Annotated in this window: 53 protein-coding genes (2 of these 53 running past the window's edge); 44 read left to right on the top strand and 9 right to left on the bottom strand. The window is 46.5% G+C overall.

Going from position 1 to position 57,671, the window contains the following annotated elements; all coding sequences use genetic code 11:
* Positions 1 to 83, top strand: partial view of an adenine phosphoribosyltransferase gene (locus tag PUW25_RS19915; protein ID WP_047913322.1) — the final stretch only. The gene continues 430 nt to the left of window position 1, outside the view; 83 of the gene's 513 nt are visible here — the last part of the coding sequence; its start codon lies off the left edge, out of view; it ends in the stop codon at positions 81 to 83.
* Positions 84 to 194: 111 nt separating this feature from the next.
* Here PUW25_RS19915 and uraA read toward each other — a convergent pair whose 3' ends face one another.
* On the bottom strand, positions 195 to 1,481 hold the full coding sequence (gene uraA, locus PUW25_RS19910) for a uracil permease (RefSeq protein ID WP_274337443.1): 1,287 nt from the start codon (positions 1,479 to 1,481) through the stop codon (positions 195 to 197).
* Positions 1,482 to 1,802: 321 nt separating this feature from the next.
* On the opposite strand from uraA, the gene PUW25_RS19905 reads away from it, so the two are divergent.
* From PUW25_RS19905 to PUW25_RS19860, 10 genes are all read left to right on the top strand, one after another.
* A complete protein-coding gene (locus PUW25_RS19905; RefSeq protein WP_205054864.1) occupies positions 1,803 to 3,980 on the top strand; it encodes a RelA/SpoT family protein in 2,178 nt (725 codons plus the stop codon).
* Between the two features lie 15 nt (positions 3,981 to 3,995).
* Positions 3,996 to 4,439: a D-aminoacyl-tRNA deacylase gene (dtd, locus tag PUW25_RS19900; RefSeq protein WP_274337442.1), complete on the top strand. Its 444-nt coding sequence runs from the start codon at positions 3,996 to 3,998 to the stop codon at positions 4,437 to 4,439.
* Positions 4,440 to 4,530: 91 nt separating this feature from the next.
* A complete protein-coding gene (locus tag PUW25_RS19895; protein ID WP_205054862.1) occupies positions 4,531 to 4,698 on the top strand; it encodes a hypothetical protein in 168 nt (55 codons plus the stop codon).
* Between the two features lie 127 nt (positions 4,699 to 4,825).
* On the top strand, positions 4,826 to 5,332 hold the full coding sequence (locus PUW25_RS19890; RefSeq protein ID WP_047913318.1) for a type 1 glutamine amidotransferase domain-containing protein: 507 nt from the start codon (positions 4,826 to 4,828) through the stop codon (positions 5,330 to 5,332).
* Positions 5,333 to 5,404: 72 nt separating this feature from the next.
* Positions 5,405 to 5,842, top strand: a complete 438-nt coding sequence (locus PUW25_RS19885) for a hypothetical protein (protein ID WP_205054861.1) — start codon at positions 5,405 to 5,407, stop codon at positions 5,840 to 5,842.
* A 742-nt stretch (positions 5,843 to 6,584) separates the two neighbouring features.
* On the top strand, positions 6,585 to 7,829 hold the full coding sequence (gene hisS / locus PUW25_RS19880) for a histidine--tRNA ligase (protein WP_047913316.1): 1,245 nt from the start codon (positions 6,585 to 6,587) through the stop codon (positions 7,827 to 7,829).
* 494 nt (positions 7,830 to 8,323) lie between these two features.
* A complete protein-coding gene (aspS, locus tag PUW25_RS19875) occupies positions 8,324 to 10,102 on the top strand; it encodes an aspartate--tRNA ligase (protein ID WP_047913314.1) in 1,779 nt (592 codons plus the stop codon).
* A gap of 22 nt (positions 10,103 to 10,124) precedes the next feature.
* Positions 10,125 to 10,871, top strand: coding sequence for a tRNA threonylcarbamoyladenosine dehydratase (locus PUW25_RS19870; RefSeq protein WP_047913313.1), 747 nt, complete (start codon positions 10,125 to 10,127; stop codon positions 10,869 to 10,871).
* Between the two features lie 182 nt (positions 10,872 to 11,053).
* Positions 11,054 to 12,355 (top strand): NCS2 family permease, encoded by a 1,302-nt coding sequence (locus PUW25_RS19865; protein WP_047913312.1) that lies wholly within the window; start codon positions 11,054 to 11,056, stop codon positions 12,353 to 12,355.
* A 143-nt stretch (positions 12,356 to 12,498) separates the two neighbouring features.
* The gene (locus PUW25_RS19860) at positions 12,499 to 14,664 is read left to right on the top strand and encodes a HelD family protein (protein WP_047913311.1); all 2,166 of its coding nucleotides are present in this window, start codon (positions 12,499 to 12,501) and stop codon (positions 14,662 to 14,664) included.
* Positions 14,665 to 14,720: 56 nt separating this feature from the next.
* Here the strand turns inward: PUW25_RS19860 and PUW25_RS19855 are convergent, their stop codons facing one another.
* Genes PUW25_RS19855 through PUW25_RS19845 form a run of 3 tightly spaced genes read right to left on the bottom strand, consistent with a single transcriptional unit; the run spans position 14,721 to position 16,124 of the window.
* Positions 14,721 to 15,158, bottom strand: a complete 438-nt coding sequence (locus tag PUW25_RS19855) for a hypothetical protein (protein ID WP_047913310.1) — start codon at positions 15,156 to 15,158, stop codon at positions 14,721 to 14,723.
* Between the two features lie 32 nt (positions 15,159 to 15,190).
* Positions 15,191 to 15,649: a hypothetical protein gene (locus PUW25_RS19850; protein WP_047913309.1), complete on the bottom strand. Its 459-nt coding sequence runs from the start codon at positions 15,647 to 15,649 to the stop codon at positions 15,191 to 15,193.
* On the bottom strand, positions 15,633 to 16,124 hold the full coding sequence (locus PUW25_RS19845) for a hypothetical protein (RefSeq protein ID WP_047913308.1): 492 nt from the start codon (positions 16,122 to 16,124) through the stop codon (positions 15,633 to 15,635). The genes PUW25_RS19850 and PUW25_RS19845 overlap by 17 nt, the downstream gene beginning before the upstream one ends.
* Before the next feature lie 143 nt (positions 16,125 to 16,267).
* Here PUW25_RS19845 and PUW25_RS19840 point away from each other — a divergent pair, with 143 nt between their 5' ends.
* Genes PUW25_RS19840 through crcB (PUW25_RS19825) form a run of 4 tightly spaced genes read left to right on the top strand, consistent with a single transcriptional unit; the run spans position 16,268 to position 18,583 of the window.
* Positions 16,268 to 16,453 carry a hypothetical protein gene (locus tag PUW25_RS19840; RefSeq protein WP_047913307.1) on the top strand — a complete coding sequence of 62 codons (186 nt, stop codon included), beginning with the start codon at positions 16,268 to 16,270 and terminating at the stop codon, positions 16,451 to 16,453.
* Positions 16,454 to 16,485: 32 nt separating this feature from the next.
* Positions 16,486 to 17,805, top strand: coding sequence for a replication-associated recombination protein A (locus tag PUW25_RS19835; protein ID WP_047913306.1), 1,320 nt, complete (start codon positions 16,486 to 16,488; stop codon positions 17,803 to 17,805).
* Positions 17,802 to 18,206 (top strand): fluoride efflux transporter CrcB, encoded by a 405-nt coding sequence (gene crcB, locus PUW25_RS19830; protein ID WP_047913305.1) that lies wholly within the window; start codon positions 17,802 to 17,804, stop codon positions 18,204 to 18,206. Before PUW25_RS19835 ends, crcB (PUW25_RS19830) begins: the two co-directional genes overlap by 4 nt.
* Positions 18,203 to 18,583: a fluoride efflux transporter CrcB gene (gene crcB, locus PUW25_RS19825; protein WP_047913304.1), complete on the top strand. Its 381-nt coding sequence runs from the start codon at positions 18,203 to 18,205 to the stop codon at positions 18,581 to 18,583. Before crcB (PUW25_RS19830) ends, crcB (PUW25_RS19825) begins: the two co-directional genes overlap by 4 nt.
* A gap of 98 nt (positions 18,584 to 18,681) precedes the next feature.
* On the opposite strand, the gene mnmA is transcribed toward crcB (PUW25_RS19825), so the two are convergent.
* Entirely contained in the window at positions 18,682 to 19,818 is a 1,137-nt protein-coding gene (gene mnmA / locus PUW25_RS19820; protein WP_047913303.1) for a tRNA 2-thiouridine(34) synthase MnmA, read from the bottom strand.
* A gap of 333 nt (positions 19,819 to 20,151) precedes the next feature.
* Here mnmA and cymR point away from each other — a divergent pair, with 333 nt between their 5' ends.
* From cymR to PUW25_RS19745, 15 genes are all read left to right on the top strand, one after another.
* Positions 20,152 to 20,571 (top strand): cysteine metabolism transcriptional regulator CymR, encoded by a 420-nt coding sequence (gene cymR, locus PUW25_RS19815; protein WP_047913302.1) that lies wholly within the window; start codon positions 20,152 to 20,154, stop codon positions 20,569 to 20,571.
* Between the two features lie 16 nt (positions 20,572 to 20,587).
* Positions 20,588 to 21,736 carry a cysteine desulfurase family protein gene (locus tag PUW25_RS19810; RefSeq protein WP_047913301.1) on the top strand — a complete coding sequence of 383 codons (1,149 nt, stop codon included), beginning with the start codon at positions 20,588 to 20,590 and terminating at the stop codon, positions 21,734 to 21,736.
* Positions 21,737 to 21,858: 122 nt separating this feature from the next.
* The gene (locus PUW25_RS19805) at positions 21,859 to 22,365 is read left to right on the top strand and encodes a PRC-barrel domain-containing protein (RefSeq protein ID WP_047913300.1); all 507 of its coding nucleotides are present in this window, start codon (positions 21,859 to 21,861) and stop codon (positions 22,363 to 22,365) included.
* Between the two features lie 91 nt (positions 22,366 to 22,456).
* A complete protein-coding gene (locus PUW25_RS19800) occupies positions 22,457 to 22,666 on the top strand; it encodes a hypothetical protein (protein WP_047913299.1) in 210 nt (69 codons plus the stop codon).
* Positions 22,667 to 22,922: 256 nt separating this feature from the next.
* The gene (locus tag PUW25_RS19795) at positions 22,923 to 23,993 is read left to right on the top strand and encodes an AI-2E family transporter (protein WP_047913298.1); all 1,071 of its coding nucleotides are present in this window, start codon (positions 22,923 to 22,925) and stop codon (positions 23,991 to 23,993) included.
* 629 nt (positions 23,994 to 24,622) lie between these two features.
* On the top strand, positions 24,623 to 27,244 hold the full coding sequence (gene alaS / locus PUW25_RS19790; RefSeq protein ID WP_047913297.1) for an alanine--tRNA ligase: 2,622 nt from the start codon (positions 24,623 to 24,625) through the stop codon (positions 27,242 to 27,244).
* A gap of 145 nt (positions 27,245 to 27,389) precedes the next feature.
* Positions 27,390 to 27,650 (top strand): IreB family regulatory phosphoprotein, encoded by a 261-nt coding sequence (locus PUW25_RS19785; protein ID WP_047913296.1) that lies wholly within the window; start codon positions 27,390 to 27,392, stop codon positions 27,648 to 27,650.
* 15 nt (positions 27,651 to 27,665) lie between these two features.
* A complete protein-coding gene (gene ruvX, locus PUW25_RS19780; RefSeq protein ID WP_047913295.1) occupies positions 27,666 to 28,082 on the top strand; it encodes a Holliday junction resolvase RuvX in 417 nt (138 codons plus the stop codon).
* A 15-nt stretch (positions 28,083 to 28,097) separates the two neighbouring features.
* Positions 28,098 to 28,406 (top strand): DUF1292 domain-containing protein, encoded by a 309-nt coding sequence (locus tag PUW25_RS19775; protein ID WP_047913294.1) that lies wholly within the window; start codon positions 28,098 to 28,100, stop codon positions 28,404 to 28,406.
* The gene (locus PUW25_RS19770) at positions 28,407 to 28,721 is read left to right on the top strand and encodes a DUF1292 domain-containing protein (RefSeq protein ID WP_047913293.1); all 315 of its coding nucleotides are present in this window, start codon (positions 28,407 to 28,409) and stop codon (positions 28,719 to 28,721) included.
* Between the two features lie 122 nt (positions 28,722 to 28,843).
* A complete protein-coding gene (gene mltG / locus PUW25_RS19765) occupies positions 28,844 to 29,896 on the top strand; it encodes an endolytic transglycosylase MltG (RefSeq protein ID WP_274520942.1) in 1,053 nt (350 codons plus the stop codon).
* 13 nt (positions 29,897 to 29,909) lie between these two features.
* Positions 29,910 to 30,839: a peptidase U32 family protein gene (locus tag PUW25_RS19760; RefSeq protein ID WP_047913292.1), complete on the top strand. Its 930-nt coding sequence runs from the start codon at positions 29,910 to 29,912 to the stop codon at positions 30,837 to 30,839.
* 21 nt (positions 30,840 to 30,860) lie between these two features.
* A complete protein-coding gene (locus PUW25_RS19755; protein WP_047913291.1) occupies positions 30,861 to 32,189 on the top strand; it encodes a peptidase U32 family protein in 1,329 nt (442 codons plus the stop codon).
* Between the two features lie 186 nt (positions 32,190 to 32,375).
* Complete coding sequence (locus PUW25_RS19750; protein WP_205054848.1) at positions 32,376 to 34,517, top strand: methyl-accepting chemotaxis protein; 2,142 nt, start codon at positions 32,376 to 32,378, stop codon at positions 34,515 to 34,517.
* 185 nt (positions 34,518 to 34,702) lie between these two features.
* Positions 34,703 to 36,520: a peptidoglycan D,D-transpeptidase FtsI family protein gene (locus PUW25_RS19745; RefSeq protein WP_205054846.1), complete on the top strand. Its 1,818-nt coding sequence runs from the start codon at positions 34,703 to 34,705 to the stop codon at positions 36,518 to 36,520.
* 89 nt (positions 36,521 to 36,609) lie between these two features.
* On the opposite strand, the gene PUW25_RS19740 is transcribed toward PUW25_RS19745, so the two are convergent.
* Positions 36,610 to 37,737, bottom strand: coding sequence for an AI-2E family transporter (locus PUW25_RS19740; RefSeq protein WP_274337439.1), 1,128 nt, complete (start codon positions 37,735 to 37,737; stop codon positions 36,610 to 36,612).
* Between the two features lie 186 nt (positions 37,738 to 37,923).
* On the opposite strand from PUW25_RS19740, the gene PUW25_RS19735 reads away from it, so the two are divergent.
* A complete protein-coding gene (locus PUW25_RS19735; RefSeq protein ID WP_047913287.1) occupies positions 37,924 to 39,363 on the top strand; it encodes a polysaccharide deacetylase family protein in 1,440 nt (479 codons plus the stop codon).
* An 81-nt stretch (positions 39,364 to 39,444) separates the two neighbouring features.
* Here PUW25_RS19735 and ilvD read toward each other — a convergent pair whose 3' ends face one another.
* Positions 39,445 to 41,133 carry a dihydroxy-acid dehydratase gene (gene ilvD, locus PUW25_RS19730; protein ID WP_047913286.1) on the bottom strand — a complete coding sequence of 563 codons (1,689 nt, stop codon included), beginning with the start codon at positions 41,131 to 41,133 and terminating at the stop codon, positions 39,445 to 39,447.
* Positions 41,134 to 41,332: 199 nt separating this feature from the next.
* Positions 41,333 to 41,587, bottom strand: coding sequence for a KGG domain-containing protein (locus tag PUW25_RS19725; protein WP_047913285.1), 255 nt, complete (start codon positions 41,585 to 41,587; stop codon positions 41,333 to 41,335).
* Between the two features lie 278 nt (positions 41,588 to 41,865).
* Between PUW25_RS19725 and PUW25_RS19720 the strand changes: the two genes are divergently transcribed.
* The 5 genes from PUW25_RS19720 to mgrA all read left to right on the top strand — a co-directional run bounded on the left by PUW25_RS19720 (position 41,866) and on the right by mgrA (position 46,321).
* Entirely contained in the window at positions 41,866 to 42,834 is a 969-nt protein-coding gene (locus PUW25_RS19720) for a sugar kinase (protein ID WP_047913284.1), read from the top strand.
* A 54-nt stretch (positions 42,835 to 42,888) separates the two neighbouring features.
* Complete coding sequence (locus tag PUW25_RS19715; RefSeq protein WP_047913283.1) at positions 42,889 to 43,557, top strand: bifunctional 2-keto-4-hydroxyglutarate aldolase/2-keto-3-deoxy-6-phosphogluconate aldolase; 669 nt, start codon at positions 42,889 to 42,891, stop codon at positions 43,555 to 43,557.
* A 65-nt stretch (positions 43,558 to 43,622) separates the two neighbouring features.
* Complete coding sequence (locus PUW25_RS19710; RefSeq protein ID WP_274337438.1) at positions 43,623 to 44,408, top strand: HAD family hydrolase; 786 nt, start codon at positions 43,623 to 43,625, stop codon at positions 44,406 to 44,408.
* Positions 44,401 to 45,141 (top strand): NAD-dependent protein deacylase, encoded by a 741-nt coding sequence (locus PUW25_RS19705; RefSeq protein ID WP_047913282.1) that lies wholly within the window; start codon positions 44,401 to 44,403, stop codon positions 45,139 to 45,141. Before PUW25_RS19710 ends, PUW25_RS19705 begins: the two co-directional genes overlap by 8 nt.
* Positions 45,142 to 45,322: 181 nt before the next feature.
* Positions 45,323 to 46,321 (top strand): L-glyceraldehyde 3-phosphate reductase, encoded by a 999-nt coding sequence (gene mgrA / locus PUW25_RS19700; protein ID WP_047913281.1) that lies wholly within the window; start codon positions 45,323 to 45,325, stop codon positions 46,319 to 46,321.
* A gap of 129 nt (positions 46,322 to 46,450) precedes the next feature.
* Here mgrA and PUW25_RS19695 read toward each other — a convergent pair whose 3' ends face one another.
* Complete coding sequence (locus tag PUW25_RS19695; RefSeq protein ID WP_047913280.1) at positions 46,451 to 47,320, bottom strand: AraC family transcriptional regulator; 870 nt, start codon at positions 47,318 to 47,320, stop codon at positions 46,451 to 46,453.
* Between the two features lie 253 nt (positions 47,321 to 47,573).
* On the opposite strand from PUW25_RS19695, the gene PUW25_RS19690 reads away from it, so the two are divergent.
* The 8 genes from PUW25_RS19690 to ptsG form a co-directional block, all read left to right on the top strand.
* A complete protein-coding gene (locus tag PUW25_RS19690) occupies positions 47,574 to 48,752 on the top strand; it encodes a galactokinase (protein ID WP_047913279.1) in 1,179 nt (392 codons plus the stop codon).
* A gap of 4 nt (positions 48,753 to 48,756) precedes the next feature.
* Entirely contained in the window at positions 48,757 to 49,758 is a 1,002-nt protein-coding gene (gene galE, locus PUW25_RS19685) for a UDP-glucose 4-epimerase GalE (protein WP_047913278.1), read from the top strand.
* Between the two features lie 13 nt (positions 49,759 to 49,771).
* Positions 49,772 to 51,376 (top strand): UDP-glucose--hexose-1-phosphate uridylyltransferase, encoded by a 1,605-nt coding sequence (locus PUW25_RS19680; protein WP_047913351.1) that lies wholly within the window; start codon positions 49,772 to 49,774, stop codon positions 51,374 to 51,376.
* Between the two features lie 166 nt (positions 51,377 to 51,542).
* Positions 51,543 to 52,706, top strand: a complete 1,164-nt coding sequence (locus tag PUW25_RS19675; protein ID WP_047913277.1) for an iron-containing alcohol dehydrogenase — start codon at positions 51,543 to 51,545, stop codon at positions 52,704 to 52,706.
* Positions 52,707 to 53,157: 451 nt separating this feature from the next.
* Complete coding sequence (locus PUW25_RS19670) at positions 53,158 to 53,679, top strand: NfeD family membrane protein (protein WP_047913276.1); 522 nt, start codon at positions 53,158 to 53,160, stop codon at positions 53,677 to 53,679.
* 45 nt (positions 53,680 to 53,724) lie between these two features.
* The gene (locus tag PUW25_RS19665) at positions 53,725 to 55,254 is read left to right on the top strand and encodes a flotillin lipid rafts scaffold protein FloT (RefSeq protein WP_205054887.1); all 1,530 of its coding nucleotides are present in this window, start codon (positions 53,725 to 53,727) and stop codon (positions 55,252 to 55,254) included.
* A 76-nt stretch (positions 55,255 to 55,330) separates the two neighbouring features.
* The gene (glcT, locus tag PUW25_RS19660; RefSeq protein WP_047913275.1) at positions 55,331 to 56,227 is read left to right on the top strand and encodes a glucose PTS transporter transcription antiterminator GlcT; all 897 of its coding nucleotides are present in this window, start codon (positions 55,331 to 55,333) and stop codon (positions 56,225 to 56,227) included.
* Positions 56,228 to 56,554: 327 nt separating this feature from the next.
* On the top strand, positions 56,555 to 57,671 hold the 5' portion of the coding sequence (gene ptsG / locus PUW25_RS19655; protein ID WP_047913274.1) for a glucose-specific PTS transporter subunit IIBC. It continues 935 nt past the right edge of the window; 1,117 of the gene's 2,052 nt are visible here — the first part of the coding sequence; it begins with the start codon at positions 56,555 to 56,557; its stop codon lies off the right edge, out of view.

The raw sequence follows: 57,671 nt of genomic DNA, 5'->3' as shown, positions 1-57,671 counted from the left end.
CTGCATTCCTGATTGAGCTTGAAGAACTCAAGGGTAGAGATAAACTTACAGATGTGAATGTTTACTCACTTATGAAATATTAATTTCCTGTTTCCCGGGAAATATTTTGACGAATAAGCGTTAGATGATTAAAGAAAAGGTGATCAGCCATGGCTGATCACCTTTTTCGTTCGTATGTGTGTATTGTGTATACCTTAATGAGCGGATTCATCCTCACGTTCATTCATCCAGCCCAGTTTTTCGAAGAGATAGAACAGCAGCGCAGCAATCATACCTACAATCGTGGCAAGTGCCATCCCTTTGAGTTGTACGTTCCAGATCGAAAGTGTAGTACCGCTCAGCCCTGTAACGAATACAAGCGTAGTCAGCAGCATGTTTTTGGTTTTGGAGAAATTCACTTTTTGCTCGACAAAGATTCGGAAGCCGGATGCGGCAATGATCCCAAACAAGAGGAGAGATACGCCTCCCATGACAGCTGTAGGAATATTAGCCACAACAGCGGTAAATGTTCCTGAGAACGAAAGTATAATGGCGATAATTGCTGCTCCGCCGATAACAAATATCGAGTAAACGCGGGTTAGGGCCATAACACCGATATTTTCGCCATACGTCGTATTAGGCGTAGATCCAACGAATCCGGATATGACTGTTGAGATCCCGTTACCCAGCAGGGAACGATGTAGACCAGGGTCTTTGGACAGGTCTTTGCCTACGATGCTGCCTGTAACGAGCAGGTGACCGATATGCTCAACGATAACGACCAAGGCTACCGGTACAATCGTAAAGATTACCCCCATATCCCAAGTGGGAGTCGTTATTTCTGGCGTTTTAAACAGGCTTGCATTTGAGAAGCTGGCGGTATCGACTACTCCCATAAAGAACGCAAGCAGATAACCCGCCACAATACCGATCAGAATATGAATGATCTTCGCAAATCCACGAAATAGAATGGAGCCCAGCACGGTTACACCAAGAGTCACCATGGACAAGGTGATAGTAGTTGGATCAGGCGACCAATCCTCTCCTGCGCCAATAAGTCCAGCCATTTCGGCTGCTACTGGAACAAGCTCCAGTCCGATTAGAGCCACAACCGCCCCCATCACTGCCGGGGGAAAGAGCACATCCAGCCATTTTGTGCCCGTATATTTAATGATCAGAGCAACGAGACAGAAGATAATACCCGTGACAATAAACGCGCTGAGGGCCATGGAATATCCATTATCTCCATGTTGCTCCAATACCACTCCCACGGGTGCAAGAAAAGCAAAGCTGGAGCCGAGATAGGCTGGTATTTTTCCTTTACATATAAAGATGTAGAGAAGGGTCCCTAAACCATTCATTAATAGGATCATTCCAGGGTCGACACCAAAGATGTTAGGTACCAGTACAGTACTGCCGAACATGGCAAACAAATGCTGGATACTTAATAATAGACCTGGTCCTACAGGGAGCTTCTCATTAACTCCGATTTCACGCTGCAAAATTGTTCACTCCTCAATATAATATCGTGCATGATAGATATATGTAGCCTCTACAATCCTTAATAGATTATACAGTTTTCCGACATTTTTCAATGAATTTCTTTTCATACCAAATGTGCGGTTGGACAGCCTTTCAGAGTTGGAGCAGATGCCTATATTATTATAGCTGGTGAAAAAAGCATAACTTGTCATCTTATGACGACGGTTGACGTAGAAGCAGGTAAGCGTCATAATATTATAAAATCACTTTTTCGGGGAACCTGTGTAGATGTAAGATCGGCGGGTTCCATTTTATTATAGAAAGGAATCGGACAAGATTAGATGGGCATAGAGCAATTACTGGAAAAGGCTGGAGCCTATATCAAAGAACCCGAATTAACCCGGATCCGTGAAGCCTATGACTTTGCTGAGAAAGCTCATCACGGACAGACGCGCAAATCGGGCGAACCGTATATATTGCACCCGCTAGCTGTTGCAGATATCGTGGTGAACATGCAGATGGACAGCATATCAATTATTGCTGCCCTGCTTCATGATGTCGTTGAAGACACTACGGTATCACTGGACGAGATCAAAGAGAAGTTCGGAGATACATGCGCCATGCTGGTGGATGGTCTGACGAAGCTGGAGCGTATTAAATTCCGTTCAAAAGAGGAGCAGCAGAACGAGAACTACCGGAAGATGTTCATTGCAATGGCTCAGGATATCAGGGTCATTGTTATTAAACTGGCGGACCGTCTCCACAATATGCGTACGTTGAAATTTCAGTCCGAAGAAAGTCAGCGCCGTATTTCGTATGAAACCTTGGAGATCTTCTGTCCGATTGCCAACCGGCTCGGGATCTCGGCGATTAAGTGGGAGATGGAGGATATTGCACTCCGTTATTTGAACCCGCAGCAGTACTATCGCATTGCTAATCTGATGCACAAGAAGCGTGCAGAACGTGAGCAATATATCGATAATGTCATTGATCGTATATCCGACAAGCTGGGTGAGATGGGAATTCAGGCCGATCTGTCCGGACGCCCTAAACATATATACAGTGTGTATAAGAAGATGACGAGCAAGAACAAACAGTTTAACGAAATTTACGATCTGCTCGCTATTCGAATTATTGTTGATAATATTAAAGATTGCTATGCCACCCTCGGAATTATCCATACCTTATGGAAGCCAATGCCTGGAAGATTCAAAGATTATATTGCGATGCCCAAAGCCAATATGTATCAGTCTCTGCATACGACCGTAGTAGGTCCAAAGGGAGAGCCGACCGAGGTCCAGATTCGTACTTGGGATATGCACCGTACAGCAGAATTCGGTATTGCTGCTCACTGGGCATATAAGGAAGGCGGAGGCAATAATTTAGAGGACAGTATTACGTTCTTCAGAGAGATTCTAGAGCTGCAAAATGAAGCGAAGGATGCTTCTGAGTTTGTAGAATCCTTGAAGATGGACTTTTTCTCGGATCTTGTATTTGTGTTTACTCCAAAAGGTGAAGTCATTGAGCTTCCTGCAGGCTCCGTGCCTCTTGATTTTGCTTACCGGATTCATACAGAAGTAGGTAACCGCACCATTGGAGCCAAAGTTAATGGCCGAATTGTACCACTGGACTATCAGCTGAAGACTGGCGATATTGTCGAAATTCTGACTTCCAAGCATTCGTATGGTCCGAGCCGTGACTGGTTGAAGATTGCACAGTCTTCTCATGCACGCAGTAAGATTAAACAGTGGTATAAGAAAGAGAAACGTGAAGAAAATGTCGAAAAAGGTCGAGAGAGCCTTGAGCGTGAGCTGAAGCGAATTGGTCTGGAGCCTTCTCAATGGCTTACGGATGACAAATTGCAGGAGGTCTGCAAACGGTTCGCGTTTAACGATATCGATGATATGCTGTCTGCGATTGGCTTCAGTGGTATTACAGCATCCCAAATCGTCACACGTCTGACGGAGAAGCTCCGGAAAGAGCAGGAGGAAGCAAGCCTGCTTGAGCTCACGACAGAACGTAAGGAAATTAAGGCTGCTCCTGAGCGGAAAGTTCAGCATACGAACGGTGTTAAAGTCAAAGGCATTGATAATTTGCTTGTACGGTTTGCGCGCTGCTGTAATCCGGTTCCAGGTGACGACATTGTAGGGTATGTTACGCGCGGTCGCGGGGTCTCTGTCCATCGCACCGATTGCCCGAATCTTCCTTCATTGGATCTTGAAGGGGAAGAAGCTGCACGTGTGATTGAAGTGGAGTGGGAGAACGAGAATGAAACGGCGAGCTACAGCGTAGATATTGAAATTACTGGACATGATCGGAATGGACTGCTTAATGAAGTACTCCAGGCTGTGTCCGAGAGTAAGACCAATATATCTGCGGTTACAGGTCGCACAGATAAGAATAAGCTTGCTCAGGTTCATATGACCATTCTGATTCGGAATACGGATCATCTGCAATCGGTTGTAGAGCGAATTAAGCGAGTTAAAGATGTATACTCTGTCCATCGGATTATGCAATAAGGAGTACAGATCAACATGAGAGTGGTATTGCAGCGTGTAAGCGAAGCGAAAGTGACTGTAGATCAAGAGGTTGTTGGCCAGATTAATCGTGGATTTATGCTGCTTGTTGGTATTACGCATGAGGATACTCAGAAGGATGCTGACTACTTGGCTGATAAGATTGCCGGTTTACGTGTATTTGAGGATGAAGCCGGAAAAATGAACGAGAGTATTATGGATGTCGGCGGTGCCATCTTATCCGTATCTCAATTTACGCTGTATGGGGACACCCGTAAAGGTAAAAGACCGAATTTCATGGCTGCGGCGAGGCCTGATGTGGCGGAGCCGTTATATGAATATTTCAATGAGCAGCTCAGAAGCAAAGGGCTTACCGTTGAAACAGGGAAATTTGGGTCGATGATGGATGTGGCGCTGAATAATGACGGACCTGTGACATTGATATTAGAGAGCAAGGTCTAGCTTGACTTCATAAGTTTACAGCAGATTAATTCCGAAGACACCGGGACATACTAGGTATAGAATAACCCTAGTAAGGACGGTGTCTTTTTATATGCGACAATCCCTTAAGCAAATGAACATGAACGTGTCTATGCTGCTTCTGCCGGGAAGTGTATCCGAAGCCATGCACTTGGCCAACATAGCCGCAGCCAAAACCATCTCGTTGTATGAAACGACAACAACAGATAAGCCGGCCAGAATCCGGCTGCCGCGATCTTAGAGCTATTCTCTTGGAGAGGTACTTCCCGAGGGGATAGTTTTTTTCATTTGGCGAGGATGTTATAAAACAGATTATTCAGGGTAATGAATACTCGAGGCGCTATTGCCTTGAAAGGAGACGATAATCAATGAGTAAAGTAGCATTTTTGTTAGCAGACCAATTCGAAGACTCGGAAATGAAAGTTCCCTACGATGAGGTAAAAAAAGCAGGACATGAAGCCGTGATTATCGGCCTTGAAGCAGGAGCTACCGTGAAAGGGAAACAAGGAAAAGAAGAGTACACAATTGAAAAAGCCATTACGGAGGTTAGTGCAGCTGATTATGACGCCGTCGTCATTCCGGGTGGATCTTCACCAGAAAATCTTCGTTTGAATGATCAAATTCTGACCTTCGTTACCGAAGTCAATCAGGCGAAGAAACCAATTGCAGCGATATGCCATGGCCCGCAAATTTTGGCGAGCGCGGATCTGTTGAAGGGACGTACCGTTACTTCTTATCCACCGCTTAAAGACGATATGATCAATGCTGGTGCTGAATTCCGTGATGAGGAAGCCGTTGTGGATGGCAATTTTATTACATCCCGTACACCTGAGGATGAACCTGCATTTGTACGAGAAATACTAAAAGCGATATAAATTGGAGCCGGCTTAAAAAGGACTGCTTCAAATTTACACAAGCACTAACTATTTTAATAAGGAGGGTTTGTCATGTCGAAGAGAATACAAGCGTATTTCAGAACCGAGGATGAGGCGGAAGGTGCAAGAATCTCCCTGCATGCGTTTGCTACAGAGCAATTGGAGGTAGGTGAACTGGATTCTTCCATTGGGAGATCAAATCGAATTCTTATTCCACTTGTTCCCTATAACAACGTAGGGGGAGTTAATTCCACAGGTGCTGTAGGCACAGCAGCTGGAACACAAACGGAGGCTGTAATTCCCGTTGTATCTGATCGTAATCCGGATGAACCAACAGCGGCAGATCGCAATGGAAATCGAGAAGGCGGGCTGTTAAATGCGGAGGATGTATTTACTGACGACTATGACGACCTCCATTATGTATTATCTGTGAAGGTAAAGGATGAAGAGTACGAGGAAGTCGTAAACAAAATTCGTTCTAAAGGCGGATATGTGGAGATGGATGAGTAATCTTTATTGATAGGGTAGAGAGCAAGCTTTATTCGCAAGGATCGATGTGTAATTCACAGGGCTTTGTATAAGAGTTTATTTGAATTAGATGCGTGAGTCCAAGTTATGTAAAGCGCTTTCAAAATTGTAATACACTCGTAATATTAACAACATCAATTATTAATATATGCTGTTTATAATAACAGCATGACCCCCTTTTTTAATATATACTTTGAACCTACAAACCGTTTTTGTAGGTTTTTTTCTGTCTATTTTCTGGAATTAGTTTACCTCGCATGTTAATTTCTTTTGGAAAATGCTTGACTTTAACGTATGGGTTCATTACAATCGAACAATAATATAAGGATATATTAAGTTGATTTGATGACAGGACCAAGTACTCCGTGCCCCACATGCTTAGAGATGAATCCCTTAGGCTGGAAGGATTCTCATGATGACCGGACGAATGACTTCCTCGAGAACGGACGGCGAAAGCAATCTGGTGATTAGCCGTATCGCGCTGGCGAGCGTTACACGCCTTAAGCGAACGAAGAATGAGCTGTAATCTTTGTTCGGAATGTGGGTGGTACCACGGTAGATGTGCTTATCGCAATCTCTCGTCCCTGTTTCATGTATGAAACAGGGCGGGAGATTTTTTTTGTTTTCAAATTATGTTTGATTCAAAGGTATTATGAAATTGATTCGTTTATCAGAAAATTTAGATACAAGTATGATGACGTGGATAGTGATGGAGGGATGTAAAATGGCTTTTCAAAAACCGACAGGGACACAGGATTTGCTGCCAGGTGTGGTAGAGAAGTGGCAATATGTTGAGAGTAAGGCAAGAGAGCTGTGCGGGCGGTTTAACTACCGAGAGATTCGCACACCGATATTCGAGCAGACGAACCTGTTTGAACGGGGTGTAGGAGAAACAACGGATATTGTAGAGAAAGAAATGTACACGTTCAAAGATAAGGGCGATCGAAGCATGACGCTTCGGCCGGAAGGAACAGCAGGAGTTGTGCGCTCCTACGTGGAGAACAAGCTGTACGGAGAGCCAGATGTGACGAAGCTATATTACACAGGCCCGATGTTCAGATATGAACGGCCGCAGGCTGGACGCCAGCGTCAATTTCACCAGTTTGGAGTGGAGGCGTTTGGTTCGGTAGACCCTGCGATTGACGCAGAGGTTATTGCGCTCGGATATCAATTTTGCCGGGAGCTGGGACTCCAGGGCGTTAACGTGGAGCTGAACTCGGTGGGTAATGCGGAGAGCCGGGCAGCATATCGTGAGACCCTGCTGGCCTTCCTGAATCCGATGAGAGAATCACTGTGTAAGGATTGTCAATCCCGGATGGATCGGAACCCGCTGCGTGTGCTCGACTGCAAAGTGGATCAGGATAAATTTACAGATGCGCCTTCTATTCTGGACAGCCTGAGTGAGGAAGAAACGAACCACTTCAAGAAGGTACAAGCCTATTTGGACAGCATGGAAATTCCTTATACGTTGAATCACCGTCTTGTAAGGGGACTTGATTATTACACGATGACTGCGTTTGAGCTAAAAGCCGAAGGTATCGGCGCTATTGACACTATTGGCGGCGGCGGTCGATATAACGGTCTTGTAGCTGGTATTGGCGGCCCGGATCAGCCGGGTATCGGTTTTGGTATCGGTCTTGAGCGTATCCTGCTGATTCTGGATAAGCAGGGAGTGGAGCTTGATGCGGTGAAGCCGCTGGATGTTTATTTCGTTGCCCTTGGCGAAGCTGCTGAAGCCGAGGTGACAGCGCAGCTGTTTAAACTGCGCCAAGCTGGATACAGCGGAGAGCGCGATTATTTGGGCCGGAAGATGAAGGCCCAAATGAAGTCTGCCGATCGCCTGAAGGCGCGGTATACCGCGATTCTTGGCGAGGATGAGCTTGAGCGGGGAGAAATCACGCTCAAGTCAATGCAAGACGGCGAGCAGCGTGTTGTGAAGCTCGCCGACCTGGTCTCCGCGCTGCAATAGTGCAGCAGCGCTCCATGCTTGCATGAAGCGAAGCAATGCAAGATACGCCGAAGGCTACCAGGGTTTTCACGCCCTTGCCTTGCATGAAGCGCAGCGATGCAAGCCACGCCGAAGGCTACAGGGGTTTACCCGGCTTTCATCTTGCATGAAGCAAAGCAATGTAAGACACGCCGAAGGCTAAAGGGTTTACCTGCCTTTGACCTTGCATGAAGCGAAGCAATGCAAGTTACGCCGAAGGCTACAAGGGTTTTCATGCTCTTGGGGAAGCGGGGTCCTAACCTTTGCAGCTTCGCTGCAAAGGTTAGGACGGTAGCGCTCCCACCACCAACGTAAGTTTTTTCACCTTCCACCAACTGTTGCATCTGCTGCAGCTTCCGGGTGTCCAGAGGGCAGGCGCCATCTGGGGTCCTCCCTGTCAGGGAGGATTTAGGAGGGTGACTTTAATAAGTTTCCTAAACATTTTATATAATTTTTGATCAAAAAGGAGAATGAAGATGCAAAGAAGTCATCAATGCGGAACACTCACGACCGAGCACATCGGTCAAACAGTTACACTGAACGGTTGGGTACAGACTCGCCGTGACCTCGGGGGCGTGCTCTTTATTGATCTGCGTGACCGCAGCGGTATCGTACAGATCGTATTTAACCCGGATTACTCCGGCGAGGCGCTCAAAATTGCTGACCGTGTCCGCAGTGAATACGTTCTGGCAGTGACAGGAACGGTAGTAAAGCGTGATGAAGAGACGGTTAACCCGAACCTGCCAACAGGCTTGATTGAAGTACAGATTACAGAGATTGAAGTGCTGAATGCATCCAAAACACCTCCGTTCTTTATCGAAGACGGAATTGAAGTGGATGAATCCCTTCGTTTGAAATATCGCTATATGGACCTGCGTCGTCCGGAAATGCAGGAAACGCTTCGTCTGCGTTCCAAAGCAGCCAAGGTATTCCGTGATTACCTGGATGAGAAAGAGTTTATTGAAGTAGAAACACCAATTCTGACAAAGAGCACACCGGAAGGTGCACGGGATTACCTGGTGCCAAGCCGTGTGCATGAAGGCGAATTTTTCGCTTTGCCACAATCACCGCAAGTTTACAAGCAGCTTCTGATGGTAGGTGGTCTTGAGCGTTACTATCAAATCGCCCGCTGTTTCCGTGATGAGGATCTTCGTGCAGACCGTCAGCCGGAATTTACGCAGGTCGACATTGAAACTTCCTTCCTCCAGCAGGATGAGCTGCTGCCAATGATGGAAGAGCTTATGGTTAAATTGTTCCGCGAAACCAAAGGAGTCGAGATCGAAACTCCGTTCCAGCGTATTACTTATGCAGATGCCATGGGTAAATATGGTTCTGACAAACCAGATCTGCGCTTCGGCATGGAGCTTGTCGAGCTGAACGATATTGTAGCCACGAGCGGAGTAAAAGTGTTTGCTTCGGTTATCGAAAAAGGCGGAGAGGTTAAATGCCTGAACGCCAAAGGCTGTGGAACGTGGACTCGTAAAGAGATTGACGATCTGGGACCTTATGCAGCACGTTATGGGGCGAAGGGTCTGGCTTGGATCCAAGTGAAGGAAGGCGAATTCAAGGGGCCTATCGTGAAATTCATGTCACCTGAAGAAATCGAAGCGATCAAGGAACGTACAGGTGCAGAGGACGGAGACTTGCTTCTGTTCTCAGCTGACAATAAAAAAGTAGTAGCAGATGTGTTGGGCGCACTGCGTTTGAAAATCGGCCGTCAGCTTGGTTTGATCGACGACAATAAGTTTAAATTTGCTTGGGTAGTGGATTTCCCACTCCTGGGATACGATGAAGACGAGAAACGTTATGTGGCAGAGCATCATCCGTTCACGCGTCCGAAGGAAGAGGATCTGCACTTGTTCGATACCGATCCGGGTCAGATTCGTGCTCAGGCTTATGACTTGGTACTGAACGGTTATGAAGTAGGCGGCGGCTCTATGCGTATCTTTAAACGGGATGTACAAGAGAAAATGTTCGGTGCGCTTGGTCTGTCCACGGAAGAAGCTTACGATAAATTTGGTTTCTTGCTGGATGCATTTGAATACGGCACGCCTCCACATGGCGGTATCGCGTTCGGTTTCGACCGTTTGGTTATGCTGCTTGCAGGACGTAACAACCTCCGTGAAACGATTGCATTCCCGAAAACAGCAAGCTCTACAGACTTGCTCATGAACGCGCCGTCGGAAGTAGATACGAAGCAGCTGGAACAGCTTCATATCCGCGTTTCTCGCAAGCCCAAAGCGGAAAAGAACTAAGTAAGGGGGACGAATTGTCACCATGCTACATCAATTTTCAAGAACGGAACTTGCGATTGGACCGGAAGGCCTGGAGAAGCTGAAGAACAGCACTGTTGCTGTTCTCGGCATCGGGGGCGTCGGCTCAATGGCCGTGGAAGCTCTGGCTCGTACCGGGGTAGGACGGATTATTATGATTGATAAGGATGTCGTCGACATTACGAATATCAATCGTCAGATCCATGCCCTAACGACGACGATTGGTCAGAAGAAAGCAGATCTGATGGTAGATCGGGTGAAGCTGATTAATCCGGAGATCGATGCTATTGCGCTTAACATGTTCTATACGGAAGAAACTTACGAGGAATTGTTTAAATACGAGCTGGATTATGTACTGGATGCCTCCGATACAATTATTTACAAGATCCACTTAATCAAGGAGTGTATGGAGAGAGGAATTCCGATGATCTCCAGCATGGGAGCCGCCAACAAAATGGATCCTTCCAAGTTTCAGGTTGCCGACATTTCCAAGACCTCCATGGATCCGATGGCTCGTGTCATTCGTAACAAACTGCGCAAGGAGCACGGGATTAAAAAAGGTGTAAAAGTCGTCTTCTCTACAGAGCAGCCGATGAAGCCGCGTCAGGATGTAACGGATAAGATTGTTCCGGAAAATGCACCTGAGATCCGAAAAGCAAAACAGCCACCTGCAAGTAATGCTTTTGTGCCTCCTGTTGCAGGACTTATCATGGTCAGTGAAGCCATCAAGGATTTGCTTGCCGAGAAATAAGAAGCTTAAGCCGATGCTTTCAGGTTTAAAATGAGCACAAACTGAACAAGATAAACTTGTTCCCGCGTGGATACCAGCGTATGGTATTCACGCTTTTTTTCTTTGTATGGAGTATTTGAGTATCTGAGCATTTGTATGAATATCTGATAACTGTAATGAAGTGAGAGAAAGGATTAGCGTATATGAAACAAAAAAGTCTGTTCCGATGGGTTGGAATGAGACAAGGAGATGTGCTCAAGAAAGAGCTTGGAGCAGGAATTATCTCCTACTTCTCTGTTGTTTATATTGTAATGGTCAATGCGTCTATTCTGGCGGATGCAGGTATGCCGCTGCAGGCAGCGATGGTGGGAACCTTGTTAACTTCGATTGCCGGCTGTCTATTCATGGCGTTTATCGGCAAATCACCGATTATCGTAGTTCCGGGAATGGGAATTAACGCATTTTTTGCTTATACACTGGTGCATTCGATGAAATTGACTTGGCAGGAAGCATTAGCGGTGGTCACGATTACGGGCATTCTGTTTGCGGTTGTCGCCTTTACGAACCTGTATAAAGTGATAAGTGAAGCGATCCCTCATAATCTACAGCATGGCATCACGGTGGGGATCGGCTTGTTCCTGACCTTTATCGGTCTTCAAAAAAGCGGGATCGTTGTCGCGCATCAAACGACCTTTGTAACGATCGGCCATTTTGATGATCCTGGTGTGCTGACCGCTTGTCTTACCTTACTGTTAGCTTTTGTGTTGTTCGTGAGAAATGTGCAGGGCGGTCTTCTTATTAGCATGGTCGCAGGTACGATATTGGCCTATGTACTTGGTGCTGCAGAAGCCCCATCTCAAATGATGTCCGCATCCGAGCCCATACGAGAGTATGGACAATTGTTTGGAGAGCTGTCTTTTACAGGGCTGGTGAATCTATCCTTCTGGATTGCGGTCTTCTTGCTGCTGCTTATTGTTGTATTTGAAAATATTGGACTCATTGCCTCGCATACGAACATTACTCAGCGTCCGGAGACATTTAAAGGAAGCCTTCGGGCACTTTCCATTACGAATGTGTTTGCAGGAATTTTCGGTACAAGTCCTGTAGTCGCAGCAGCCGAGACAACGGCAGGAATTGCTGCGGGAGGACGAACCGGGCTTACGCCGCTCACGACAGCGGTATTGTTTGGAGCTACATTTTTGTTCATCCCATTATTAACGCTCATACCGGACAGTGCAATTGCACCCATTCTGATCATTATCGGAGGTCTGATGGTACAAAGCGTTAAGGATATCAAATTCTCGGATTATACCGAAGCCTTTCCTGCATTTCTGATTATGGTGATGATTCCCTTCACCTATAGCATTGTAGATGGAATGGCATTTGGATTCATCGCGTATCCCGTAGCTAAGCTGGCGGCCGGACAAGGAAGGGAAGTGCCTAAGGTTATGTATTTCATAGCCGTACTCTTCCTGCTCAATTTTGTAGTGTATGCCTTGTTGTAAAAGAGGCTTATACCACACCATGACGAAGTCTAGGCCTCTCCGGAAATGAATGGCTTTTCTTTATTTTTTGTGGTATATTAGTACTCCTTTTGCTGTACGGACACGTCCGAGCTGCAAAATAATTCTTAGGAGGTAACTGAACTATGGATGACACGATTCAAAGTGCCTATCAAGAAGAGGAGCAGAGGCTTAAAGATACGATGAAGGAAGTCGATCAGCAGCTTGCGAAGCTTCAGTCGGTTCCGGTATATACCGGGCATGACTTTACGGAGCAGGTACTGGAGGCGGGACGAGAGGAACGCAGACAAAGACTTTCTAAGAGCGTAAAGGAGCCCTATTTCGGACGTCTTGATTTTGAAGAGCTCGGCACTGGCAGTTCAAAACCGTTATACATTGGCAAAGTCGGCGTAGATCGTGAAGAATACACAGATCAGCCGCTGGTCATTGATTGGCGGGCGCCAGTGGCGAGTCTCTTTTATTCTTTTACCGGCGGAGATGGACCCGCAGAATATGAATCGCCGGAAGGCATCATTGAAGGTCTCGTTTATTTGAAGCGGAATATTGTGATTCGCCAGCAGATTCTTGAGCGTGTGGCCGACACCTATAATCGGGATAGTGACCAGCCTGCCGTATCTGATGAGTTCCTCGTCTATCGACTTGGGGAGAATAAGGACAATAAGCTGCGAGATATTGTATCAACAATTCAGGCCGAGCAGGACCGGATTATCCGGGCCGCCCGGAACACAGCGCTCATTATTCAGGGGGTTGCAGGTAGTGGTAAAACAACCGTTGCGCTGCATCGTTTAGCATTTTTGCTGTATCAGTACAAGGAGCAGGTATCGGCAGAGAAGATGATTATTTTTGCCCCCAATAATATGTTCCTGGATTACATTTCAAACGTTCTGCCTGAGCTCGGTGTGGGTGATATTCAGCAGAGCACCTTCTCGGATTGGGCGATGAATTTGCTGGACCTGGAGCTGAGATTGGCTGATCCTGCAGAGACGCTGTCTTATTGGTTCGAGGGTGAAGGAGAGCTGCCGGAGATTACGGAGGAAGTGCCGGGACGGTTTAAGGGATCTATCGCATTTATGGAAATTCTCCGTGACTGCATTAAGAGGATGGAGATCAGCTCGGTACCGGACATGGACTTCTCACCGTGGGACGGCGCTGTGCTTCCGAAAGCAGAGATTGTGAAGTGGTTTGAGGAAGAGTATAAACCTTACCCTCTCGCGAAGCGCAAAGAACGAGTTATGGCCCGGGTACATCGCTGGATCGAAATGGAGCTCAAAAAGGCGCCTTCGGCAGCTGTACAAAAAGAGTGGAAGAAGAAAGCCTCAACACGCGAGAAGGCGTATGGCAACAAATGGCCGAAATACGAGCCGCTTACACTCTACAAGCAGATCTTCAAAGCAGCCAAAGGTGCAAGCCCCATGCCGGAGGAAGCCGTCAGCCAGATTCCAAAGTCTGTGTTAAAGTCGACAGCACTTGATTTGAAGAACAATGTCATTCGCGAAGAGGACCTTCCGGCGCTCGTTTATTTGCATGTACTGGTGCATGAGGTGGATGGTAATCAGCGCTTTGATCATGTGGTCATTGACGAGGCGCAGGATTTCTCTCCATTTCACATCGCACTTCTGGATCTGTTCGTCAAAGGGCACTCCTTTACGATCCTCGGCGATTTGTCCCAGGGCATTCATGCCTATCGAGGCGTGCATCAGTGGGAGGAAATGAGCTCACTTTTTGCACCGGAGTATAATGATTATTTTGCGCTGACCCGAAGCTATCGATCTACGATGGAAGTCATTGAGTTTGCTAATACGATTCTGGAAAAAGGAGTTCAAAGCGGCATCACCGCTGTACCCGTGTTCCGGAGTGGAGACGGTGTTCGGCTCATTGATTACGGACAAGAGGGAAGAGAAGCTTCCTTGAAAAAAGCAATGGAGACGCTCATTGGCAAGGACTACCGGACGGTATCCATCCTGACACGCTCTCTGCGGGAAGCTAAAGCCCTGCATGAGCGGCTTCGGTCAGAAGGACTGGAGGTTAATCTGATCGATGACGGCAAGAAGCAATATGAGGGCGGTTATTCAGTGCTTCCGGTGTATCTGTCCAAGGGACTGGAATTCGATGCTGTCATTGTTGCTGACGCGGACCAAGCTCATTATGGCAGCAGTGCATGGGACGCCAAGCTCTTATATGTCGGCTGTACGCGTGCGCTGCATGAATTGTGGCTCATGAATGGTGAGGACCGGCCTCACTACGTGGAGCAGGATAACGATGAGGTTGTTGTTGATGGCTGGCCGGAGTAAGGCTGGCAGTTAATTAGGTTGAGAACCGTAAGTCGCACCCATGATATGGATGCGGCTTATGTGTTCTCGGCTTTTTTGTTTCGGAGGGTGAAATACCCGAGAATATATCGAGCCCATATTACAGTAAATAAGATGGTGGTAAAGACTTTGATCTGAACAGAGGACCAATCGACAGGTCTTGGTATGCCGTTTATTTTAGGTCTGGGATTCAGCTCATTGAACAGCATATCGACTTGTAGAAGTATAACAAAACCGATACCGAACAAGCCGAAAAGATATTGCTTTCGCATTTTGAGCAGCTTTTCATCCGTCACACTGCCCAGCAGCTCATGCTTCTCTTGCCATATCATATAGATCCCTGCACCTGCAGTAAATAAAGTGAGAAGTACGAAATCAAGACTTAACAGACGGTCAGCCTCGTGAACGAACGTACGGATGAGGAATATACCAATTCCTACAATATAAAGAACCATGCTTATCGTTTTCTTAGACATGCAGCTCTCCTTCTTCTATTTCAATTAGGGATTTACTCTATGTTCGAGATATCCTTCTGCTTGAGCTTCTTCAGAAGCTGTAGTCCTGCGATCGAGCGTATCAGGAACAATGAGAAAAAGATAATACCCAGAAGATATAACTGTGCCGAGTCCCAATCAATGGGCATTACTCTTCCATCAAACACTTCTCGAGTAAGATCATCCTGAAGCCTGGGTATATACAGCAGGAGCCAGACGATGGATACAATTAAAGTATAATAAGTGCCGGATTTAAATTTTTTGATTTTGTCCTCATCTCTCTCGTTCAACAGCTCACGAAACTCCAGAATGGAATAGCATAGGAATGAACTACAGCTGGCTAACGCGATTAAAATAATTGGAAAATCCCATAAGGGACCGTCCGATTGCAAAAATGTTACACTGAACAGTCCAGCAGCAAAGCAGAAGATACTAATAATTAAAGCCAAGTTTTTCTTAGAGATGGTCAGCATCCTCCTTAATAATCTCATTTTGATTCTCCAATGCACGAGAGAAGGAACGAATAACAAGAGTTGAACGAAGAGCAGTAAAGACGGCAGCCGTAATGATATAGAAACGAACCATTATATCAAACCAATCTGGTTTTGAATTCAGCAGATCTCCAACAGGTCCAGTCGTCGGCACAGGAGGATGAAATTGCAAATAAATTAAATGGCTGCCCAGCAATATAATGACGATTGAACATAGAATGATGACCTTGTGACCACGAGACCATTTCACCATTTCCATCTTCGAATAAGTTCTGTTCTTCAAATTGCGCTGCTCCGTGATAAGACCATACAGAAGCACACCGATAGTGACTAACAGACATATGGCATACTCTGCATACAAAATATGACCGTCCAGTTTATAAGTGAAGAAGAATCTTCCGCCGAAAATAACCAGAGTGAGCGTAAGCAGACTGGCCGCGGACGTTCGTTTAAGCATGTGCATACCTCCCTATTTAGAGAGAACGTATTGAACAACCGTATAGTTAGATTTTACCATAATGAATTCCGATAAAGGATTTAGGATTGAATAAATCGAATTTTTGAAAAAGAGAAGTTTAAAGCTTCATGGAGGTGGTAGTTATGAAATGCGGAGCGAGAAGATACGTGATTGTCATTGATACGGAAGAAAGTGAGTTCAAGGAAATCATTGTCAAAGCCAGAACCGCCATCGAAGCGAGAAAAGTCATCCGCAAACAGTACGGACCTAAGATTAAAATTACTAGCGTGTCACTCCTAAATCAGGAACAGGAAGGACATGTGTTATGATAGGGTAAGCACAACTTAAGGGAAGTGAAATGATGGATTTATTCTCATACAGCCAGGATGCGGAGCCGAAGGCACGGCTGCTTGCTGATCGCATGCGTCCGCAGAGCCTGGATGAATATATAGGTCAGGAGCATATTGTCGGACCCGGGAAGCTGCTCAGACGGGCGATTGAGGCAGATCAGGTCTCATCCATCCTGCTGTACGGCCCTCCGGGCTGCGGCAAAACGACACTCGCACATATTATTTCTCACCATACCCAAGGGGAATTTGTCCGGCTGAATGCAGTCGATGCCTCCGTCAAAGACGTGAGGGAGGTCATCGAGCAGGCCCAAAATAATAAGTCCATGTACGGCACAAAGACGATTCTCTTCCTGGATGAGGTACACCGTTTCAACAGCTCTAGACAGGATGCTTTGCTGCCCGCGGTGGAGAAGGGAACCATTATCTTCATCGGCGCAACGACAGAGAATCCCTTTCATTATGTGAATGGAGCTTTGCTCAGCCGTTCAACCTTGTTCCAGCTCGAATCACTGACCAAGGAGCATTCACTCCTCGCCATGCGGCGTGCTCTTCATGATTCAGAGAAAGGACTCGGGTATATGAAACTGGAAGCGGATGAGGATGCCCTTCTTCATATCGCTTCCATGGCAAATGGAGACATTAGAAGGGCGCTGAATGCATTGGAGCTGGCAGCGCTGACGACGCCGCCTGAGTCAGACGGTACCATTCATATTACACTTGCGGTAGCCGAGGAATCGATTCGCCGTCCCATCGTCAAAGCGGATGAGTCAACACAGTACGATGTACTGTCCGCTTTTCACAAAAGCATTCGGGGCTCCAGTGACGCAGCACTTTTCTGGTTCTTGTATGCGGTGGAGAAGCTGGGGATGGATCCAATGACGTTCATACGCAGGCTCATTGCCGCGGCGAGCGAAGATATTGGTCTTGCCAATCCACAGGCGATGGTACAGGCTGTATCTGCCCTTGAGGCTTACCGCAACAACGGCTGGCCGGAGGCCAAGCTGAACATTGCGCAGGCCATCCTGTTCGCGGTCGAGAGTCCAAAGTCCAACCGAGTGTACACTGCTATAGCGAAAGCAATGGCTACGATGGATGAATTAAAATCGGCGGAAGTGCCTCTCCATCTAAGAGACGGACACTACAAAGGCTCTGTTCAGCTTGGACATGTGGGTTACAAATATCCGCACAATTATCCGGGGCATTATGTAGAGCAGCAATACTTGCCGAAGGAGATTCAGGATGAAATCTTCTACGAGGCAACGGAGCAAGGCAATGAATCCAAAATCAAGCTGAATCAGGAGCGGAGAAGAATCCGGAATCAAAGAGGATGAAGGAGCTTATTTACATCGGAATCGGCGGATTTGTGGGAACGGCAGCCCGGTATGGGGTACAAGATTTGATCCAACCGGAAGAAGGTTTATTTCCTCTGGCTATATGGCTGATTAACATGGCAGGCTGCTTCTTTCTGGGCTGGTTTTTCACAGTTACTCCAGGTAAATGGAGTATGGGGCCCGAACTGAGGTTATGTATTGGCACCGGATTTACCGGTGCTTTTACTACGTTCTCTACCTTCACGGTGGATGTTGTCCGATTAGCTGGCATGAGTGAGCTGTTCCTTGGATTATTGTATGTGGTTCTGAGTGTAGCGATCGGAATCATCATGAGTGAGTTAGGATTGCGATTGGGCAAATGGATGTTAGGCAAGGCAACACGGAAGGAGAACACAATATGATCTGGGCTGCTGGAGTAGGGGGCATGGCAGGCGCGATGCTCAGGTATGCGCTTGGAAAAATCATCACTCGTAAGGCAGCCGCTGCAGGATCATCGTTTCCTTGGGGGACCTGGTTGATTAATATCAGCGGATCCTTGCTGCTTGGGATCCTGTATGTGCTCACCGTGGAAGGCATATTGCCATCGTTAGGGTGGGCAGTGCTCGGCATTGGATTTTGCGGAGCATATACGACATTTTCTACCTTCGGGTATGAGACGATGCAGCTTATAAGAGCGGATAAAAGTATACAGGCAGCATTATACGTCATGAGTTCTGTAATCGTGGGAATAGCTGCTGCATTCGCAGGTATGTGGTTAACTTCATTCATCGTTAATTAAAAATTTTAATAATTCCTATAAAAAAAGCAGGAAAAAAGCCATTCTTCATGAAATACATGAGGAATGGCTTTACTCATCTGCTTATCTGGGGATCACGCTTAGGCAGGTGAACCTGCAGCTGCAGCAACCTTCTCAACGATATCAATTGTACCGCCGCCGAGACATACATCACCGTCATAAAATACGACAGCTTGTCCTGGCGTAATTGCTTTTTGCTCTTGATCAAACTTGACATGTACCGTGCCGTCTTCACGCCAGGTCAGAGTCACGCCTTGATCAGGCTGGCGATATCTAAACTTGGCAGTACAGTGATAAGGAGCATTTGGTACGTGATCATTACCCGCGATCCAGTTTACTCCTGTAGCAATAAGTCCGGTAGAGTACATGCTCGGATGCTTGTCACCTTGGACAACATAGAGAATGTTTTTCTCTAAATCCTTATCTGCTACAAACCAAGGCTGTCCATTGCCGGAGCCGCCGATGCCAAGACCTTGACGCTGACCGAGCGTATAATACATGAGCCCATCGTGACGGCCCTTTATTTCTCCGCTCTCGATATCGACCATATCGCCGGATTTGGCAGGCAGATAGCCAGAGAGGAATTCTTTGAAATTGCGTTCACCGATGAAGCATACACCCGTGCTGTCTTTCTTCTTGGCCGTGTAGAGACCGGCTTCTTCCGCAATGCGGCGGACCTCAGGCTTCGGTAGATGACCGATCGGGAACATGGCTCTAGACAGCTGCTCCTGATTCAGTGCATTAAGGAAATAAGTTTGATCCTTGTTATTATCTACACCCCGAAGCAGCTTGTATGTTCCGTCCTCTTGAATCAGACGTGCATAATGTCCTGTAGCAACATAGTCGGCCCCAAGGTCGAGCGCCTTGTTCAGAAATTCGCCGAATTTGATCTCACGGTTACACATGACATCCGGATTAGGAGTCCGTCCGGACTTATATTCATCTAGGAAATATGAAAATACTTTATCAAAGTATTCCTTCTCGAAGTTGACTGTATAGTAAGGAATGTCCAGCTGTTCACAGACGCGGCGGACATCTTCCGCATCATCTTCTGCCGTACAATGACCGAATTCATCGGTGTCGTCCCAGTTTTTCATGAAAATACCGATGACGTCGTAACCCTGCTGTTTGAGCAGCAGTGCTGTGACGGAGGAATCAACGCCTCCCGACATGCCGACGATGACGCGGGTGTTTTGATTATCGTTAGACATCGTCATCACCATCTCTATCTAAAATTGTAATACGCGTTTTATTTTAACACACTATACCCTAACTTACGACGTAAATCGAACAATTACGATATAGAGCAACTGAATCGTCAGAAGCTTCATCTAATTCTTAATATTATCGTCACTGTTTTTTCCCCATAAACGTCCTGTTTATGTTACCATTGTTTAATGGTTATGATCGGAATACTGTGAAATATGGCAATGCTGATCATAAGCCCGAATTTAATTACGATATAAAACTTCTAAATGAGGCGAACGAGCTCATAATTACAAAATAGGACTGGTTCCTTAGAATATTACTAAACAATGAGGTGTACACACTTGAAGATATCTACTAAAGGCCGTTACGGATTAACAATTATGATGGAACTGTCCGGGCGATTTGGCGAGGGCCCGACTTCACTTAAGAGCATTGCAGAGAAGAATCAGCTGTCAGAGCATTATCTGGAGCAGCTCATCGCACCTCTTCGCAATGCAGGTCTTGTTAAGAGTATCCGCGGAGCATATGGCGGATATATTTTGGCACGCGAGCCCATTACGATCACAGCAGGAGATGTTATTCGGGTGCTGGAAGGACCAATTTCTCCGGTTGATTTTACAGAAGAAGATGATCCGGCCAAACGTGACTTGTGGATGCGCATCCGCAACAGTATTGCAGAGGTGCTGGATTCTACAACACTTCAAGATCTGATCTCCTATAAAGAGGATACCGAATCAGACAGCTACATGTTCTATATTTAAGCGGGGTGAAACTCAAATGAATATCTACTTGGATCATGCCGCATCCACTCCTGTGCATCCTGAAGTTGCAGAAGCAATGCTTAAGGTGATGACTGGTCAATTCGGTAACGCATCAAGCGTGCATGCCTTCGGGCGTGCCGCGAAGCGTACCGTTAGCAGTGCCCGGGATAAGATTGCGGCTTTTTTGGGCTCTTTTCCGGATGAGCTTATATTTACGTCAGGGGGGACAGAGAGTGACAACCTGGCTATTTTTGGTGCCTTGTCCGCCCATGAAAATAATGGAAAGCATATCATTACCACTTCCATTGAGCATCACGCAGTGCTTCATTCTTTTGAACAGCTGGAACAAGAGGGCTATGAGGTTACTTATCTTCCGGTTGATTCCTATGGACTTGTCAGCACGGATGATGTGATATCGGCCATAAGACCAGATACGATTCTGATCAGCGTGATGTATGCCAACAACGAAGTTGGGACCATTCAGCCGATCGAAGAGATTGGAAGCATCGCACGGGAGCATGGTGTGTTATTTCATGTCGATGCAGTACAGGCTCTCGGCTCTGTTCCTATAAATCTGCATGCGTTGCCTGTGGATATGATGAGCTTCTCTGCCCACAAAATTAACGGACCTCAAGGTGTCGGTGCGCTGTATTTGCGCCGTGAGGTGAAGCTGAATCCGATCGCGTTCGGGGGACTTCAGGAGCGTAAACGCCGTGCGGGTACAGAGAATATGGCAGGGATTGTTGGTTTTGCCACAGCAGTGGAGCTGGCAGCTTCTCATATGGAAGATAGAACCGCACACGATCTTGAACTGCGAAGCGTGTTTCTTGAAGAGCTCAGCAAGGAAGTCGGCGAAGGAGAATTCGTGTTGAATGGTCATCCTGAACAGGTTCTTCCTCACATCGTTAACGTAAGCTTCCCTTCTGTCAAAACGGAGACGATGCTCATGAATCTTGATGTAGAAGGTATAGCTTGTGCAAGCGGCTCAGCATGTACCTCAGGCTCGCTCTCGCGGTCTCATGTACTTGAGGCGATGCAATTACCTGAAGAAATTATGGATTCTGCGATTCGATTCAGTTTTGGGCTGGGTAATACTAAAAAAGATTTGGTATATACCGCTCAAAAAGTTGGAACCATTATTAAGCGGCTGCGTAGTAGAGCTTAAGGGTTTCTATATATACGGACAAAGGAGGGAATTTGCGTCCTGTTGTCATCGGCCGAATATAGCGGCACCTCGTGCTGCTCATATTCTAATTCAAGGAGATGAAGGGATACCCCCAAGCAGACATGAAACTTCAAGAGATGATAGGTCTAGCCGTTTATGATATAACGGTCGGCAGACAAATCGGCAAGATTGTTGATTTTTTGCTTACAGAGGACTGGAAGATTTGTGGAATCGAGTTAGACGGTAGAGCCCTTTTTTCGGGCAAGGTCAAAACGATTGAATGGGGAGACATCGTCGCTTATGGCGAGGATGCAGTAATGATTCGTAATCAACAGGCGATCCGGCATACGGAAGCTGACGACATACAATATAGCTACGCCAAAGGTCATCATAAATTAAGAGATATGCCGGTGCTTACAAGGGAAGGCTTGATGCTCGGGCATGTGACCGATGTTTATTTTGACCAGGAATTGGGAAATCATATAATAAGTCTCGAAATTAGTGACGGGTTCGTCACTGACTTGATGGAAGGCCGGAAATGGCTGCCTCTTGTAGAAGAGATAACGCTTGGCGAGCATGCCATTATCGTTCCTACTGCAAGTGAGCAGCATCTGTATAGAATGAATTAAGAGAGCGGATATGTAACCAAGTATATGATCTTAAGTTCAAGCTATGACAGTATTAAGTGTTTAATATTCTGCTAACGGATAGGTGAAGTTAATGAAATGTCCAAATTGTAGTTCCAAAGATATAGGAAAGATTGGTTCACACCAATTTTATTGCTGGGGATGCTTTATTGAGCTGACAGTGAACGGAGATAAGATGTCAGTGTATCAAGTAGAAGAGGATGGAACGCTGAGCTCGCTTGATGATCTATTCTTTGGTGATGAGATGGCACAGGATTATCCTGGCATACAAATATCACAATAGCTTATTACCAACAACTTCCTCTATGCACGGTCTAACACGCGCTAGTCATGACTTCTAGAAGAAGGATACATAGCTGTCGGTTCATGTGAAGGGGATAAATTTAGAAAAAATGAAACGCTAAACGTATTTCAGCCAGTGGAAATACTGTTAGCGTTTTTTTGTTGTGCCTTTTAAGTCTCTTGGACGAGTACAGGATTAAATTGTGAGGGTCCTACATATACTTACATGGATAAGCCCGTCCGAGGAGGAGACAGATGTGGAGCACTTAAAAAACAGCAAGCTGTTTCGATACGGATTGCTCATATTACTTGCCCTTATCATTTTATATTTTATTTGGCTGCTTCGGCCAATGCTCCTTGATATATACGATTTTTTCAAAGCTATACTCGCGCCGTTCATTGTTGCCTTAATCGTATCCTATGTGCTAAACCCTGTCGTTAGTATGCTCGGAGGCCGTAAAGTGCCTAGAAGCATAGCGGTGCTGCTCATATACGCTGTTTTTATCACCTGTTTTGTCGTGATTCTGATGAATGTCATTCCGATGTTTGTTGAACAGCTTGAGCAACTGAATGAACACTTGCCTGAGCTCAATATGCATGCCCAAAGTTTAATGAATAATATGAACAATGGTTTCATGCCTCCGGGGATACGATCCGGTATTAATGGTTGGCTGTATCAAATGGAGAATCGTTTGGCCACAGGGATCTCGGCTTTTATGGATAACATCGGCTCGACGATCAATACGATTTTCAATATATTTATCGTTCCATTTCTGATTTTTTACATGCTCAAGGACTTTAATGTCATGGAAAAAGCAGTCGTCTCCTATCTTCCGCGTTCGCAGCGAAAATCCATTGTCATGCTCTTAAAAGATATAGATACGGCGCTCGGTAATTATATAAGAGGTCAGTTTATCGTATGCATCGTTGTCGGTATATTTGCTTACATTGGATATATGATCATTGGCATGCCGTATGCCTTGCTTCTGGCGAGCGTTGTATGTGTGTTTAATATTGTCCCATACCTGGGTCCTTTTCTAGGTGCTGCTCCGGCTGTAGTCATGGCATCTACAATTTCCTTTAAAATGGTGCTGTTTGTCGTCATCGTGAACACCCTGTGTCAAATTCTAGAGAGCAATGTGGTGTCCCCACAAGTGGTTGGCAGAACGCTTCATCTGCATCCGCTGACGATTATATTTGCGCTGCTTGTCGGGGGAGAACTGGCAGGAGTGATCGGTCTAGTCCTAGCTGTGCCTGTATTTGCCGCGCTTAAGGTGATCTTCCAGCATTTCTTTATATACTATATCAAGCGGAAGACAATTGAATAAAAGTGCAGCTCTTCCTTTCCCCAAAGGCCGCGTTGACATGAACTTTCTGGAACGATATAATAAATTATGTATGTTTATATCGTAAATTCAATGATGAAATCAAGTACGTCAGGGTGTTCCCTCAGAGAATGGACTCCTTCAGCTCCTGTTAACGATGAGCTGTTGGGTGTAAGAGTCCTGGAATGAAGCGGCGGAAAGCTAATTTCGGAGAGCGGTTAAAGCCGCCGGTTGACCTACCGTTATCAGGTTCTACAAGGCGATCGTTTGTATTCTCATTCGTATGATGAGCAGCAGCGATAACCAGGGTGGTACCGCGAATAACTCGTCCCTGATCTCATCAGGGGCGTTTTTTTGTTCTCTGCGGATACTTCTCCCGTACCGGGAGTAACCTTTTTTCAATTTATTTTTTAGCCTTCTTCCTTTTCAGTGGGACACGTCCAAAGCGGAGTGGGCAGAATTGTTCATAGAAGCGAAGCGCTCGTATTTGTTTCTGAATTTTTACCACTGGTAATTATTCTGATCAAATTCAGAAACAACGACGATCGGAGAACAATCTGACCATGGAGCGGAGTATCTCAAGAGGCGCGAAGGCTAATCGATATACATTTAAAAACTGGAGGTTATGAACTATGAAGGCTAGTGAAATCCGTTCCAAATGGATCGAGTTTTTTGCATCCAAAGGACATAAAATCGAACCAAGCGCATCGCTTGTACCGCATAACGACCCATCTCTACTATGGATTAACGCAGGGATGGCGCCTCTTAAGCAGTACTTTGACGGACGTGTGAAACCCGAGAACCCGCGTCTTGCCAATTCTCAGAAATGTATCCGTACCAACGATATCGAGAATGTCGGCAAAACGCGCAGACACCATACCTTTTTCGAAATGCTCGGCAACTTCTCCATCGGCGATTATTTCAAGGAAGAGGCTGTTACTTGGGCATGGGAGTTCTTGACTGACAAGAAATGGATCGGCTTTGATCCCGAACGCCTGTCCGTGACCGTTTACCCGGAGGATGAAGAGGCTTATAAGCTGTGGAATGAAAAAATCGGCCTGCCGGCTGAACGTATTATCAAGCTCGAAGATAACTTCTGGGACATCGGGGAAGGTCCATGCGGTCCTTGTACTGAAATTTTCTATGATCGCGGCGAAGCTTACGGCAATGACGAGAATGATCCAGAACTGTACCCAGGCGGAGAGAACGAGCGTTACCTGGAAGTATGGAACCTGGTATTCTCCCAGTTCAACCATAACAAAGACGGCAGCTATACACCGCTTCCGAACAAAAATATTGATACAGGTGCAGGTCTGGAGCGTTTGACTTCGATTTTGCAGGATGTAGATTCGAACTTTGACACAGATCTGTTCCAGCCAATGATTCAGCGGACAGCAGAAATTGCCGGAGTGAAATACAATGACAGCGTAGAGATTGATGTCGCGCTTAAAGTCATTGCTGACCATATCCGTACCGTTGCGTTTGCCGTTGGTGATGGGGTGCTGCCTTCGAATGAAGGTCGTGGTTACGTTATCCGCCGTTTGCTGCGCCGTGCAGTGCGTTACGGCAAAGTTCTTGGTCTGGATCGTCCTTTTATGTATGAATTGACACAGCAAGTAGCAGACGTTATGGGTGTATACTATCCAGAGGTCATCGACAAGCAAGAATTCATCGCTAAAGTGGTGAAGACAGAGGAAGAGCGTTTCCATGAAACACTGAGTGATGGTCTTGCCATTCTGGCAGATATCAGTGGACAGGCTAAATCAGAAGGACGCTCTGTTATCAGCGGACAAGATGCGTTCAAACTGTACGACACCTATGGCTTCCCATTTGACCTCACAGAGGATTATGCAGCAGAGCATGGCCTGACTGTAGACCGTGAAGGCTTTGATACAGCAATGCAAGAGCAGCGGGATCGTGCTCGTTCTGCACGTCATGAGAATGAGAGTATGAAGGTTCAAGGCGGCGCGATTGCCGATCTGACGGTTAAAAGTGAATTTGTTGGATATAATGACCTCGTGACAGAATCAACGGTGGTTGCTCTTATTCACAATGATGTGAGTGTAGATGCAGTAGGAGAAGGCGATACGTGCCAAGTCGTACTTGACATCACCCCATTCTATGCGGAAAGCGGCGGCCAGGTCAGTGACAAGGGTCTTCTTCGCGGAGCAGCTGCTGTGGCTAAAGTAGAGGGCTTGCTGAAAGCACCGCTTGGACAGCATGTTCATATCGTAAACGTTGAAGCTGGTGAGCTTCGCGTAGGGGATAAGATCAAAGCCGAAGTCGATAAGACGAGCAGGGATGCGATTGTGAAGAACCATACCGCAACTCACCTGCTTCACAAGGCACTAAAAGAAGTGCTTGGTGAGCATGTTAATCAAGCAGGTTCTTTGGTCGAACCTTCACGACTGCGCTTTGACTTCTCCCATTTCGGAAGCATTACGCCGGAAGAGCTGCTCGACATTGAACGTAAAGTAAATGAGCAGATCTGGAATCAACTAGATGTCGTAATTGAATATAAATCTATTGATGAAGCAAAAGCTATGGGTGCAATGGCATTGTTTGGCGAGAAATACGGAGACATCGTGCGTGTCGTTCAAGTGGGCAGCTACAGTCTCGAGCTGTGCGGGGGCTGTCATGTCAATAACACTTCTGAGATTGGTCTCTTCAAATTGGTAAGCGAAAGCGGCATTGGCTCTGGTGTGAGACGGATTGAAGCACTTACAGGACGCGGCGCATATGAATACCTGGAAGGACAGCTGGATCTGCTGAAACAATCCGCTGCATTGCTCAAATCCAATCTTAACGATGTTCCTAAGCGTATTGACTCGCTTCATCTGCAACTGAAGGAGCTGACACGTGAGAATGAATCTCTTCAAGGCAAGCTCAGCTCGATTGAAGCAGGTCAGCTTACGGATAAAGTAGTTCAGCATGGGGATACCAAGCTGCTTGCAACCCGAGTGGAAGTATCCGGAATGGAAGCACTTCGTACACTGGCAGATGAGCTCAAGGTGAAATTGCCGGACACTGTGCTTGTGCTCGGAGCGGCAAACGAGGATAAAGTGAATTTTGTCGTTGTCGTACCGCAGGAGCATGTGAAAAAAGGCCTGCATGCGGGTAAAATTGTTAAAGAAGTAGCAAGTGTATGCGGCGGAGGCGGAGGCGGTCGCCCTGATATGGCCCAAGCCGGCGGCAAGGATGCTTCGAAACTGGATGAAGCGCTCCGCGTAGCGGAACAGCTCGTAGCAGGATAACGATCGGGGCTTCCCGCAAAAAGTTAAAACACTCACTTTCTTTGATATATTTGCAAAGCGCCAAAATATGTTATGATATAGAAGAAATCAATTCGGCATGGCAAGAGTTTACTCTCTTGCCTTATGCAGGAGCGAGGTGTCATAAGTGGACTCCATGGATAAGACAGTTAAATTCAACGTCAAGGGTGATGTGGAAGAAGCCTCTGCACAAGAGATTCTTCTAAAGGTATATGATTCATTACTGGAGAAAGAATATAATCCGATTAACCAAATCGTAGGTTATTTGATCTCCGGGGATCCTGCCTACATTCCTCGTCACAACAATGCCAGAAGTCTAGTCCGCAAAAAAGAACGCGACGAACTGATTGAAGAACTGGTACGTTCTTATCTGGCCAATCACCGGTAAGAATAGGAGAAATGAATGAAGATTTTGGGTTTGGATTATGGCGACCGCAGAATTGGTGTCGCGATCAGTGACGCCTTTGGCTGGACTGCCCAGGGATTGGAAGTAATAGAACGGCGCCGGGATGGGGATGAATTTGGACGAATTCATGAGCTCGTTCGAGAGAATGAAGTCAGTGAGATCGTCGTTGGTTTACCCAAGAACATGAACGGCACCGTAGGTCCTCGCGGCGAGCTTTGCATGGAATTTGCACAGAAGCTGCGGGAGATGTTGGACTTGCCCGTTCACCTGTGGGATGAGAGGCTGAGCACCGTTTCGGCAGAACGAACGCTCGTTGAAGCTGACGTCAGCCGGAAGAAGCGCAAGAAGGTTGTGGACAAAATGGCCGCAAGCTTAATATTGCAAAATTATTTAGATGCCAAAAGTACAAGGTGAGGGGGACGTTAAGCTATGACGGATAATCGTTTGGGTATGGACGAGGATCGCGAGATTATTTATATTACCGATGAGGAAGGCAACGATGAGGAATTTGAAGTCATCATGACCTTTGACGTCGATGGTTCAGATGCGAAATACATGATGGTTGTCCCTGTAGAAGCGGAAGAGGACGAAGATGAGTCCGAGGTATATGCATTCCGTTATGAAGAAGATGGGGATGATATTAAACTGTTCACGATTCAGGATGAAGCGGAATGGGCCATCGTTGAAGAAACTTTCAATACCCTTGTTGCGGCAGAAGAAGACGAGGAGAATGTATAGATGACCGAATATCCTTTTTCAAGAGCGAATCTTGTCGTTACAACTCGCTTAAGAGAAACATTTGGATCTGAGGTTGAACTGGAAGATGAGAGCGGTAAGTCGGTTCCCTATGAGCTTCTCGCTGAGTTCGAAGTGTTAGGTCAAGGATACGTTGTACTGCAAGCTCTGAAGAGCAAGTTCGATGATTATGAGCTGCTTCGGGTCATGTACAATGAGAATGGAATTCCTGAGCTGATCACGATTGAAGATGATGAAGAGTGGGAGAACATTGCCGAGCTCTATGATGAATGGTCATTACCAGATGACGAAGGCTAGAATGAGGCACCTCTACCGAGGTGCCTGATTTGTATGTTATCATAGTATATAGAATTAGGATTGAATTATGGGAAGGGCGGAGCAGTCCGCTCTTTTTAGTTATGAAGGGGTGGAATCTTTTTTTGAAAGCAAAATACTTCAGACGGTTCATCGTGCTAATCCTGCTTATTGTTGTGTTAGCCGGAGGAGGACTGTATGTATGGCAATCCATGAAGCCTGTGGCTCCAAAGGACGAGCCTGTTGTCTTCACGATTGAACCCGGGACAGGTACTTCAGGCATCGCCGATCTTCTCGAAGATAAGGGACTGATTCGAAACGCTCTATTATTCAAAGCATACTTGAAGCTGAATGACCAAGGTGCGAACTTTCAAGCAGGCACTTATGCCTTTCAGCCCGGAATGAATTATGATGAAATGATTACGGCTCTTAATAGTGGAGATGTACAAAAGGAAGAAATGCTGCGTTTTACTATTCCAGAGGGCTATACCCTAAAGCAGATCGCGCAGAAGCTGGAGGATGAAGGAGTTACAGACGGTAAGATCTTTATGCAGCTTGTCCAAGACAAGGAGCTGTTTAATGACATTCCTCTGGTGGCATCTATACCGGACAATGAGAATTACCGCTATGCACTTGAGGGATATTTATTCCCTGAAACCTATGAAATGAAGAAAGATAGTACGGCGGAAGATATTATTCGTCGTATGCTGACGGAAATGCAGGATAGACTGAATGGTATTCCCGAACTGGATGCGGAGCTCAAGGAACTTAATCTGAATCTTCATCAGGTGCTTACCGCTGCTTCGCTCATAGAACGTGAAGTAGTTGTCGATAATGAAAGACCGTTAGTTGCGGGTGTCATCTATAATCGGCTTGAGCAGGACATGAGACTTGAAATGGATGCTACCGTTCAATATCTGCTGGATAAGCAGAAGGAGCGTCTCTTGTACAAGGACCTTGAAGTGGAAAGTCCATATAACACATATCGGAATGAAGGGCTGCCGCCCGGCCCGATTGCAAGCCCAAGCTTGAGTGCGATTGAAGCGGCGCTAACACCGAAGCCATCTGATTATTTATTTTACGTTACCAAGAAGGATGGAAGCTCAGAGCATTTGTTTGCTGAAACTTATGAAGAGCATTTAGACAATATTGAGAAAAGTAATGAAAGTGCGGAATAACGGAGGGATGGCTTTGACACGGCCTTATGAACTGCTTGTCACAGCGAGTGATTTACAGGAAGCAGAGCGCCTGCTGAAGGCAGGGGCGGATGCTGTTGTTATTGGGGAAGAACGGTTTGGAATGCGCCTTGCGGGAAATTTCATGCTGGATCAGATTGCAGAAGCGGTACGGATGGCGAAGGTATATGAGGCCAAAATTTATGTATCCATGAACAACATTATGAGTAATGATGTGCTGTCTGAAATTCCGGAGTATGTACGAGCGCTGGCGGAAGCCGGTGTGGAGGGAATTGAATTTAATGATCCATCCGTGTTAAGTGCTGTTCGGGAATTTGCACCACAGCTTAAGCTGCACTGGAATGCAGAGATGACCTCTACCAACTATAGAACCGCAAACTATTGGGGACGTAAAGGTGCTAGTCGGGTTGTACTCGCGAGAGAACTGAATATGGATGAAATTACCGAAATGATAGATCTTCTTGAGGTTGAAGCTCAGGTTCAAGTTCACGGGATGACGAACATATATCATTCTAAGCGTCAATTGGTAGCAAGCTACATGCAGCAGCAAGGTCGTCCGGTTGAGGGAGATCTCGGCTTATCAAGAGGCTTGTTCCTCATTGAAGCAGAGCGCCGGGAGGAGAAATTCCCAATTTACGAGGATCGCAATGGCACGCATATTATGAGCTCAGAGGATATCTGCATTATGGAGGACCTTCATCTGTTGATGGCGGCGGGTGTTCATTCCTTCAAGATTGAAGGGATTCTGAAGAGTGTGGCATATAATGAGGCGGTTGTCCGTGCTTACCGTACAGCGATAGATGCTTATACTGCTGATCCATCTGAGTATGCCTATAAGGAAGAATGGCTGGATGAAGTGCGTCAGCTGCAAGACCCAGAGCGTGAGCTTTCTTTTGGATTTTTCTACAAAGAACAAGTTTATTGATTCGAGGTGCGAATAGGTAGAATGGAAACATTATCAAAACGGAAGTATTCAGGTAAGCGTAACCGGTTGGCTAAGCCTGAGCTTCTAGCTCCTGCAGGAAATTTGGAGAAATTGAAGTTTGCTATTCATTATGGTGCAGATGCGGTGTATATTGGCGGTCAAAAATACGGCCTTCGTTCAAACGCAGATAATTTCAGCTTTGAAGAAATGCGTGAAGGTGTAGAGTTTGCGAAGAAATATGGTGCCAAAGTCTTTGTAGCGACGAACATATATGCACATAACGAAGATGTGGATGGGATTGAAGCTTACCTGAAGAATCTGTACGAGGCAGGCATTGCGGCTATTATCGCTGCAGACCCGGCCATTATAGAGATCGCACAGCGTGTTACACCAGGTATGGAAGTGCATCTGAGTACACAGCAATCGACAGTAAACTGGCAGGCGGTCAAGTTCTGGAAAGAGGAAGGACTGCCGCGTGTCGTTCTGGGACGTGAAGCAAGCTTCGAGGAAATTCAGGAGATCAAGAGCCATGTGGATATCGAGATTGAGGCGTTTATTCATGGCGCGATGTGCTCGTCCTATTCCGGCCGCTGTGTGCTGTCCAATCATTTCACAGACCGCGACTCGAACCGCGGTGGCTGCTGCCAGTCCTGCCGCTGGAAATACGATCTGTTTGAAGATGTACGCGAGGAGGGGGTTTGGGTATCTGAAGAGGATATGCAGAGCTCCCGTGTGCTTCAAAATTTTGAGCTGGGCGTCAATCAGATTCCGCTGTACAATTCAGAGGATCAGGCCTTTACAATGGGCTCCAAGGATTTGTGCATGCTAGAGTATATTCCAGACTTAATTGATGTAGGAATTGACTCGTTCAAGATTGAAGGACGAATGAAATCCATTCATTATGTAGCGACGGTCGTTAATGTATATCGACAAGCGATTGATTCTTATATGGAAGATCCGGATAACTATGTGCTGAAGCCAGAGTGGCTCGAGGAAATACAGAAGGCAGCCAATCGTCCGCTGAACACTGGATTTTTCTACGATACACCAGATCATGAGGATCATATTTATGAGCCGGAAGAAAAGGCAGTTCCGTATGATTTTGCCGGACTTGTCATGGACTATGACCCACAGACACAGTTGGCAACGATTGAGCAGCGGAATTACTTTAAGCCAGGCACGGAGATCGAATTTTTTGGTCCGAACGGAACCTTCTTCAAGCAGAAGGTAACCGAAATCTATGATGAAGCAGGAAATCAGCTGGAGGCAGCCCGCCATCCGCTGCAATACATTAAGATGAAAGTGGACCAGCCTGTAGCTTATTTTGACATGATGCGCAAAAGGAAGTAAATAAGACTCAGGACCAAAGCCCTCGTATATCGGCAGACGAGGGCTTTTTTTTAATAGTAATCTAGGAAAAAAGTTATAGTTTATTTCTCAAAAAAGCAAAGGTTTTGGAAGAAACTTGTCGAAATAATAGATAATACTAGGAAGTTTACATAGCTATGATAATTCTTTACGGTGGGTGAACAAAAGATGAAGTGGAATCCAGTGAAAAAAAGAAAGCGTAAACATGAGGAGGAGATCCAAAAAAAGGATAAAAAGAAACTTGAACTGGCTTCAATCCTATCTTGGAAGCAAGTATTAAAATTTAATCCATTGCGTTCAGTAGGTGTACGATTATTTCTCATTTTTATGGTTGCCATCCTGCTTGTCGTATTTGGACTAGGCACCCTGTCTTATCAAACGGCCAAATCGACCATCAAAGAAACGGCCTCAGTTGCCAACCAGGAAGCCATACATCAAGTGGGTCAAAAGCTTGATCTGATTATGGAGCGTTATGTAGATTTATCGACACAGATCTTTTTCGATACCCATATTCAAAGTAATCTAGAGACATTGCTCAGCACGGGCATATCCGATTTTGACAGATTTGAGGCAACGTCCCTGTTAAGCGAGTCGCTTACAAATATGCAGTTTACAAATGCAACAGTAGCTTCAATGACCATTATTCATAAGAATGAAGAGGTTCCTGTAATCAGCACTGGAGCAGCTTCAACCATGAGTGGTGTTCGTGAAGAGGAATGGTTTAACACCCTACTCGAAGCAGGAGGAGTCATGTGGCTGCCAACTACAGCTGCAGAATCTGGACAGGAACATACATATCGAATGGCCAGAGCTCTTAAAAATGTAAATGCCAGTATCGGTACTTATATCATCATTATCGAAATTAAGGCAAGTGCCATTGAAGACGAACTAAAGACTGTAAATCTGGGCGAGAACGGAGTTACTCAAGCGATTTCTGAGAATGGCATTGTGGTTGCTTCTACCCTTCCTGACCGGGCAGGCCAAGAAACCGAGCTCTCCTTCTATTCCGAAATTACGGAGGAAGCAGGCGCCACAGATGCAAGAAATACCATCAATGGTCAGAATGAAGAGGTTCTGGCAGTCTATAACACACTTGATGTATCCGGATGGAAGATTATTGGGATGATTCCGGTGGTTGAGCTGGTTAAGGATGCACAGTCGATTCTCGTTACAACGATTATCGTTGCGATTGTTTCCTTGCTGCTCGCTATTTTACTAGGAATATGGATGGTACGCATGATTGCGAAGCCGCTGGTGAATTTGAAGGATCTGATGTTCGAAGGAGCGAAGGGCAATCTGACGGTGCGTACGACACATAAGAGCAGAGATGAGATAGGGATGCTCTCCAAGAGCTTCAATCTGATGATGGAACAGATTACGAAGCTCGTGAATCAGACGAATCAGACGGCAGAGGATGTGCTGCTGACGGCATCTGAGCTTAGCTCTGCATCACAGAAGACGGCTGCAGCAGCAGCTGAAGTAGCGATCGCAACCGAGCAAATTGCAGGTGGGGCTACGAACCTGGCATCCGAGGCAGAGAGAGGCAGTGAGATGACGGAGCTGATCTCAACACAGATGCAGAAGGTGGTTGGAACCAACGAGGAGCTTGACCAATCCGCTAGACTGGTTGAAGGGGCGAGCCAGGAAGGTACGAAGTATCTTGGTGAGCTGCTAGGCAAAACGGAACAAAGCGAGCAGATGATTCGAGCGTTGGTTACAAAAGTCGATACACTCAAATCAAGCACTTCATCCATTCTGGGCATTCTGGATGTTCTCCATAATATTGCAAGACAGACGAACATACTCTCGCTCAACGCAACAATTGAGGCCGCAAGAGCAGGTGCCGCAGGCAGAGGCTTCATGGTAGTAGCAGGAGAGGTGCGGCAATTGGCAGATCAATCGAAGCAATCGATCGACATGGTTGCCGAGATGACGGATCGGATTATGAACGAAATGAACGAGACGGTAGCTGCATTGTCGGAGGCATACCCGCTCTTCCAGGAACAGATTCAAGCAGTGAAGGAAACAGGCGAGATCTTCCAAACCGTAGAAGAACAGATGGGGATGTTCGTGAACAAGCTGACCGAAACGTCCGCTTCCATCGATGCGCTGAGTCAATCCCAGGTTACACTGTCTGAAACGATGATGAGTGTAAGCTCTGTAGCGGAGCAGTCCTCTGCTACATCGCAGGAGGTTGCATCCCTCAGCAGTGAACAGCAAAGTGTCGGCAACCAGCTCGTCGAGCTATCGAACAAGATGGAACGCGTATCCGAGGAGCTAAAAGATACATTATCAGCATTCCGTATATAATCTTTATCATTTAACAGATGAATGATTTTACTTTCCTCCGTCCAACAGGACGGAGGTTTTTTCATATCTGAGGAGATGAACTTAATAAAAAGATAGGTTTTGGACAGATCGGAAAGGGAGATAATAGCATGTAAATGAGGTTTTTGTACAAATCTTAACTAAGGAATCAAAGGCAGGCGGCAGCTATGAATTTGCTTCGAAAACAAAGAATATTTTACGCCTTATTCCTGATGCTGATCGTATTTGCAGCTATAATTATACGTCTTGCGTATATTCAGTTCATTCAGGTGAATCACCACTTAGACCATTCTGAACGAACGATGCTGCAAATGTCCGTGCTACAGCGTGAGCAGGGGATTGTGCTGGATTCAGGCAGAGGTCAATTTATTGATCGGAATCACAAGCCGATTACGGGGCAGCTGATATGGATTCCGGTCTTATTTCCGTTAGAAGATAAGCTAAATGCAGAACAGGAACAACAGCATCGAAAATTGGCTCATATATTGAATATAGACTCAAGTGAGTTGTGGGAGAAATGGAGATCGCTTCATTCTCCTGAGTACTGGCAATCGTCCACAGGAGAACCGATGGTGTTAAGCGAGGCACAAATTGAGGCAATTCGTCAGCTGCAGCTGGAGGATGTTCAGGCTCTGCCCTATATGGATCGTTATTCCGCCTTGAAGGAGAATGGAATGCAGTGGCTTGGCTATCTATCCGAAATTCCTGATGCTGAGAAGCCGGTTGTAAAGCTTGAAGTCAAGGATCCTTTTAATGTAAAGACAGGTGCAGCCGGTTTAGAGAGAAGTCTTGAACCTTTGCTCAAGGGGCTTGGTCCAACGATTGTCTCCAATATGGTAGATAGTCACAAGAAGCCGGTAGAAGGCATGGGTCCACGTCTTATTGCACCGCATAATCCCAAATATCCGCTCCATATTCAAACGACGATAGATTTGTCCCTCCAGCAGAAGCTGGAACAGCTGACCACTGAGGCCAAGGTGAATGAAGGAGCAGTCGTTGTACTGGATGCGGATCATGCCGAGGTAAGGGCAATGGTATCGCGTCCTTTTTATAATCCAACAGATATTCACCTTGATGACGGCAGTTCGGTCAATCAGGCTACCATGGCGGCGGTTCCCGGTTCTATATTCAAGCTGGTCACAGCAGCCGCAGCTTTGGAGCAAGGGGCTGTCAGCTCAACAGAAACATTTCATTGCTCAGGTCATTATGGTAAGTATGGTCTGGCCTGCTGGAAAAAAGAAGGGCATGGTACGATTACATTTGAAGAAGCTTTTGCCGGGTCCTGCAACGTTGCGTTTGCAGAGGTGGCTTCAAGGCTTACCTCGAGCCAGCTTCTGCAAGCAGCCCATGCTCTGGGGCTTGGACAGCAAGTAGGCTATCATCGGGAGCATTACCTGGGCCTGCAGGATTTTAGAATGTTTGATCACGAGGACGCAGGAGAAGTTTTTCACACGGCAGATATGTTGAAGCAGAACGATGAAGGAATCCGGATCCAGACGGCCATTGGTCAAAGAGATGTGAAGATTACCCCGCTGCAGGCGGCTAATATGATCGTTACAGTACTCCATGGAGGTCAGATGCTCTCCCCCAAGCTTGTATCGGAGATTCATTATGCGGATGGCAAGCTCCTTGCTGAGATTAAAGACCAGTCCTTGATCCCATCTGGGAAGCTCGCAGCTTCTTCCATTCAGATTCACAGCTCGACCGCTAAACAGCTGCGATCCTATATGGAGCAGGTTGTCGAGAAAGGGACAGGCATCCGTTTGCAGCAGGCCATTTGGCCATTAGCCGGCAAATCCGGGACGGCTCAGGTGCTGCACAATGGCGTGGAGAAGAATAATCAGTGGTTTATCGGATATGGACCCGTAAATCATCCCAAGTACGCGGTAGCCGTTCTGGTGAAAAATGAGTCGGTTCATTCTCAACATAAAGCCACAGCGCTTTTTCAGCAGGTTATGGATGTTCTCGCAGGTACTTCGGATTAGAAGCGGAGCGAATTATAAATTCCACGTACGAAAAAAGGATAGACAAGGCATGCTATTGCGTGCCTGCTATCCTTTTTTTGAATTCAATATCAATTTCTGTTGTTCTGATCATCCACGGCAAAAGGAGAAGATTGGAATTCGTCCTCAGGCAATCGGATCCAGCGCTGCAAATACCCCTGCTGCCACAATTCTTTAATCAGAATGAGCAGGATTGGGGAGAGGATGACGCCAGAAATGCCGAAGATCGAGAGCGAGATCAGCATAAAGGACAGCATCAGATAGGCAGACGTTACCCCGATGGAGTTGCCTGATATTTTTGGCTCAGCCAGTTGTCTTACGAGCATAGTCACACCCATAACTACTAATAAGCCAACTGCAGTACCGACGTCACTCACGATGAACAAATAAATGCTCCACGGAATAAATATAACAGGTACCCCGAGCAGCGGCAGCAGATCCAGTACCGCTGCGATGAGTGCAAGTGTAAGGGCGTTTCCGGTTCCAAGAATAATGAGACCGATCAATACAAGCACAAAAGTAATGGAGATGAGTATAAGCTGTGCTTTAAGATAAGCTCCAATTGCCTTGAATACATGATTCTTCAAGAACAGATAGGCTTGCTTAAGCGTATTGGGTGCTTTTCTTTTGGTGATCATCCGCCACATATCAAACTCGACGCTCAGGAAGAAAGCCAGTATAATCGCTACTGCAAAATTTCCGATAAACGAGGAGAAGGAGCTCAGCATACCGACTATGTACCCAAGGAAGCCTGCGCCCCAGGAGGAGAGGGCTGCCGTTACTTTTTCAAAATTCTGATTAATTTGGTCAGTCACGGTTGCCGGCAATGCATTCCACTGGGTCTGAAACATTTCGAGCAGCTGAGTGAATTGGGTCTGGATCAGTGCCATATATGCCGGGATATTATCCTGGAATTGAGTAATGGACGATACGATGATTACGCCTAGTCCGAAGAAGAAGCCTAGGAGAACAGCTACGAACAGAAGTACCGAAATGGCTGACGCTATGGCTTTCTTTAAGCCTCTTTTATGTAGAAACTTAGCCAAAGGCTCAATAATGACAAATACAAGAAAAGATAAAAATACGGGTGCGGCAATCTGGTACAGCTGGCTTGATACAAACATGATCAGAAATACGGTTAGCGCAATTAATCCGACATCGAGTGCGGTTCGCCAATATTTTTTGTAAAGAGGAAGCATATTATAACAACGACTCCTTTTAAAAAGTGTGTAATTCTCCTATCTAGGAAGTATACGTTAATTTTAAAATCAAGGGTTCATTTTATTCACAATATGATAAAATAATAGTTAGTGTTGTTTTTAAGATTTTGTAATGTACGTCTTACAACCACACGTTACGAGTCTAAAAAAGTGAGGAATACCGTTATGCAGAACTTGCTGCTGTTGCTCTTTTACATTACATCTTTTTATGCATTTATACCTAGTTTAATTAGCCGTTTATTCGGATTTCGAGTATTCAGACGCGGAAGGAATCTCAAGGATTTTGCATTAACTTTCGATGATGGGCCGGATCCTGACTACACGCCGCAGCTGCTTGATCTGTTAAAGAAACATAAAGCCAAGGCCACCTTTTTCGTTGTGGGTGAACATGCGGAGCGCAACCCCGAGCTGGTAAGAAGAATGCACGCTGAAGGTCATCTGATTGGGATCCACAATTATATACATCAGACCAATTGGCTGATGACGCCCAAAGTTGTTCGTCAGCAGATAGAAAGAACCGGCTCCATCATTTATAAGATTACTGGATCTCATGCACTATATTACCGTCCACCGTGGGGAATTACCAATTTATTTGATTTCTCCAAGAAGCATCACCATCGCATAGTATTATGGTCGGGCATGTTCGGTGATTGGAGAGAACGAGTTGGAGCAGATCGACTGACAGAGCGGATGCTGAAGAAGCTGCGGGGCGGTGAGGTCATGGTGCTTCATGATTGTGGAACGACACCAGGAGCAGATCGGCATGCACCGGCTCAAATGCTCATTGCACTGGATCGGGTTCTGTCAGAGGCAAGGCACCGAGATATTCAAAGTATACGGATCGATGATATGATATCCCAGCATTATGCAGCTAAGCAGCCAATACCGGGAAGGGAGGCAGTTATGAAGATTCAGTCAATTTTTAAACGTTTAGTGGTTCGGGCATGGCTCGGTTGGGAGCAGATATTCCATATGATTACCAAGCTGAAGACGATAACGCCTCAAGATCCATTCTTGCATTATCGAGTGCGCCCTTATCAAGGTAAAGCCATTGAGCTGCCAGATGGTCACTCCCTGCAAAAAGGAGACGACATCATAGAACTTCATTTTGATAATAAAAAGCTGTATCAGCTAGGAACTTCTTCAAAAACTTCTGTTCATCTCGCTATCCGTATGATTCGGACGATGGAGAAGCAGCTGCCGGATCTCGTCAAGATTGCAGCCCTCGATCCGGAAGTGGCTAATGCGAAGGCATTATACGGGGTCAGCATGATCAATCGTGGACCCGAGCAGTTTGGATTCTCGGTGCTGGATCTCCCGCGCGGTTTGTTTGCGGCCTCAACGTCAGTGTATTTAAAAATACTGCTGAGTGTAATACATCCGGAAGGTCAAGGCAGATTAAGAGAAGGCAGCCAGCAGATGACTCCGAAAATGATCATAATGCCGATGGATATTTTATTTGACCGTTTCGGTGACGGATTGAAGCCTAAAAAAGAATCCGTATATGACCAACGAAGCTTGGCTAAGACTGGCTATTCAGAAGAAGAAGATATTTCATTAGCAGGTGGTAGTGCGGATTTAACGCGTACTCCGCCTGTGGCATAATAGGTTATTCATTTATCGGGAAAAGAATAAGGGATCCAATGCCATTCACGCATTGGATCCCTTTTATTTAGAAGTGCAGTATTATATTTTCAGGACACCGCCGTTGCTGGCGTTGGTAACGAGCTTGGAGTAACGAGCCAAATAACCTGTTTTCACTTTTGGTTCAAACTCGGTCCATTCTTCGGCACGACGACGCTCCATCTCTTCCTCACTGACAAGCAGCTCGATCTTACGGTTATTGAGATCAAGCTCAATGAGGTCTCCATCGTGTACAAAGGCGATCGGTCCGCCTTCAGCGGCCTCCGGAGAAATATGTCCGATACTGATTCCTCTGGATGCACCGGAGAAACGTCCGTCCGTGATCAAGCCGACTTTGGCACCAAGACCCATACCGACGATTTGGGAAGTTGGAGCAAGCATTTCTGGCATACCTGGTCCGCCCTTTGGTCCTTCGTATCGGATAACGACAACATGGCCTTCTTTTACTTTGCCGTTGGCAATGCCTTCAAGAGCTTCTTCTTGAGAGTTGAAGCAAATGGCAGGGCCTTTGTGATAACCGCCGACAGATGGATCTACGGCACCAACCTTGATAATGGACCCTTCTGGAGCCAAATTACCGAAGAGAACGGCCAGTCCACCGCGTTCGGAATGCGGATTATCCAGTCTGTGGATAACATTCTCGTCCAGGATTGGGGAATTCTCTACGTTCTCACGTAACGTTTTACCAGTAACCGTAATGTTCTCTGCATGAAGTGCGCCCGGTTTCTTGAGCAGCTCGTTTAGTACGGCACTTACACCGCCTGCGTTCTGCACATCCTCAATATGATAGTCAGAAGCAGGAGCGAGCTTGGACAAATGCGGTACGCGGTTCGCGACTTCATTGATCCGCTCGATTGGGTATTCAATGCCGGCTTCATGAGCAAGAGCCAATGTGTGAAGCACAGTATTGGTGGAACCGCCCATCGCCATATCCAGAGCAAAGGCATTGTCAATTGCTTCTGGTGTTACGATATCACGCGGCTTTAGATCGAGCTTGATCAGTTCCATCAGCTGAGTGGCTGATTTGCGAACAAAATCACGACGCTCAGGCGCAACGGCCAGAATAGTACCATTCCCTGGCAGCGCAAGTCCTAGTGCTTCAGCAAGACAGTTCATGGAGTTCGCTGTGAACATACCGGAGCAGGACCCGCAAGTCGGACAGCCGAATTGTTCAAGCTCGAGCAGACTCTGATCATCGATCTTGCCGGCTTGATAAGCGCCGACACCTTCGAATACAGAAGTCAGTGACAATGCGCGTCCGTTCTTGTCCCGACCCGCTTTCATCGGTCCACCGCTGACGAAGATGGTCGGAATGTTTACACGAAGAGCACCCATCAGCATTCCTGGCGTAATCTTATCACAGTTCGGAATGCAGACCATTCCGTCAAACCAGTGAGCGGATACGACCGTTTCAACGGAGTCGGCAATGATGTCACGGCTTGGCAGTGAATAACGCATACCGATATGTCCCATTGCGATCCCGTCATCAACACCGATCGTGTTGAATTCAAATGGAACGCCGCCAGCTTCAATAATAGCTTCTTTTACAATTTTTCCGAATTCCTGAAGATGAACATGACCTGGTACAATATCGATGTATGAATTACATACGGCGATAAATGGCTTGCCGAAATCCTCTTCTTTTACCCCGGCTGCACGAAGCAAGCTTCGATGCGGCGCTCTGTCAAAACCTTTTTTAATCATGTCTGAACGCATTTTTTTTGGTGCCATGGTGTCTGTTTCCCCCCAAGAATCAATATGGATTAGCATTTGAACTGCACATGTGAAAGCAGTATGCACGAAATGATGAACGGTCACTGTTTCTGTGCTGCTTTAAAGAGCTAATAGTAAGAATCTAATTTAAATGAGTCTATCACAGATCACGTCATATTTCTACAAATTTAAGGTGATTTCTGGGGGGACTTTAATCCTAACGAAGGCCTCCCTTTCGGCCGATTTCTCGATAGAAGCTCCGATCATGAGAGCTGGCAGTGGCTTTTCCGCCTTTGCTGCCGATTTCTTGATAAAAGTCAGAGCTGTGATTTTCTGATGTGGTCTCGCCGCCTTTACGTCCGATTTTTTGATAGAAGGATCGATCATACTTTTTGGATGTTGCCTCTCCTCCGAGGCGCCCAGCTTCTGCACGGGTCATCTTGGGGCGATTTCCTTTCAGCGTTTGTGCCATGGATGAATCACTCCTCTTTCTTAAAATGGTGTTAAGGATATGCTTGTACTTACCACGAGTAAAAATAGATGAAACGGATAAAACTTGAAAATTTTGGATAGTCAACGGAAAAGTAAACCATGACGATGAACAGCTTGTTATATTCTGTGGAAAAACATATGAATTGTTGATTGACAACGGTTCCATGGATGATAACAATGGAATAAGTAAACGAATTTGAAAGTATGCGCACCTAAATGGAAATGAAGAAGGGTACAAGAGAGAGGGAGGGAATTGGTATGGGAAATCAAACGGAATATTCTTCGCCTGAAGTCATAACGTTCGGTGAAAGTATGGGTTTGTTTACGGCACAGGATACACGCGGACTGGAGTATGCGAGCACTTTGTCCAAATCCTTTGGCGGGGCTGAGAGCAATGTTGCGATTGGTCTGGCGAGACTGGGTCACCGTGCAGGCTGGTTTGGAAGGCTGGGTAACGATGCACTGGGCCAGATGATATATAAGGCTATTCGCGGCGAAGGTGTAGATGTCTCCCGTGCTCAGCTGAGCGAAGGTGAAGCTACAGGACTCATGATCAGAGAAAATGTGCCGGGCAAATCTTCTGTACATTATTATCGTAAATTTTCTGCTGCAAGCCAGATGACGCCTTCTGACCTTGATATTGACTACATTTCAAGAGCGAAAATTTTGCATGTTACAGGTATTACTGCAGCGATCAGTGAATCCAGCAGGGAGACGGTCCTTGAAGCTGTTCGGATCGCCAAGCAGGCAGGTGTGCTTGTTAGCTTTGACCCTAACCTGAGGCTGAAGCTGTGGACACTTCAAGAGGCAAGACCGGTCTTGCTGTCCCTTGCACAAGAGGCCGATTATTTTCTTCCGGGGCTGGACGAACTGAAGATGCTCTATGAGGAAGAGAATACGGATAAAATATTAGATCGATTAAAACAGCTTGATGCCGTCTCCATTGTTAAGGGTGGCCCGGAGCTGACCTACGTACTGCAGCGGGGATCTGTAGAGGAGGTTCCCTTTGTCAAAGCGGATCAAGTTATAGATACCGTTGGCGCAGGCGATGGTTTTGGGGCAGGGTTTTTATCAGGTGTTTTGCAAGGCTTGAATCCTGTAGAGGCCGCAGGTATTGGCAGTCTGACAGGAAGCCTGATGGTTCAAGCTGTAGGAGATTGGGAAGCGCTTCCGACAGCGGCTGAAGTTAAGGCCAAGCTGAGCAATGCCCACCATATTGAACGCTAACTAATTATATTAGGTTAATCCATTCATTAATCATGCGAAGGGGAATCGAGAACAATGAAAAAATTAGAGCTGCTACATAAGATGTTTGAGCAAGGTGTCGTCGCGGTACTGCGCGCGGATTCAGCCGATCAGGTTGTTCAGATGGCAGAGCAGGCAATTGCAGGGGGCATCAAAGTCATTGAGATCACACTGACCGTACCTGGAGCTCTGCAGGCAATTGAGCGTTTGAGCCAGAAATATTCCTGGAATGCAGCAAATGAAGAGGAGTTTGCCATCATTGGGGCTGGGACGGTGCTGGAGCCGCAATCTGCTCGCGCTGCGATTATGGCAGGATCCGAGTTCATCGTAGGCCCAGCCTTGAATCCGGAGACCGTCAAATTGTGTAATCTGTACCGTGTCCCTATCCTGCCGGGAGTGATGACGATTGCCGAGGTTCAGTCGGCCTTGGAACTTGGTGTAGATGTCGTTAAGCTATTCCCGGGGAATGTATACGATCCCTCGATTATCAAAACGATGAAGGGCCCGCTTCCGCAAGCGAATTTTATGCCAACCGGGGGAGTGTCATTAAGCAATCTGGGAGACTGGATCAAGGGAGGAGCGGTCGCCGTTGGAATCGGTTCAGATCTGACAGCAGAGGCCGTCAAGACCGGCGATATGACTCATGTCCGTCGCAAAGCTGAGCAGTATATGGACGTATACCGAAAGGCCGTTCAAGAGAAATAGTAGAAAAAACCTTATGAATTCTGACCGAGCACTCGGTCAGAATTTTTAAGTCACTTAAAGAGGAAGTGATTCAAATCGCTCTATTAAAGGTCGGACAGAAGGAAGCAAATATTTCGGGAATTTTATTCGATAAAGATGGAACGCTTCTGGACATAGAGGCATTGTGGACTCCTTGGGGAGATTATGTGCTGGATGCACTGGAAGCTCAGTTGGCTGGAATGGGTAAGAGCTTTACTGGACAGCGGGAGCAGGTGCTGGGGACCAGGTATGATGCGCAAGGAAAGGTTGCAGGTTATGATGCCGAAGGACCGTTTGCAATTGCGACGGTAAGCGAGTCTACCGCAGTGCTTGCCTGGCAGCTGTATGCAGCCGGTATGCCTTGGAATGATGCAGTAACCTGTATTCGTGAGATTAGCGCGAGAGCCAACGATTCGATAAACAAGGAACATGCAATTCCACTGGACGGACTGATTCCGTTTCTGGACCGTTGCAAGACACAGGGGCTCTTGCTGGGTGTAGTGACTGCAGATTTAACTTCAAATGCTGCATTGCATCTTGAATGGCTGGATGTTCTCGACTATTTTGATGTTATAATTGGATCTGACCGGGTAACGAGCAGCAAGCCTGATCCTGAAAGTGTGCATGCGGCTTGTGCAGCACTTGGACTTTCTCCTGAGCAGCTGGCTGTCATCGGTGACAGTAACGGAGATATGCAAATGGGAAGAAGTGCAGGTACTCAGCTGAATATCGGCATTGTCCCATCAGGAAATACATCCTATTTGAAGCATGCCGATACCGTGATTACCCATTATGATCAAATTCTGCTGAAGGGAGGGCAAGATAATGGCTGATGCGTTTGAACCATTGATAACGTGGATTCGTGAGAGTAACAAAATCGTGTTTTTTGGCGGAGCAGGCACATCCACTGAGAGTGGAATTCCAGATTTTCGATCTGCTGCCGGGATTTATCAGACAGAACAGCATTCTCCCTACTCACCTGAGGAGCTGTTAAGTATTGATTTTTTTATGCTGCATCCGGACATTTTCTATGATTTTTATCGTTCCAAAATGCTTCACCCTCGTGCCAAGCCTAACGGTGCGCACCGTTTGCTTGCCCGTCTGGAGAAGGAAGGGAAGCTGTCGGCTGTCATTACGCAGAATATTGATGGTCTGCATCAGGCGGCAGGGTGCGGGAAGGTACATGAGCTTCACGGATCGGTTCATCGCAACTACTGTATGGACTGTGCCCATTTCTATGATCTTGATGCCATATTTGCATCCGAATCATTAGTTCCTAAGTGTAATAAATGCAATGGTATTATTAAGCCCGATGTCGTGCTGTACGGAGAGTCGCTTGATCAGACGACACTTTACCATGCTGTAGATGCGCTGTCTGAAGCCGATCTGATGATTATCGGAGGAACCTCGTTAACCGTTCAGCCTGCTGCACAGCTCGTGACCTATTTTCAAGGCAGACATACCGTATTGCTAAATGCTACACCCACGCCTTATGACAGCAGGGCCGATCTGCTGATTACCGAACCCATTGGCCGTGTACTGGACCAAGTAAACACAAAATTATAACAATTTGTCATGAGCCTGCCTTTCTTGATTAGCGAAAGGGGGTTCTTTTGCTGTCGGGGAAATAAGAATGATATACACTATCTGTAAACGTTTTCTTGTCAAGCTGTAGTTTTGGGTCTATCATGAATAAATGAAATGGAAGATACATTTTAATCGATTTATTACAGGAGGAAGATGAGATATGGCATATGTAGCTGATCATAGACGTTATGATGAAATGAAATATAACCGGGTAGGCCGCTCGGGACTTAAACTGCCGGCCATTTCCCTTGGATTATGGCATAATTTTGGCGGAATCAATTCGCTTGAGAATGGCAGAGACATGATTAGACGAGCATTTGATCTGGGGATCACTCATTTTGATCTGGCTAACAATTATGGGCCCCCACCTGGTTCTGCTGAACAATTGTTTGGACAGGTGCTCGCTCAAGATTTGAAGCCTTATCGGGATGAATTGATTATCTCGACGAAGGCCGGTTATCATATGTGGCAGGGACCTTACGGTGAATGGGGATCACGCAAATATTTGATCTCGAGCCTGGATCAGAGCTTGAAGCGTATGGGACTGGACTATGTCGATATTTTTTACTCTCACCGGTTTGATCCAGACACTCCGCTGGAAGAGACAATGCAGGCGCTTGATCATATCGTTCGTTCCGGCAAGGCATTGTATGTCGGGATCTCGAATTATTCAGCTGAAAAAACGAAGGAAGCTGTACATATTCTGAATAAGCTGGGCACCCCTCTACTTATTCACCAACCTCGTTATTCTATGCTGGACCGCTGGATTGAAGACGGACTTCAGGACGTATTGACGGAAAATGGTGTGGGAAGCATCGCTTTTTGCCCGCTTGAGCAAGGGGTGCTGACGAGCAAGTATCTGAATGGAGTTCCTGAAGATTCCAGAGCCAAGAGCAGCTCTGTCTTCTTGAATGAGACTCAGATCACACCAGAAACACTGCGTAAAGTACGTGCCTTAAACCAGGTGGCTGCTTCCCGCGGTCAAAGTCTTGCTCAGTTAGCCCTCGCATGGGTGCTTAGAGAAGGAAGAGTGACTTCTGCATTGATTGGAGCAAGCCGCCCGAGCCAGATCGAAGAGAATGTAGCGGTTCTTAACAACCTGGACTTCTCTCCCGAAGAATTAGCAGATATCGAATCGATCCTGCGTAAAGACAGCTAAGGGGATAGGACTCGATCCTGATTCTATTGTTTCTATCGTGACAAAAGAACAAGCCTGCCTTATGATCAAATTCATAGGCAGGCTTTTTACTATTTAGTAAGTAGAATATGCTCAAGTATGCGCATGACTTTAGTCTGGAGAGGTTCCATTGGACTGCTCCTGCATCTGTTTGCGATATGCGCTGGGGGAGTGTCTATAGAACCGTTTGAATTGTCTCGAGAAATACAGTGCATCCGGCAGCCCGACAGAGGCAGATATCTGTTCTATGGACAGCTCAGGCCGTTCTCTAAGCAGCTGTCTGGACTTATCAATCCTCAGCTTCAGCAAATACGTGACTGGCGAGAGTCCGATTTCTTTTTTGAAAATACGGGACAAATAAGCGCGATTATAACCCAAGCTTGCACTCATTTGTTCGATGGAGATCGGATGGGCATACTGAGTCGACATGTATTGAATCATCTGCTTCACCGTCCGGCCTACCTGAGAATCCGTCATGGCTACTGCAGACTCGAGCACAAGCCTTTCTTTGGCCTCAGCGAAGATCAGATATAAGCAGCCGATGGAGGTGAGGTGAGCACTTTCCTTTTTTTCGAAAAAGGCATTCTGCATCGTGGATAGGAGTGACGACATTCTACTGTCCTGCGCGGTTGTAATCACTGGCTGATCAAGACTGAACCCGGCGTCCTTCACCTGCTTATCGGCCTCCCTGCCCGTAAAAGCCATCCAGCGATAGCGCCAGGGCTCCTCCTCGTTGGATACATAACTAACCAGCTCCGAAGGATGAATCAAAAAAATATGCCCTGCGGACAAATGGTAAGTGCGGCTCTCTGTACGAAAAACACCCTTGCCTGACTCCACATAATGAAGAAGGTAGTAATCATATATTTTCGGTCCCAGCGCATGTCCCGGTTTGGTTTGGCTCTCGCCAACGAAGAGGACGTGCAGCGGACTATTCTCGTAATCGACGGGATTGGAAGCTACTGAATATGAATCCTGCATTATTGGGTGTTTCCTTTCTTCTGCAAGCGGACTTACAGAGCAATAATGTACGTAAAAGTATAGGTATCACGTCATTAGTATACCATAAAAAGCAGGGAGTACATATGAATGAAAACCAGTGTTTTCCATGTATTCAAGTTATCCGTAGTCACATTTGTCCATAGATTCAACACATGCATACATTACCGTTAATAACGCTTCCATGTATACTTTGATTAAGCTTAAAACAACTTTTACAAAGAGGTGAAGGTTAATGAACGTACAACAACTCAAACAACAGTTTACTGAAAAATATGGTGAAAATTCTGCTGAAATCCGCGTGTTTAACGCGCCTGGACGTGTGAACCTGATCGGTGAGCATATCGATTATAACGGAGGCTATGTTCTCCCTGCCGCACTTGAATTCGGAACAACGCTGATCATTCGCGAACGCCAGGATGACGAGATCCATTTTTATTCCACCAACCTTTCGCATGAAGCGGTAATCAAGGTGGAGGATATCGGCAAGGAAAAATCAGGCGAGTGGATCGATTATCCGATCGGTGTAATGGTTGAGATCATTAAGGCAGGCACGAGCATCACAAAAGGCTACGACCTGATGTTCCATGGCGAGATTCCGAACGGCGCAGGGCTGTCCTCTTCTGCTTCAATCGAAGTAGTAACTGCATACGCATTGCTTACACTTGAAGGAGGCAAGGTGGACACAGTTGAAATATCACTGCTCTCTCAGCGCGCTGAGAACCAGTATGTTGGAGTGAACAGCGGCATTATGGACCAGTTTGCGGTAGCGAACGGTGCAGAAGACCATGCCATTCTGCTGATGTGTGACACACTTGAATACAAGCATGTGCCATTCCGTACGGGAGATTACAAGCTGATTATTGGCAACACGAATAAACGCCGCGGTCTTGTAGATTCAGCTTACAACGAGAGACGTCAGCAATGCGATCAGTCCCTGGCTATTCTGAAGGAGCAGCTGCCTTCACTGTCCTATCTGGCAGAGCTTACTCCAGCGCAATACAGTGAATTGGAGTCAGCTTTGGGAGATGACATTCTGAAGAAACGGACCAAGCACGTTGTGGAAGAGAATGCTCGTGTGCTGGCCTCAGTAGATGCACTTAGCAGCGGGGACCTCCAAGCTTTCGGGGAGCTGATGAATGCTTCTCATGATTCCTTGCGTGACCTCTACGAAGTAAGCTGTGAAGAGCTCGACGTGATGGTTGAAGAGGCTCGCAAAATTCCAGGTACACTCGGCAGCCGCATGACAGGTGCAGGCTTCGGTGGATGTACCGTATCCCTTGTGCATGAGAACGATGTGGATCGGTTTGTGCAGGAGGTTGGTGCAGCGTACAAGGAACGGACTGGACTCACTGGAGATTTCTATGTATGCGGCGTTGGCGACGGCGTTAAAGAATTGAAAGGGGAGGCGTAATACGATGGCGATTCTAGTAACAGGTGGAGCAGGTTATATCGGTTCTCATACCGTTGCAGCGCTGCTTGAGCGCGGTGAGGAAGTGGTTGTGCTTGATAATTTGCAGACAGGTCACCGGGAGGCCCTCCTTGGCGGTAAGCTATACGAGGGAGATCTTCGGGATAAGGAGGTGCTGGCGAAGCTGTTCTCCGAGAACGAGATTGATGCAGTCATTCACTTTGCAGCGAATTCCCTTGTCGGTGAAAGTATGCAAAACCCAGGAAAATACTATGATAACAATGTGTTCGGTACATTGTCTCTGCTCGAGGCGATGAAGGATGCAGACGTTAAACGAATTGTCTTCTCCTCTACGGCTGCAACGTACGGTGAGCCTGAAAAAGTACCTATCGAGGAAAGCGACCGCACAGAGCCGACCAATGTATATGGTGAGACCAAGCTCATGATGGAGCGCATGATGTCCTGGTTTGATAAAGTGCTTGGCATCAAGTATGTATCCCTTCGGTACTTTAATGCAGCCGGTGCCCATGACAGCGGTAAGATTGGAGAAGATCACCAGCCGGAGAGCCATCTGATTCCGCTAGTGCTCCAAACGGCCTTGAAGCAGCGCAAGCATATTGCGATTTTTGGAGACGATTATGCTACTGAAGACGGAACCTGTATCCGTGACTATATCCACGTAAGCGATCTTGCCGATGCGCACCTTCGTGCTGTGGACTATCTGCGCAAGGGTGAAGAGAGTAACGTGTTCAATCTTGGCAACGGTCAAGGGTTCAGCGTCAAAGAGGTGATCGAAACAGCGAAGAAAGTAACTGGCCTCGACATTCCGGTCGTCATGGAAGCACGTCGTGCAGGTGACCCTGCGGTACTGGTTGCTTCCTCAGATAAAGCCCGGGCAGTGCTTGGCTGGGAGCCAAAATATACAGATCTGGACAAGGTCATTGCGAGTGCTTGGAGCTGGCATCAATCCCATCCGGATGGGTACAGCACTAACCAAAAAGGGGAGTAAGCAAATGGCAGAGATGAACGTGAATACGAATGCAGGAGAGAAACAGAATAAGCAGTCATCCGCTGCACAAGAAGCGCTTCATGCCATAGAACGTTTGGTATTGTTTGCAGCAAGACGTCATCTGATCGAGGATGCAGATTATGATTATAGCCGTAACCAGCTGCTGAGTTTGTTTGATCTTGACGAGCCTTATGCAGGCACGATGGATGAATCTGAGCTGTCTGGACCACAGCCGCTGATTGATGTGCTGATCGATTACGGTTATGAGATCGGACTCATTCCGGAGAATACGGATACGTACAGGGACTTGCTGGATGCGAAGATCATGGGACTGGTGATGGCTCGTCCTTCTGAAGTGATTCGGGAGTTCCGTGAGATTCAGGCAGAGAAGGGAATAGAGGCCGCAACGAGCCGGTTCTATGAACTGTCCATCGATTCCAACTATATTCGCATGGATCGCATCTCGAAGAATGTGTATTGGAAGCAGCCTACGGAATATGGAGAGATCGAGATTACGATTAATCTGTCCAAGCCGGAAAAAAGTCCAAAAGAAATTGCGATGGCTAAGCTGCTTCCGCCGCCTGTATATCCTAAGTGTCAGCTCTGCCGTGAGAATGTAGGCTACAGAGGCCGGATTAATCATCCTGCTCGTCAGAACCTGAGAACCATTCCGCTTACGCTGAATGATGAGAAGTGGCTGTTCCAATACTCTCCTTATGTTTACTATAACGAGCACTGTATCGTGTTCCATCATGACCATGTACCAATGAAGCTGACGAAGGATACGCTGCGCCGCCTGCTTGGATTTGTGGATCAATACCCACATTATTTCATCGGTTCTAACGCGGATCTTCCCATCGTGGGCGGAAGCATATTGACGCATGATCATTTCCAGGGTGGAAGACATACATTTGCGATTCAAAATGCAGTGCAGGAGGCTGTGTTCCATAATGATGCGGCTCCAGGCGTTTCACTGAGTCTTGTAAAATGGCCGATGTCTGTGCTGAGACTCTCTTCCCAGGATCAAGCGGTCTTGCTTGAAGCGGCAAATGATATTTATGAGGCATGGAAGGTGTACAGTGATCCAGAGGTAGATATTCTGTCACATACGGAGCAGGATGGTCAGAAGGTACCTCACAATACGGTAACACCGATTGTGCGGCGTGCGGCAGACGGGGGATATGAGATGGATCTCGTTCTCCGCAATAACCGTACAAGTGAAGAGTATCCGGAGGGAATCTTCCATCCCCATCGTGAAATGCACCATCTGAAGAAAGAAAATATCGGTCTGATCGAAGTCATGGGCCTCGCGATTCTGCCTGGACGACTAAAAGAAGAATTGGATCTTATCGCGGATATATTGACTGGTGATGATGAGCTTCTGAAATCAGCTGTCGGCGATGAAGCGTCTGATCTTCACAAGCATACAGAATGGATCCACGCTCTGATTGAGAAGTACGGTGCTGCTCTGTCTAAGGAAGCGGCTGTGGCCCGAGTACAGGAAGAAGCAGGCAATAAATTTGCTCAAATTCTCGAGCACGCCGGTGTATACAAACGAGATGAAGCTGGTAAAAAAGCATTCCGTCGCTTTGTACAGCATCTAGGTTATACGGAATAACGGAATAGAAGCCTCATCTTTAGTTGCAATGCAAGCCTGTCCCTTGTTAGGGATGGGCTTTGCTTTTTCCTAAGGAACGATGCGGAAGTTTGTTTTTTGGAAACAAATGATCCTATAATAAGAAGTGTATCACTATCAAAATGTATGCTTGGAGGCGAATCTTACAATGAGAGCTTTTCAATTTCATAATCCTACACGCCTGATCTTTGGTAAAGGTCAGCTTGCAGCACTAAAAACCGAAGTCCCTAAATACGGGAACAAGGTGCTGCTTGTTTACGGCGGTGGCAGTATAAAACGTAATGGTCTTTATGACCAAGTCATTCAGCTGTTGTCTGAAATCGGAGCTGAGGTTCATGAACTGGCCGGCGTTGAGCCGAATCCTCGCCTGTCGACAGTACATACAGGAGCAGACCTTTGCAAAGAACACGATATTGATCTGATTCTGGCTGTTGGCGGAGGTAGTGTAATTGACTGTGCCAAAGCGATTGCCGTCGGTGCTAAATACGATGGAAGCATGTGGGACTTTGCAGAGCGTAAGGCGAAGCCGGAAGCCGCATTGCCGCTGGCTACAGTACTGACGATGGCCGCAACGGGTTCAGAGATGAACAGCGGCTCGGTTATTACGAATCAAGAAACGCAGGAGAAGCTGGGCTGGGGAAGTCCGCTAGTATTCCCTGCCTTTTCAATTCTGGATCCGGTGCATACCTTCTCCGTACCTCAAGATCAAACCGTGTATGGCATGGTAGATATGATGTCTCATACATTGGAGCATTACTTCCATCTGGATACGAATACTCCGGTACAATTGGGCTTCTGTGAAACGATCCTGCGTACGGTGATCGAGGCAGCTCCTAAGCTGATTAACGATCTGGAGAATTATGAGCTGCGTGAAACCATTCTGTACTGCGGTACGATGGCGCTGAACAATATACTGAGCATGGGTCTTGCAGGCGACTGGGCTACGCACAATATCGAGCACGCCGTGTCTGCCGTTTATGACATTCCGCATGGCGGAGGGCTTGCGATTCTGTTCCCGAACTGGATGAAGCATAACCTGCATGTCGATGTATCCCGATTTAAGCGTCTTGCGATTAATGTGTTTGATGTGAATCCGGAAGGCAAGAGCGATGAGCAGATTGCACTCGAGGGAATCGATGCACTGAGCTCATTCTGGACAAGCATCGGCGCACCAAACCGTTTGGCAGACTATGATATTGACGCGAGTCAAATTGATGTGATGGCAGATAAAGCGATGCGCTTTGGACCGTTTGGTAACTTCAATAAATTGCAGCGCGAGGATGTAGTAGAAATTTATAAAGCATCCTTGTAAAAAAACATAACCAACAGCCCTTTGCACTTGTTTAATATGCAAAGGGCTGTTTGGCATGCATTAAGAAAATGATCTGAGGAACAATACGTCAACCGCAGCTATTGATCCCATGCCCACTCCTTCCGCTTTACCCTCCCATCCAGGGAGGTAATTGAGCGGGTCTAGATATTTCGAGAGAGCATGGGCAAGCGAAGGAGGACGGAATTGTTACAGAAGAAGCGGAGCGTTCGCTTTTTGTCTTTGGATTTCTAACCGTTGAATGTTTGATAAGATCAAGAGAATCCAAAGGCAATTCGCGATCTGAGGAACAATCCGTCAACCGCAGCTATCGATCCCATGCTCACTTTCCTTATCCACACCTCAATTAGCTCTCCCTTCATAATTTTGAAACATTTACCTAATCCATACGTATATATTGACATGTGCATCCAAGATCTGAGGGAGGTGAAATATGGAGACGTTATACTGGGCTTGCCTGATCGGGGGCGCAATATTTGCACTTGTTAGCGTCTTATTCGGAGATTTGTTTGATGGTTTGCTGGAAGGTTCATTTGAGCTGGCAGGTGTTGAATTTTTGAATTCCACAGTCATCGCGAGTGCGATCACCACCTTTGGGGGAGCGGGTATTCTGCTGATGAAGTATACCGAGCTAGACACAGCCGGTCATGTGCTGCTATCCCTGTTGTTCGGCGTACTTGGGGCGTTGACTGTGTTTTTTGCTTACATAAGGCCTGCACGAAACAGCGAAGTGTCGACCGGTTTTTCCATGCGAGAGCTTGCTGGAAAGATTGGCGAGATCACTGTTCCCGTTCCAGAGAAGGGTTATGGTGAAGTGATGATTAAGCTCGTAAGTGGAAATACCCTTCATACCGCTTCCAGCTTTGAAGCCAAACCGATTACGGCAGGTACCAGGGTCGTAGTTGTGGAGGTTGCGGATGGCGTACTGCGTGTAGCGGAGTTAGACAGTTTGTAGCAAAGATATATTAAACTTAGAGGAGAGATGAGAATGCCAGATTTCATGCAAGAATCTTTACTTATTCCCGCAATTGTAGTGATTGTAATTTTAATCCTCGGTATCGCCTTCTGGGCGAGATACAAGACCGTAGGTCCAGACGAAGCAATGATTGTTACCGGCTCCTTTCTTGGAAGGAAGAATATATCTAGTGATGAATCAGGACGGGAAATAAAGATTGTTCGCGGCGGAGGTACTTTTATATGGCCGGTATTCCAGCAGTCGGAGTTCATATCACTATTATCCCATAAGCTCGATGTAACAACACCTGAAGTATATACCGAGCAGGGAGTACCGGTTATTGCAGATGGAGTAGCCATCATCAAGGTCGGCAGTTCGATTGAAGATGTGGCTACAGCGGCAGAACAATTTATTGGTAAACCAATTGAAGCTTTGAAAAGCGAAGCTCAGGAAGTGCTCGAAGGTCATCTGCGTGCGATTCTCGGCTCAATGACGGTAGAAGAAGTGTACCGTAACCGGGATCGATTTGCTCAAGAGGTTCAGGGCGTGGCGGCAAGAGATTTGAAGAAGATGGGCTTGACCATCGTATCTTTTACAATTAAAGATGTTCGCGACAAGCACGGATATCTTGATGCGCTCGGTAAGCCCCGAATTGCCATGGTGAAACGGGATGCAGAGATTGCGGAGGCGGAAGCCGTACGAGATGCGAGAATCCAAAAAGCGAATGCAGAAGAACAAGGGCAGAAAGCGGAACTACTCCGGGATACAAATATCGCAGAAGCAGCCAAAGAAAAAGAGTTGAAGGTCGCGTCCTTTAAGAAAGATCAAGATACGGCAAAAGCAGAAGCGGATCAGGCTTACCACATTCAAGAAGCCCGTGCGAGACAGACGATGGTCGAGGAGCAAATGAAGGTAGAGCTCGTACGTAAAGAGCGTGAAATTGATCTTCAGGAAAAGGAAATTACGGTGCGTGAGAAGCAATATGATGCAGAAGTGAAGAAGAAGGCCGAGGCAGATCGTTATGCGGTAGAGCAGGCGGCAGAAGCCGACAAGGCCAAAAGAATGCGCGAAGCAGATGCTGTGCAATACTCCATTGAAACACAAGCAAAGGCTACAGCTGAGCAGAAGCGTCTTGAGGGTCAGGCTGTCGCGGATGCCGAGCGTGCAAAAGGTACAGCAGATGCAGAGGTGATCCGTCTGAAGGGTTTTGCCGAAGCGGAAGCGAAGGAAAAACTGGCAGAGGCTTTCCAGAAGTTCGGCGAAGCGGCTGTGCTCGATATCATTGTAAAAATGCTGCCTGAGCTTGCTGAGCGTATCGCACAGCCAATCTCCTCCATCGACAAGCTTACCGTTGTTGATACAGGCAAAGGAGAAGGGGCTGCAAGAGTCAGCAATTACGTGACCGAGCTCATGTCAACAGCTCCTGAAATGCTGAAGAGCGTGTCAGGTATCGATGTTGAGCAGCTCATCCAAGGATTTACCAAAAAGGCAATTCCAACCGCTCCTTCGGAGCCAGCAGCAATAGACCATTTGAAGATTCCAGCTGAAGTGGTTGCTACCAAAGAAACTATCTAGGCCTAGTACTTCCAACGGTTAAATATTGACCTTAGCCTCATAATTTGTTAACTTAAGCGTGGTGTATCTTATTTAGATGCGACACGCCAAAATTACGAATTATGGGGCTAAAAGAGGTGCAAAAGTGAACCTGAAGGTAGCTAAAGTGTTGAATAACAATGTGATTATCGCGACCCACCCTGAACACGAAGAAGTAGTCATCATCAGCAAAGGGATTGGATTCAATCGCAAATCAGGTGATCAAATTCCTCTGCAGGCAGTAGAAAAAATGTTTATATTAACTAGGCAGGAGGAGCAGGAGCAATACAAGCAGCTGGTTCCTCGTGTTAGTGAGAAGTTAATAGAAACGATTAACGATATTATTTTAAATATAACGAGCAAGAGCAACGTTCCTCTCAACGAGCATATTCATATTGCCTTGACCGATCATATTGCCTTTGCTATGAAGCGCAAAGAGCAAGGCATCGTATTGCATAATCCTTTTTTGTACGAGACAAAAGATATGTATCCCATGGAGTATGAATTTGCGGAGTATGCCATCGAGCTGATCGAGAAGCGTCTGGGAGTGGATCTTGGCAAAGAAGAGATTGGATTTGTAGCCCTTCACATTTATAGTGCCATGACGAATCAGAATATTTCACAGGTGCAAGAGCATTCCAAGCTCATAGCAGACCTGGTGGCTCTGGTTGAGGAGCAGCTCGATTACCGTATCCCTCGTGATTCTCTGGATTATTCCAGGCTTGTGACCCATCTTAGATTTGCAATCGAAAGGGTTCGACGCGGTGAAGAAGTAGCCGAGATTTACAAATTGGATTCACTGCTTAATCAAGAATATCCGGAGATGTATTCGCTTGCTTGGAAGCTGACGAAGATTATGGAGAGAAGAATTAATCTTCCTGTGTACTCCGCCGAGGTGAGTTATTTGACGATGCATTTACAGCGTCTTTCCCAAAAAAAGGAGCGTAACGAATAAATTTCTATTCAATATGTTGAGTCTTATTGTAGTTTGCATCTACATCTTGTGGTTATTAAATTATTTCAAAATTAAAATAATTTTTTGATTGAAAAGGCTTGCAATCTTTTTTTTCTGGTGCTATGATGTTGACCGTAGCAATTAACAGCTTAATATTTTTGACGTGTTACTGATTCGATCAGGCATGAGTTGATTAAAGTATGATTGGCAATGACCACTATTGGGCATTATAACCCACAGGTTGTTGTACACATGCTCTATACGCTCATGCCTTTTTTGCGTTCCTCGAAATCAACTAACACATATATCCTTGAAGGAGTGAAACACATGTTCAAAAAGCTTTTCGGCGTGTTGCAGCGTGTCGGTAAAGCAGTCATGCTTCCGGTTGCGATCTTGCCGGCGGCAGGACTTCTGCTCGGGATCGGGAACCTTCTGGTCAACCCGGACTTCCTGCAGTATGTGCCTTTTCTAGAAGCGCACTGGATTCAAGTCATTGCTAATGTCATGATGAACTCGGGACAAATTGTCTTTGATAACCTGTCCTTGCTGTTCGCGGTCGGCGTAGCAATTGGTCTTGCCGGTGGAGACGGCGTTGCGGGTCTCGCTGCGATTATCGGTTACCTTGTTATGAACGTAACAATGGGCACCGTAATGGGTGTAAATGATTACGTACTTACTCAAGGGGACTTTGCTTACGCAAGCGTACTCGGTATCCCGACTTTGCAGACAGGCGTGTTCGGTGGTATCATAATCGGGGTCTTGGCTGCCTCGATGTACAATCGGTTTTTCAAAATCGAGCTTCCGTCCTACCTTGGCTTCTTTGCAGGTAAACGTTTTGTTCCAATTATCACTGCAGTGATGGCGCTACTGATTGGTTTGGCTCTAACATTGATCTGGCCGCCAATTCAAAATGCGATGAACTTTATTTCTACAAGTATGATTGATACGAACAAAACACTGGCTGCCTTTATTTTCGGTGTGATCGAACGCTCGCTCATTCCGTTTGGTTTACATCACATCTTCTACTCTCCATTCTGGTTTGAGTTTGGTGAATATGTAAACAAGGCTGGAGAACTCGTTCGTGGTGACCAGAAGATATTCATGGCTCAGCTTCGTGATGGTGTAGAATTTACAGCAGGTACATTTACGACAGGTAAATATCCGTTCATGATGTTCGGTCTTCCGGCTGCAGCACTTGCGATCTACCACACAGCGAAGCCAGAGAACAAGAAAGTTGTCGGTTCCCTGATGGTTTCCGGTGCACTGACAGCCTTCCTGACAGGTATTACAGAGCCGCTTGAGTTCTCATTCCTGTTCGTAGCACCAATCTTGTTCGCAGTTCATGCTGTGTTTGCAGGTTTGTCCTTTATGGTGATGCACATTCTCGGCGTTAAGATCGGGATGACCTTCTCCGGCGGATTCATTGACTTCATGCTGTTCGGCG

Origin of the sequence: Paenibacillus urinalis, from assembly GCF_028747985.1 — a bacterium.
Taxonomy (GTDB): domain Bacteria; phylum Bacillota; class Bacilli; order Paenibacillales; family Paenibacillaceae; genus Paenibacillus; species Paenibacillus urinalis.
Note: the sequence above shows the minus strand (reverse complement) of the source record. Positions and strands in the feature narration are given on the sequence as shown.

Coding starts and splice junctions, on each gene's coding strand:
- PUW25_RS19715 (WP_047913283.1), top strand. CDS start 42,889: ATGAAAAAATTAGAGCTGCTACATAAGATGTTTGAGCAAGGTGTCGTC.
- ruvX (WP_047913295.1), top strand. CDS start 27,666: ATGAAGATTTTGGGTTTGGATTATGGCGACCGCAGAATTGGTGTCGCG.
- PUW25_RS19705 (WP_047913282.1), top strand. CDS start 44,401: ATGGCTGATGCGTTTGAACCATTGATAACGTGGATTCGTGAGAGTAAC.
- PUW25_RS19775 (WP_047913294.1), top strand. CDS start 28,098: ATGACGGATAATCGTTTGGGTATGGACGAGGATCGCGAGATTATTTAT.
- galE (WP_047913278.1), top strand. CDS start 48,757: ATGGCGATTCTAGTAACAGGTGGAGCAGGTTATATCGGTTCTCATACC.
- PUW25_RS19755 (WP_047913291.1), top strand. CDS start 30,861: ATGGAAACATTATCAAAACGGAAGTATTCAGGTAAGCGTAACCGGTTG.
- PUW25_RS19870 (WP_047913313.1), top strand. CDS start 10,125: ATGCTACATCAATTTTCAAGAACGGAACTTGCGATTGGACCGGAAGGC.
- PUW25_RS19865 (WP_047913312.1), top strand. CDS start 11,054: ATGAAACAAAAAAGTCTGTTCCGATGGGTTGGAATGAGACAAGGAGAT.
- PUW25_RS19725 (WP_047913285.1), bottom strand. CDS start 41,587: ATGGCACAAACGCTGAAAGGAAATCGCCCCAAGATGACCCGTGCAGAA.
- PUW25_RS19885 (WP_205054861.1), top strand. CDS start 5,405: ATGTCGAAGAGAATACAAGCGTATTTCAGAACCGAGGATGAGGCGGAA.
- PUW25_RS19695 (WP_047913280.1), bottom strand. CDS start 47,320: ATGCAGGATTCATATTCAGTAGCTTCCAATCCCGTCGATTACGAGAAT.
- PUW25_RS19690 (WP_047913279.1), top strand. CDS start 47,574: ATGAACGTACAACAACTCAAACAACAGTTTACTGAAAAATATGGTGAA.
- glcT (WP_047913275.1), top strand. CDS start 55,331: ATGCGACACGCCAAAATTACGAATTATGGGGCTAAAAGAGGTGCAAAA.
- crcB (WP_047913305.1), top strand. CDS start 17,802: ATGAAGGAGCTTATTTACATCGGAATCGGCGGATTTGTGGGAACGGCA.
- ilvD (WP_047913286.1), bottom strand. CDS start 41,133: ATGGCACCAAAAAAAATGCGTTCAGACATGATTAAAAAAGGTTTTGAC.
- alaS (WP_047913297.1), top strand. CDS start 24,623: ATGAAGGCTAGTGAAATCCGTTCCAAATGGATCGAGTTTTTTGCATCC.
- dtd (WP_274337442.1), top strand. CDS start 3,996: ATGAGAGTGGTATTGCAGCGTGTAAGCGAAGCGAAAGTGACTGTAGAT.
- PUW25_RS19745 (WP_205054846.1), top strand. CDS start 34,703: ATGAATTTGCTTCGAAAACAAAGAATATTTTACGCCTTATTCCTGATG.
- hisS (WP_047913316.1), top strand. CDS start 6,585: ATGGCTTTTCAAAAACCGACAGGGACACAGGATTTGCTGCCAGGTGTG.
- PUW25_RS19735 (WP_047913287.1), top strand. CDS start 37,924: ATGCAGAACTTGCTGCTGTTGCTCTTTTACATTACATCTTTTTATGCA.
- crcB (WP_047913304.1), top strand. CDS start 18,203: ATGATCTGGGCTGCTGGAGTAGGGGGCATGGCAGGCGCGATGCTCAGG.
- PUW25_RS19890 (WP_047913318.1), top strand. CDS start 4,826: ATGAGTAAAGTAGCATTTTTGTTAGCAGACCAATTCGAAGACTCGGAA.
- PUW25_RS19675 (WP_047913277.1), top strand. CDS start 51,543: ATGAGAGCTTTTCAATTTCATAATCCTACACGCCTGATCTTTGGTAAA.
- PUW25_RS19855 (WP_047913310.1), bottom strand. CDS start 15,158: ATGTCTAAGAAAACGATAAGCATGGTTCTTTATATTGTAGGAATTGGT.
- PUW25_RS19740 (WP_274337439.1), bottom strand. CDS start 37,737: ATGCTTCCTCTTTACAAAAAATATTGGCGAACCGCACTCGATGTCGGA.
- PUW25_RS19860 (WP_047913311.1), top strand. CDS start 12,499: ATGGATGACACGATTCAAAGTGCCTATCAAGAAGAGGAGCAGAGGCTT.
- aspS (WP_047913314.1), top strand. CDS start 8,324: ATGCAAAGAAGTCATCAATGCGGAACACTCACGACCGAGCACATCGGT.
- mgrA (WP_047913281.1), top strand. CDS start 45,323: ATGGCATATGTAGCTGATCATAGACGTTATGATGAAATGAAATATAAC.
- PUW25_RS19750 (WP_205054848.1), top strand. CDS start 32,376: ATGAAGTGGAATCCAGTGAAAAAAAGAAAGCGTAAACATGAGGAGGAG.
- mnmA (WP_047913303.1), bottom strand. CDS start 19,818: ATGACGATGTCTAACGATAATCAAAACACCCGCGTCATCGTCGGCATG.
- PUW25_RS19905 (WP_205054864.1), top strand. CDS start 1,803: ATGGGCATAGAGCAATTACTGGAAAAGGCTGGAGCCTATATCAAAGAA.
- PUW25_RS19850 (WP_047913309.1), bottom strand. CDS start 15,649: ATGCTGACCATCTCTAAGAAAAACTTGGCTTTAATTATTAGTATCTTC.
- PUW25_RS19665 (WP_205054887.1), top strand. CDS start 53,725: ATGCAAGAATCTTTACTTATTCCCGCAATTGTAGTGATTGTAATTTTA.
- PUW25_RS19840 (WP_047913307.1), top strand. CDS start 16,268: ATGAAATGCGGAGCGAGAAGATACGTGATTGTCATTGATACGGAAGAA.
- PUW25_RS19680 (WP_047913351.1), top strand. CDS start 49,772: ATGAACGTGAATACGAATGCAGGAGAGAAACAGAATAAGCAGTCATCC.
- PUW25_RS19805 (WP_047913300.1), top strand. CDS start 21,859: ATGAAACTTCAAGAGATGATAGGTCTAGCCGTTTATGATATAACGGTC.
- PUW25_RS19770 (WP_047913293.1), top strand. CDS start 28,407: ATGACCGAATATCCTTTTTCAAGAGCGAATCTTGTCGTTACAACTCGC.
- PUW25_RS19720 (WP_047913284.1), top strand. CDS start 41,866: ATGGGAAATCAAACGGAATATTCTTCGCCTGAAGTCATAACGTTCGGT.
- PUW25_RS19845 (WP_047913308.1), bottom strand. CDS start 16,124: ATGCTTAAACGAACGTCCGCGGCCAGTCTGCTTACGCTCACTCTGGTT.
- PUW25_RS19835 (WP_047913306.1), top strand. CDS start 16,486: ATGGATTTATTCTCATACAGCCAGGATGCGGAGCCGAAGGCACGGCTG.
- PUW25_RS19810 (WP_047913301.1), top strand. CDS start 20,588: ATGAATATCTACTTGGATCATGCCGCATCCACTCCTGTGCATCCTGAA.
- PUW25_RS19800 (WP_047913299.1), top strand. CDS start 22,457: ATGAAATGTCCAAATTGTAGTTCCAAAGATATAGGAAAGATTGGTTCA.
- PUW25_RS19895 (WP_205054862.1), top strand. CDS start 4,531: ATGCGACAATCCCTTAAGCAAATGAACATGAACGTGTCTATGCTGCTT.
- PUW25_RS19670 (WP_047913276.1), top strand. CDS start 53,158: ATGGAGACGTTATACTGGGCTTGCCTGATCGGGGGCGCAATATTTGCA.